Source organism: Robertmurraya dakarensis, assembly GCF_900156875.1.
Lineage (GTDB): Bacteria > Bacillota > Bacilli > Bacillales > Cytobacillaceae > Robertmurraya > Robertmurraya dakarensis.
Map to the genome: position 1 here is coordinate 68,594 of NZ_LT707409.1, position 57,671 is coordinate 126,264.

55 protein-coding genes, 2 pseudogenes and 1 riboswitch (2 of these 58 running past the window's edge) are annotated in these 57,671 nt (G+C 38.9%); of the genes and pseudogenes, 46 read left to right on the top strand and 11 right to left on the bottom strand.

The window, feature by feature from the left end; translation table 11 throughout:
- The 9 genes from CZ487_RS09585 to CZ487_RS09625 form a co-directional block, all read left to right on the top strand.
- Positions 1-474 carry the 3' portion of a TetR/AcrR family transcriptional regulator gene (locus CZ487_RS09585; protein WP_077211981.1) on the top strand. It extends 99 nt beyond the left edge of the window, so 474 of the gene's 573 nt are visible here — the last part of the coding sequence; its start codon lies beyond the left edge, outside the window; the stop codon is at positions 472-474.
- Positions 475-539: 65 nt separating this feature from the next.
- On the top strand, positions 540-2,699 hold the full coding sequence (locus tag CZ487_RS09590) for a YhgE/Pip domain-containing protein (protein WP_077211982.1): 2,160 nt from the start codon (positions 540-542) through the stop codon (positions 2,697-2,699).
- Between the two features lie 180 nt (positions 2,700-2,879).
- Positions 2,880-4,388: a DHA2 family efflux MFS transporter permease subunit gene (locus CZ487_RS09595; protein WP_077211983.1), complete on the top strand. Its 1,509-nt coding sequence runs from the start codon at positions 2,880-2,882 to the stop codon at positions 4,386-4,388.
- 139 nt (positions 4,389-4,527) lie between these two features.
- The gene (locus CZ487_RS09600) at positions 4,528-5,061 is read left to right on the top strand and encodes a CBO0543 family protein (protein WP_077211984.1); all 534 of its coding nucleotides are present in this window, start codon (positions 4,528-4,530) and stop codon (positions 5,059-5,061) included.
- Between the two features lie 153 nt (positions 5,062-5,214).
- Entirely contained in the window at positions 5,215-5,796 is a 582-nt protein-coding gene (locus CZ487_RS09605; protein ID WP_077211985.1) for a TetR/AcrR family transcriptional regulator, read from the top strand.
- Between the two features lie 22 nt (positions 5,797-5,818).
- Positions 5,819-6,160: a DMT family transporter gene (locus CZ487_RS09610; protein ID WP_077211986.1), complete on the top strand. Its 342-nt coding sequence runs from the start codon at positions 5,819-5,821 to the stop codon at positions 6,158-6,160.
- The gene (locus tag CZ487_RS09615; protein ID WP_077211987.1) at positions 6,160-6,474 is read left to right on the top strand and encodes a DMT family transporter; all 315 of its coding nucleotides are present in this window, start codon (positions 6,160-6,162) and stop codon (positions 6,472-6,474) included. Before CZ487_RS09610 ends, CZ487_RS09615 begins: the two co-directional genes overlap by 1 nt.
- Positions 6,475-6,823: 349 nt before the next feature.
- Positions 6,824-7,465 (top strand): 2OG-Fe(II) oxygenase, encoded by a 642-nt coding sequence (locus CZ487_RS09620; RefSeq protein WP_139339623.1) that lies wholly within the window; start codon positions 6,824-6,826, stop codon positions 7,463-7,465.
- A 200-nt stretch (positions 7,466-7,665) separates the two neighbouring features.
- Positions 7,666-8,109, top strand: coding sequence for a GNAT family N-acetyltransferase (locus tag CZ487_RS09625; RefSeq protein WP_077211989.1), 444 nt, complete (start codon positions 7,666-7,668; stop codon positions 8,107-8,109).
- 25 nt (positions 8,110-8,134) lie between these two features.
- Here the strand turns inward: CZ487_RS09625 and CZ487_RS26575 are convergent, their stop codons facing one another.
- Entirely contained in the window at positions 8,135-8,281 is a 147-nt protein-coding gene (locus CZ487_RS26575; RefSeq protein ID WP_154676021.1) for a hypothetical protein, read from the bottom strand.
- A 90-nt stretch (positions 8,282-8,371) separates the two neighbouring features.
- Here CZ487_RS26575 and CZ487_RS09630 point away from each other — a divergent pair, with 90 nt between their 5' ends.
- The 3 genes from CZ487_RS09630 to CZ487_RS09640 all read left to right on the top strand — a co-directional run bounded on the left by CZ487_RS09630 (position 8,372) and on the right by CZ487_RS09640 (position 11,436).
- Entirely contained in the window at positions 8,372-8,605 is a 234-nt protein-coding gene (locus tag CZ487_RS09630; protein ID WP_077211990.1) for a DUF6376 family protein, read from the top strand.
- 328 nt (positions 8,606-8,933) lie between these two features.
- The gene (locus tag CZ487_RS09635; protein ID WP_077211991.1) at positions 8,934-10,502 is read left to right on the top strand and encodes a Vga family ABC-F type ribosomal protection protein; all 1,569 of its coding nucleotides are present in this window, start codon (positions 8,934-8,936) and stop codon (positions 10,500-10,502) included.
- 55 nt (positions 10,503-10,557) lie between these two features.
- On the top strand, positions 10,558-11,436 hold the full coding sequence (locus tag CZ487_RS09640; protein WP_077215253.1) for a GNAT family N-acetyltransferase: 879 nt from the start codon (positions 10,558-10,560) through the stop codon (positions 11,434-11,436).
- A gap of 169 nt (positions 11,437-11,605) precedes the next feature.
- On the opposite strand, the gene CZ487_RS09645 is transcribed toward CZ487_RS09640, so the two are convergent.
- The gene (locus tag CZ487_RS09645) at positions 11,606-12,130 is read right to left on the bottom strand and encodes a carboxymuconolactone decarboxylase family protein (protein WP_077211992.1); all 525 of its coding nucleotides are present in this window, start codon (positions 12,128-12,130) and stop codon (positions 11,606-11,608) included.
- Between the two features lie 408 nt (positions 12,131-12,538).
- On the opposite strand from CZ487_RS09645, the gene CZ487_RS09650 reads away from it, so the two are divergent.
- From CZ487_RS09650 to CZ487_RS09695, 10 genes are all read left to right on the top strand, one after another.
- Positions 12,539-13,201: a helix-turn-helix transcriptional regulator gene (locus CZ487_RS09650; protein WP_077211993.1), complete on the top strand. Its 663-nt coding sequence runs from the start codon at positions 12,539-12,541 to the stop codon at positions 13,199-13,201.
- A gap of 51 nt (positions 13,202-13,252) precedes the next feature.
- Positions 13,253-14,290, top strand: a complete 1,038-nt coding sequence (locus tag CZ487_RS09655) for a PTS sugar transporter subunit IIC (protein ID WP_077211994.1) — start codon at positions 13,253-13,255, stop codon at positions 14,288-14,290.
- A 38-nt stretch (positions 14,291-14,328) separates the two neighbouring features.
- Positions 14,329-14,988, top strand: a complete 660-nt coding sequence (sdaAB, locus tag CZ487_RS09660) for an L-serine ammonia-lyase, iron-sulfur-dependent subunit beta (protein WP_077211995.1) — start codon at positions 14,329-14,331, stop codon at positions 14,986-14,988.
- Between the two features lie 44 nt (positions 14,989-15,032).
- Positions 15,033-15,938, top strand: coding sequence for an L-serine ammonia-lyase, iron-sulfur-dependent, subunit alpha (sdaAA, locus tag CZ487_RS09665; RefSeq protein ID WP_077211996.1), 906 nt, complete (start codon positions 15,033-15,035; stop codon positions 15,936-15,938).
- Positions 15,939-16,128: 190 nt separating this feature from the next.
- Positions 16,129-16,350, top strand: coding sequence for a hypothetical protein (locus tag CZ487_RS27105; RefSeq protein ID WP_077211997.1), 222 nt, complete (start codon positions 16,129-16,131; stop codon positions 16,348-16,350).
- A 128-nt stretch (positions 16,351-16,478) separates the two neighbouring features.
- The gene (locus CZ487_RS09675) at positions 16,479-16,925 is read left to right on the top strand and encodes an SRPBCC family protein (protein ID WP_077211998.1); all 447 of its coding nucleotides are present in this window, start codon (positions 16,479-16,481) and stop codon (positions 16,923-16,925) included.
- A gap of 148 nt (positions 16,926-17,073) precedes the next feature.
- Positions 17,074-17,367: a hypothetical protein gene (locus CZ487_RS09680; protein ID WP_077211999.1), complete on the top strand. Its 294-nt coding sequence runs from the start codon at positions 17,074-17,076 to the stop codon at positions 17,365-17,367.
- A gap of 276 nt (positions 17,368-17,643) precedes the next feature.
- Positions 17,644-17,844, top strand: coding sequence for a cold-shock protein (locus CZ487_RS09685; protein WP_077212000.1), 201 nt, complete (start codon positions 17,644-17,646; stop codon positions 17,842-17,844).
- Positions 17,845-17,965: 121 nt separating this feature from the next.
- Positions 17,966-18,484: an STM3941 family protein gene (locus tag CZ487_RS09690; RefSeq protein WP_077212001.1), complete on the top strand. Its 519-nt coding sequence runs from the start codon at positions 17,966-17,968 to the stop codon at positions 18,482-18,484.
- A 262-nt stretch (positions 18,485-18,746) separates the two neighbouring features.
- On the top strand, positions 18,747-19,916 hold the full coding sequence (locus tag CZ487_RS09695; protein ID WP_154676022.1) for a M20 metallopeptidase family protein: 1,170 nt from the start codon (positions 18,747-18,749) through the stop codon (positions 19,914-19,916).
- Positions 19,917-20,048: 132 nt separating this feature from the next.
- On the opposite strand, the pseudogene CZ487_RS27110 reads toward CZ487_RS09695, so the two are convergent.
- Positions 20,049-20,436: pseudogene (locus tag CZ487_RS27110) on the bottom strand (hypothetical protein).
- A gap of 342 nt (positions 20,437-20,778) precedes the next feature.
- Here CZ487_RS27110 and CZ487_RS09705 point away from each other — a divergent pair.
- Positions 20,779-23,652 (top strand): PD-(D/E)XK nuclease family protein, encoded by a 2,874-nt coding sequence (locus tag CZ487_RS09705; protein ID WP_077212002.1) that lies wholly within the window; start codon positions 20,779-20,781, stop codon positions 23,650-23,652.
- Positions 23,645-26,854: a UvrD-helicase domain-containing protein gene (locus CZ487_RS09710; RefSeq protein WP_077212003.1), complete on the top strand. Its 3,210-nt coding sequence runs from the start codon at positions 23,645-23,647 to the stop codon at positions 26,852-26,854. Before CZ487_RS09705 ends, CZ487_RS09710 begins: the two co-directional genes overlap by 8 nt.
- A 35-nt stretch (positions 26,855-26,889) precedes the next feature.
- Here the strand turns inward: CZ487_RS09710 and CZ487_RS09715 are convergent, their stop codons facing one another.
- Entirely contained in the window at positions 26,890-27,357 is a 468-nt protein-coding gene (locus tag CZ487_RS09715) for a hypothetical protein (RefSeq protein ID WP_077212004.1), read from the bottom strand.
- Positions 27,358-27,518: 161 nt separating this feature from the next.
- Between CZ487_RS09715 and CZ487_RS09720 the strand changes: the two genes are divergently transcribed.
- The 4 genes from CZ487_RS09720 to CZ487_RS09735 all read left to right on the top strand — a co-directional run bounded on the left by CZ487_RS09720 (position 27,519) and on the right by CZ487_RS09735 (position 32,273).
- A complete protein-coding gene (locus tag CZ487_RS09720) occupies positions 27,519-28,013 on the top strand; it encodes a DUF456 domain-containing protein (protein ID WP_139339550.1) in 495 nt (164 codons plus the stop codon).
- A 291-nt stretch (positions 28,014-28,304) separates the two neighbouring features.
- Complete coding sequence (locus CZ487_RS28160; RefSeq protein WP_077212005.1) at positions 28,305-30,299, top strand: methyl-accepting chemotaxis protein; 1,995 nt, start codon at positions 28,305-28,307, stop codon at positions 30,297-30,299.
- A 355-nt stretch (positions 30,300-30,654) separates the two neighbouring features.
- A complete protein-coding gene (locus tag CZ487_RS09730; protein ID WP_084783188.1) occupies positions 30,655-31,056 on the top strand; it encodes a MarR family winged helix-turn-helix transcriptional regulator in 402 nt (133 codons plus the stop codon).
- 11 nt (positions 31,057-31,067) lie between these two features.
- Complete coding sequence (locus tag CZ487_RS09735; RefSeq protein WP_077212006.1) at positions 31,068-32,273, top strand: MFS transporter; 1,206 nt, start codon at positions 31,068-31,070, stop codon at positions 32,271-32,273.
- Between the two features lie 424 nt (positions 32,274-32,697).
- Here CZ487_RS09735 and CZ487_RS09740 read toward each other — a convergent pair whose 3' ends face one another.
- From CZ487_RS09740 to CZ487_RS09755, 4 genes are all read right to left on the bottom strand, one after another.
- The gene (locus tag CZ487_RS09740) at positions 32,698-33,411 is read right to left on the bottom strand and encodes a peptidoglycan recognition protein family protein (protein ID WP_077212007.1); all 714 of its coding nucleotides are present in this window, start codon (positions 33,409-33,411) and stop codon (positions 32,698-32,700) included.
- Between the two features lie 107 nt (positions 33,412-33,518).
- Entirely contained in the window at positions 33,519-34,199 is a 681-nt protein-coding gene (locus CZ487_RS09745; RefSeq protein WP_084783189.1) for a hypothetical protein, read from the bottom strand.
- A gap of 100 nt (positions 34,200-34,299) precedes the next feature.
- Positions 34,300-34,995: a helix-turn-helix transcriptional regulator gene (locus CZ487_RS09750; protein ID WP_161949617.1), complete on the bottom strand. Its 696-nt coding sequence runs from the start codon at positions 34,993-34,995 to the stop codon at positions 34,300-34,302.
- A 158-nt stretch (positions 34,996-35,153) separates the two neighbouring features.
- Entirely contained in the window at positions 35,154-35,978 is an 825-nt protein-coding gene (locus CZ487_RS09755) for a D-2-hydroxyacid dehydrogenase (protein WP_237562846.1), read from the bottom strand.
- 425 nt (positions 35,979-36,403) lie between these two features.
- Between CZ487_RS09755 and CZ487_RS09760 the strand changes: the two genes are divergently transcribed.
- The 8 genes from CZ487_RS09760 to CZ487_RS09795 all read left to right on the top strand — a co-directional run bounded on the left by CZ487_RS09760 (position 36,404) and on the right by CZ487_RS09795 (position 44,195).
- Positions 36,404-38,269: an aldehyde ferredoxin oxidoreductase family protein gene (locus CZ487_RS09760; RefSeq protein ID WP_077212009.1), complete on the top strand. Its 1,866-nt coding sequence runs from the start codon at positions 36,404-36,406 to the stop codon at positions 38,267-38,269.
- A gap of 88 nt (positions 38,270-38,357) precedes the next feature.
- Complete coding sequence (locus CZ487_RS09765) at positions 38,358-38,606, top strand: MoaD/ThiS family protein (protein ID WP_077212010.1); 249 nt, start codon at positions 38,358-38,360, stop codon at positions 38,604-38,606.
- Between the two features lie 105 nt (positions 38,607-38,711).
- Entirely contained in the window at positions 38,712-39,752 is a 1,041-nt protein-coding gene (locus CZ487_RS09770) for a DUF3231 family protein (RefSeq protein ID WP_077212011.1), read from the top strand.
- 130 nt (positions 39,753-39,882) lie between these two features.
- Entirely contained in the window at positions 39,883-40,533 is a 651-nt protein-coding gene (locus CZ487_RS09775) for a hypothetical protein (RefSeq protein WP_077212012.1), read from the top strand.
- A 168-nt stretch (positions 40,534-40,701) separates the two neighbouring features.
- The gene (gene purT, locus CZ487_RS09780) at positions 40,702-41,865 is read left to right on the top strand and encodes a phosphoribosylglycinamide formyltransferase 2 (protein WP_077212013.1); all 1,164 of its coding nucleotides are present in this window, start codon (positions 40,702-40,704) and stop codon (positions 41,863-41,865) included.
- Between the two features lie 27 nt (positions 41,866-41,892).
- Positions 41,893-42,228 (top strand): rhodanese-like domain-containing protein, encoded by a 336-nt coding sequence (locus CZ487_RS09785; protein ID WP_077212014.1) that lies wholly within the window; start codon positions 41,893-41,895, stop codon positions 42,226-42,228.
- A gap of 129 nt (positions 42,229-42,357) precedes the next feature.
- Positions 42,358-42,900, top strand: coding sequence for an HD domain-containing protein (locus CZ487_RS09790; RefSeq protein WP_077212015.1), 543 nt, complete (start codon positions 42,358-42,360; stop codon positions 42,898-42,900).
- Positions 42,901-42,926: 26 nt separating this feature from the next.
- Positions 42,927-44,195: a glycosyltransferase gene (locus CZ487_RS09795; protein WP_077212016.1), complete on the top strand. Its 1,269-nt coding sequence runs from the start codon at positions 42,927-42,929 to the stop codon at positions 44,193-44,195.
- Between the two features lie 55 nt (positions 44,196-44,250).
- Here the strand turns inward: CZ487_RS09795 and CZ487_RS09800 are convergent, their stop codons facing one another.
- Positions 44,251-44,568, bottom strand: a complete 318-nt coding sequence (locus CZ487_RS09800; protein WP_077212017.1) for a CBO0543 family protein — start codon at positions 44,566-44,568, stop codon at positions 44,251-44,253.
- A 506-nt stretch (positions 44,569-45,074) separates the two neighbouring features.
- Between CZ487_RS09800 and CZ487_RS09805 the strand changes: the two genes are divergently transcribed.
- From CZ487_RS09805 to CZ487_RS09820, 4 genes are all read left to right on the top strand, one after another.
- On the top strand, positions 45,075-46,157 hold the full coding sequence (locus CZ487_RS09805) for a Fe(3+) ABC transporter substrate-binding protein (protein WP_077212018.1): 1,083 nt from the start codon (positions 45,075-45,077) through the stop codon (positions 46,155-46,157).
- Position 46,158: 1 nt separating this feature from the next.
- A complete protein-coding gene (locus tag CZ487_RS09810; protein ID WP_077212019.1) occupies positions 46,159-47,805 on the top strand; it encodes an ABC transporter permease in 1,647 nt (548 codons plus the stop codon).
- The gene (locus CZ487_RS09815) at positions 47,802-48,491 is read left to right on the top strand and encodes an ABC transporter ATP-binding protein (RefSeq protein WP_077212020.1); all 690 of its coding nucleotides are present in this window, start codon (positions 47,802-47,804) and stop codon (positions 48,489-48,491) included. The genes CZ487_RS09810 and CZ487_RS09815 overlap by 4 nt, the downstream gene beginning before the upstream one ends.
- Before the next feature lie 108 nt (positions 48,492-48,599).
- Positions 48,600-48,830, top strand: a complete 231-nt coding sequence (locus CZ487_RS09820) for a hypothetical protein (protein WP_077212021.1) — start codon at positions 48,600-48,602, stop codon at positions 48,828-48,830.
- Positions 48,831-48,872: 42 nt separating this feature from the next.
- Here CZ487_RS09820 and CZ487_RS09825 read toward each other — a convergent pair whose 3' ends face one another.
- Complete coding sequence (locus CZ487_RS09825) at positions 48,873-49,901, bottom strand: uroporphyrinogen decarboxylase family protein (protein ID WP_077212022.1); 1,029 nt, start codon at positions 49,899-49,901, stop codon at positions 48,873-48,875.
- Positions 49,898-51,421, bottom strand: a complete 1,524-nt coding sequence (locus CZ487_RS09830) for a cobalamin-dependent protein (protein WP_077212023.1) — start codon at positions 51,419-51,421, stop codon at positions 49,898-49,900. The genes CZ487_RS09825 and CZ487_RS09830 overlap by 4 nt, the downstream gene beginning before the upstream one ends.
- 391 nt (positions 51,422-51,812) lie before the next feature.
- On the opposite strand from CZ487_RS09830, the gene CZ487_RS09835 reads away from it, so the two are divergent.
- The 6 genes and pseudogenes from CZ487_RS09835 to CZ487_RS09860 all read left to right on the top strand — a co-directional run.
- Positions 51,813-52,985 carry a sulfite reductase subunit alpha gene (locus CZ487_RS09835; RefSeq protein WP_077212024.1) on the top strand — a complete coding sequence of 391 codons (1,173 nt, stop codon included), beginning with the start codon at positions 51,813-51,815 and terminating at the stop codon, positions 52,983-52,985.
- Positions 52,986-53,174: 189 nt separating this feature from the next.
- On the top strand, positions 53,175-53,477 hold the full coding sequence (locus CZ487_RS09840) for a hypothetical protein (protein ID WP_084783191.1): 303 nt from the start codon (positions 53,175-53,177) through the stop codon (positions 53,475-53,477).
- A 172-nt stretch (positions 53,478-53,649) separates the two neighbouring features.
- Positions 53,650-53,727: riboswitch (glycine riboswitch) on the top strand.
- 126 nt (positions 53,728-53,853) lie between these two features.
- Positions 53,854-55,191: an amino acid permease gene (locus CZ487_RS09845; RefSeq protein WP_077212025.1), complete on the top strand. Its 1,338-nt coding sequence runs from the start codon at positions 53,854-53,856 to the stop codon at positions 55,189-55,191.
- 137 nt (positions 55,192-55,328) lie between these two features.
- The gene (locus CZ487_RS09850) at positions 55,329-55,790 is read left to right on the top strand and encodes a MarR family winged helix-turn-helix transcriptional regulator (RefSeq protein ID WP_237562847.1); all 462 of its coding nucleotides are present in this window, start codon (positions 55,329-55,331) and stop codon (positions 55,788-55,790) included.
- 114 nt (positions 55,791-55,904) lie between these two features.
- Positions 55,905-56,339: pseudogene (locus CZ487_RS09855) on the top strand (peroxiredoxin-like family protein); the annotation flags it as partial.
- Between the two features lie 166 nt (positions 56,340-56,505).
- Positions 56,506-57,671: the 5' portion of a NupC/NupG family nucleoside CNT transporter gene (locus CZ487_RS09860; protein ID WP_077212027.1), read on the top strand. The gene runs 49 nt beyond the window's last position; the window shows 1,166 of its 1,215 coding nt (coding positions 1-1,166); it begins with the start codon at positions 56,506-56,508; its stop codon lies off the right edge, out of view.

Genomic DNA, 57,671 nt, shown 5'->3' on the forward strand with positions numbered 1-57,671 from the left:
GCCAACGTTGGAAAAGGAACGATTTACACCTTTTTTAAAAATAAAGAAGAGCTATTTGATGAAATTACAAATAGCTTAATAAGGGAGATGAAGGTTGCCGCAGAAGATGCTTTTCAGACAGATCTTCCTTTTTATGAAAAAGTTCATAGAGCCCTTTATCGTATTTTAGAATATCGGCTGGAACATCAATTAACCATTAAGCTTTTTCAAGAGGGAAGAGAAATGAGAACTCCTGCTGTTATGGAAGTCATGGAAAGACTTGAACAGGGCATCATCAGCTATATTAAGGAAAAAGTAGCCCAAGCTGTGGACAAAGGTGAAATTAAGGAGTGTAATCCTGAACTAACGGCATTTGTAATGCTAAAGCTTTACATTGCTCTGATCTTTGATTGGGAGAGAAATCATGATCCGTTAACAAAGGAAGATATTGCTAAACTGCTTGAACAGTATGTTTTTAAAGGATTATCAAAGTAGATGGTCCTTAATTTTTTAAACTTAAGTGACCATTTGAACAATTTGGTCATTATGGAGGGAAATTGATGAAAAGTCTTTTTAAAGAGGAGCTGCTTGCTCTTTTTAAAAATAAAAAAATACTGATCCCAGTTCTAGCCGTGCTATTCATTCCCATTTTGTACAGCGGAATGTTTTTGTGGGCATTTTGGGATCCATATGGTCAATTAAGCGATCTGCCAGTAGTGGTCACAAATCAGGATAAAGGAGCCATTTTTGAAGGAGAAGAGTTAGAGCTGGGGAATGAATTAGTCGACAGGCTAAAGAAGAGTGATGACTTTAATTTTAAGTTTATGGAAAAAGAAAAAGCCTATGAGAGCCTGGAAAATCAACAATATTATTTGCTGATTGAAATTCCTGAGAACTTTTCTGAAAATGCCACCACACTGTTAGATGATGAACCTAAAAAACTAGAATTGAAATACGTTCCAAATGAAAGTTATAACTTTCTTGCATCGCAAATTGGCAGCACTGCCATTCAACAAATGAAAGCCAGCATCGCTGAAAAGGTTTCTGAAACTTATGCTGAGACCATGTTTACAAAAGTCGAGGAACTAGCTGGGGGAATTGGGCAAGCGAGTGATGGTGCAGACCAGCTAAGTAAAGGTACACTCGAGCTAAAGGACGGCACGGAAACGCTTCATGAAAAGCTATCAGAATTAGCACGTAAATCGATTGAGTTTAATAATGGAGTAAAGACGGTTCAGTCTGGTTCTGAAGACTTAGCAGCTGGAATTGAGTCATTGGCGAATGGTCTAACTCAATTAGAAGAGGGGCATCAAGAGCTATCCCTGGCAAGCAGGAATGCTGCGGAGGGAAGTGGTAACTTGGTGCAAGGAATTACAGAGACTAGATTAGGAATGGAAAAAGCAGCGAACAAGCTGCCGGATATTATTTCAGGAACCACTGAACTTCACCAAGGTGCTGAAAGTCTAGCAGGATCACTACAATCCTGGCAAACTCAAGCAGGAAAAGTAAGTGAAGGTGTGAGCATGCTAGAGGAAAAACTCCAAATGATCCTAAGTGAAATGCCGAATGAATCACAACAAAGAAGGGAGCTTGAGGCAGCATTAAGCTCTATCAAAACTAGAACATCTGAATTAAGCGGATATGCAGGTGAACTTTCACAGGGTGCTAAGGAACTTTCAGATGGACTGGAATCCTTAAATCAAGGACAAATGGAACTGCAAAACGGTATTACTACATTGGCTGAAGGAAGTGCAAAGCTTGAAAGTGGTGCCAAACAAGTTGCAGAAGGGGAGCAGCAAATTGCCGCGGGAATGAACACATTCCATGAAAAACTGTCGGTCGCAGCTGCAGGGGCTAGTGACATTGTACAAGGATCGAAAAAGTTAACCGGTGGTTTAGATCAATTGTCAGACGGTACAAATAAAATCGTACAAGGTACAGGGCAATTAGAAGAAGGATCAGGACAATTAGTGAAGGGAACTGCTGAGATCCACGATGGAAACAGTGAATTAGCAGAAAAATTATCTCAAGGTTCAAGCGAAGCATCTTCTGTAAATGCAGATGAAAACACTTTTAACATGATGGCAAACCCTGTGGAAGTAAAAAGCGAAAAACTGAATGAAGTACCAAACTACGGAACCGGATTTGCACCATATTTTATTTCTCTTGGTCTTTTTGTGGGAGCATTGATGATCTCGATTGTATTTCCATTAAGAGAGCCAGCAGTCGTTCCGCGAAGTGGTGTTCAATGGTTCTTAAGTAAATTTGCCATTCTTGGAGGTATTGGAATTATTCAGGGATTGATCGCTGCGTTCGTACTTATGGCATCTCTTGGTTTAGAAGTGCAAAGTGTTCCGTTATTCTTACTATTTAGTATTGTGACTAGCTTGACCTTTATGGCGCTGATTCAATTTTTAGTATCAGCGTTTGGAGACCCGGGACGATTTGTGGCTATTTTAGTTTTAATTTTCCAATTAACCACAAGTGCAGGTACATTCCCGCTGGAGCTAATCCCTAATTTTTTACAGCCATTTAGTGTTTTCTTGCCGATGACTTATACTGTTCAAGGTTTTAAAGCTGTTATTTCAAGCGGAAACTTAGCGTTTATGTGGCAAAATGTTTATATCTTAATAGGCTTTGCAATCATTTTTATGATTGGCAGTCTAGCGTATTTTAATTTCAAACATAAAAGACAGTTTCGAGCACTACAACATGACTAAAAAGCATCAGGCCAAATCTTATGGGATTTGGTCTATTGCTTTGAAACATAATTTACCAGCGTAGGAAGTGCAATTTTTTATACTATTGGTATAAAAATGTTGTGCTTTTTGTACCTCAGGTATAGAATAGATCAAGTGTCTAAAAAATTAAATACTAGAAAGAAAAGAGGGATGAGAGAAATGGACTCTTTACAATATAAAAAACCACCATATTTGATGATTGTCATACTCTTCGTAGGAGCATTTGTTTCCTTTTTAAACAACTCATTATTAAATGTCGCGCTGCCATCGATTATGGTCGATTTAGAAATTGCCGATTATTCAACGGTTCAATGGCTTGCAACAGGATATATGCTTGTCAGTGGTGTATTGATTCCGGCATCTGCTTTTTTATTAATACGCTTTTCGAATCGTCAATTGTTTATTACATCAATGGCGATTTTTACGTTAGGAACAGCGTTAGCGGCCTTTGCACCAAACTTCGGAATGCTGCTGACTGGACGGATGGTCCAAGCAGCTGGTTCTTCAGTAATGGGACCATTATTAATGAATATCATGTTAATTAGTTTCCCTCGTGATAAACGCGGTACGGCAATGGGTGTCTTTGGCTTAGTAATGATTACGGCACCAGCAATTGGACCTACTCTATCAGGTTACATTGTAGAATACTACGATTGGCGCGTTCTGTTTGAAATGATATTGCCATTAGCTGTGATTAGTTTAATACTTGCTGTATGGAAGCTAGATAATGTCATGGAACAGAATAAACAAGCATCGCTTGATTATCTATCCGTTGTTTTAGCAACAATTGGTTTTGGGGGATTATTGTATGGGTTTAGTTCGGCGAGTTCTGCGGGTTGGACTGACGCAATCGTACTAAGTGCATTAATTGCAGGCAGCCTTGCTCTAATTGCCTTTGTTGTTCGCCAATTAAAAATGGAAGAACCGTTATTAGATTTACGAGTTTACAAGTATCCTATGTTTGCACTTGGATCAGTAATTGCTATTGTGAATGCGGTAGCGATGTTCTCGGGAATGATTTTAACACCAGCATACGTTCAAAGTGTACGAGGAATCTCACCGCTTGACTCTGGGTTAATGTTATTACCAGGAGCAATTATAATGGGATTGATGTCACCGGTCACAGGAAAATTATTCGATAAATTCGGCCCGCGTGTTCTAGCAGTTGTTGGACTTACCATAACGGCTATCTCCACCTATATGCTGGCAAACTTACAGCTAGATTCTAGCTACCTATATATTATCTTTATCTATAGTGTACGTATGTTTGGAATGTCGATGGTGATGATGCCGATTATGACAAATGGATTAAATCAATTACCAACTGTGTTAAACCCACATGGAACAGCGGTTAACAATACGGCACAACAAGTTTCGGGTTCTATTGGTACGGCTATTCTTGTCACAATTATGAACTCCGTTACAAAAACGGAAGCAGGGAACTTAATGGCTGGTGTTGATCCAGCAGCATTAACGGAAGCTTCAACAGCAGCCTTAACGCAGCAGGCCTTGCTAGCTGGAATACAATATTCTTTTTACGTGGCGTTTGTTGTCAATGTTATTGCCCTAGTGTTAGCGTTGTTTGTTAAACGTGTTGACACAAGTGCGGAGGCAGTAAGCAAACTAGAACACCAAAGTAAGCCTTCAACTAAAACAGTATCTATATAATAAGTAATCTCAAGGTCTGAAGAACTAACTGTAGTTCTTTCGGACCTTTTTATTTTTTGTTGTTTGTAAAATTTGGTATTAGGTAAAAATTGGAATATACTGGATATAGGCTTAATTTAATTGGGAGTTCGTTATCATTATGGTCAATACAATTTACGGTTTAATTTGGTTAGCGGCGTTATGGATATGGGGGGATTGGAAAAATTGGAAAAAATATTATCCAACCATCCTTTTTTTTATCTTAGGAGATTTCTTGTATTTGTATTTGTTGTCAGATACTTATCCAATGTGGAAATATAATCCTGCTGAAGTAGATGGGAATGTAGGAATTACCAATACACATATTTCGCTGTCGATTATATTAATTAAATATCCAGCGACGGTGTTAATCTATTTGTCAAAATTTCCAAAAGAAGATATGAAGAAACAGTGTTTGTATATCCTTTTTTGGGTGATGATTTATGCAGTAAATGAAATGGTTGATGTAAAAATCGGTTTGATTGAATATTTTAATGGCTGGAGCTATTGGTGGTCGATGCTTTTTAATATCGCTATGTTTTTTATTTTACGAGTTCACTTTCGGAATCCTGTATGGGCATGGCTCCTTTCTGCCATTTTTATTATGTTTCTGTGGACAACCTTTGATGTTCCCACAAGTATTGTTTTTCGTTGATTCTTCTAATTGTGAAAAAAGGAGCACTATAAGACCGGCTTTGTCTTGTAAGAACAAGGTGGTCTTCTTTTTATGTAGAGGAAAAAAGGATTGACAAGTAAGGTTGGAGTTGTTAAATTATACTGACGACCGTTCGGAAGGAAGAGGGATTCTATGACATTTAATCAAATTAAGGAAGTGGCCTTAATTCACTTTGCTGAAAATGGTTATGAAGGGACATCGATGGCACAGATTGCAGACGATGTGGGGATTAAAAAACAGTCTATATACACTCATTTTAAGGGGAAAGATGAGTTATTTCTTCAGGTTTGCAGGGAAGTATTTTCAAATGAATTGAGAATGGTTGAACAATTTATAGATCATCATAATCCACAACAGATAGATAAATTTTTATTAAATTTTCTAGTGCAATATTCCGAACGTTATGAGGAAAATGACTTTACTAAATTTTGGCTTAGAACTTCATTTTTTCCGCCGGCCCATCTTTATGATGTAGTCATGAAATATGTCTATGAGTATTTGGATAAAGTGGAAGAACTGCTATTACCGATAATACAAAAAGCAGTAACGGAAGGAAAAGTCAGTTCTAGCGTTAGTGCGGATGCAGCTACAGTGGCTTTCCTGGGTGTATTAGATGGAATATTTGTGGAGATGCTTTATGGCGGATCACAACGCTTAAAGAAAAGATTGGATGCGTCTTGGCAATTATATTGGAGAGGTTTATCAAAGGATTGACTGCTAGATAGGGGGAAATACGATGAATCGAAATTGGGCTCTTGTCATTATCGCTGGGATCATTGAGATCTTGTGGGCGATGGGATTGAAGTACTCGGACAGCTTTTTAACATGGACGGGGACAATTGTTCTTATCCTTTTATCGTTTATTGTGTTGATTGAAGCTACAAAAAAGGTGCCGGTAGGAACTGCTTATGCTGTTTTTACAGGGATCGGAACAGCGGGGACGGTATTATTTGAGATCATCTTTTTTGGAGAACCATTTGAATATACGAAAATGTTTTTCATTCTTATATTATTAGCTGGTGTTATCGGATTAAAACTTGTCACGGCAGAGCCGGATGAGAAAGAAGGTGTTTCCTAATGGGATGGATTTTCCTGATTGTAGCTGGAGCTTTTGAAGTAGTGGGAGTAACAGGGTTAAATAAGGTCCTAAAATATAATAATATCCGGTCATATTTAATCTTATTCATCGGTTTTATTTTAAGTTTCAGTTTTCTGTCTTTAGCGATGGAAACACTTCCGATGGGGCTGTCTTATGCGGTCTGGACAGGGATCGGAACGATAGGCGGGGCAATCGTCGGTATGCTGTTTTATGGTGAGCCGAAAGATTGGAAACGACTTGTATTTATCGGGATGATTCTATCGGCCGTTGTGGGCTTGAAGTTATCATCTTGAGGACCTTCTAGATTGTATTCTTGATATTTATAAAAAAAGCTTACCTAGCCTGGTAAGCTTTTTTTTGCATATTGGATTGGGCTAGTTTGAGATTGTGTGTGATTGATAAAAATATATAATTATACCACTAGTAATTACAGTTTGGCATAAAAAAATATGAAAATATAAAAATAAATATGTAGTCAAAAACATATTCAGCAGTGTATATTAAAAAATGAAGTTACGTTTACTTTGACGTGCTGATGGTGGACTCTTCTGTTCGCTCTATCAATTAATGAATGCTGGCTCTAGTTAAAACAATCTAATTATTCTGAAAATTAAATAAATAAGAGGTTGATGAAAGTTGATAATGGATGCTAAAGAATTAGCTTTAAAAGAACAAACCATTTTTAATCACATTGGTAATAAAATCATTACAGATGATCGTGAAATTAACATTATTGCTAGATTAGAAGAACCGCTAATCGTTATTTTAGGAAATGTCTTAAGCAATGAAGAATGTGATGAGCTAATTAGGTTCTCAGAGGATAGACTACAGCGTTCAAAGATTGCAAATGCACTAGAAGTAGATGAACAGAGATCAAGCAGCAGCATGTTTTTTCAAGAAGGCGAAAATGAAGTAGTTGCGAGAGTAGAGAAAAGAGTCTCTCAAATTATGGGTATTCCCGTTGAACATGGTGAAGGTCTTCAAGTTCTTAATTATAAAGTAGGTCAAGAGTTCAAAGCTCACTTTGACTTCTTTTCGTCGGCAAATGCTAATCCAAGAATTAGCACGCTTGTCATGTATTTAAACGACGTAGAGCAAGGCGGCGAAACTTATTTTCCAAAACTAAATTTTTCAGTCTCTCCTCAAAAAGGAATGGCTGTCTATTTCGAATATTTTTATAATGATCAAACTTTAAATGACTTAACATTACATGGCGGAGCACCTGTTATCATTGGTGATAAATGGGCTGCGACACAGTGGATGAGAAGAAAAAGAGTGAACTAATCTTTCTATATATACAATTGAACAAACATAAATAGACTTGGCTCTGTATTTAGAGCTTAGTCTTTTTTTATTATTTCAGAAGAATTGATGTTAAATAGTCTGTGTGTAATAATGGAAATTACTACAAATTCGTTTCATCTTTCTCGAGATGAAGCGGGTTTTACGAAAAAAAAAGGAGACCTCGAAGGGAGAGTTGTTAAATGGAAATCTATCAAGCTAGTGTGAAAGATCTAGAAGGAGTGTCAAGACTATTTAATTTGTACCGTGAGTTTTATCAGCAAGAGTCAGATCTAGAAGGTGCAAGGGAGTATATAAAGGAACGTTTGGAAAATAATGATTCTGTTATTTTTGTCGTAAGAGATAATAAAAAGTATGCAGGTTTTACTCAACTTTATCCAACTTTTTCGTCCATTTCGATGAGAAGAGCCTGGATTTTAAATGACTTGTATGTAGAAGCTGAAGCAAGAAAACAGGGCGTTGGGGAGATGCTTTTGCAAAAAGCGAAAGACTATGCAGTTGAAACAGGTGCTAAAAGCATCAGTTTGAGTACGGCACCAGATAATGATTCAGCACAGAGACTGTATGAAAAGAATGGGTATGTGCGGGACTCTCAGTTTTATCAATATGAATTGTATTTAGGATAATAAAAAACCGCATAGTGCGGTCTCGTTATAGATCTGCATTGTCGTTGTAATCGTAGCGGAATCCGTCTTTTTGTGCGGGTACGTTTTCCTTTGCTTGAGGATCGTTGGAATTTTGCAATGCTTGTTCCTCCATACTCATGTTATTGTTTTGCTGATCTTTATTGTCTCTCATAGTTTTCGGCCTCCTAGTATCAATTGTACAATGCATATTGTTCCTGGGAATACCCTGTATTATTCAATTAAGTAAAGGGTAACATCAATAATGTCGAATTTAAAAACAGATATTGAAGAATTCATTGCTTTAACTGAAATACCTGCGGTCGCAGAAGAGATTCATCGAGAATTGGTGGCGAAAAATGAAGTGCTGCTCGCAGAAATTAATCAAGTGTTGGTAAATGGTCACCTAGCGTTAGATCAATTGGAGAGTTCACAATTATTTACAACCATTAATGAAATGACTGGCCTCATCCAACGAATTGAAAATTTAGTGCAATAAACTGATCTTTGGGATGTTTTTGAGGATTGACAATTTTTATCAATTCATTTAAAGTTACTATAAATAAATGAACGGAAGGGTGACCCAACTTAATGAAGTACTAATCCTATTTTACGAGAACAACTAATTGAAAGGTATTTTCTAGCAGGAGTTTTCTGCTTATTTTTGCTGCCTTCAATTAGCGTTTTCAGGATAGGGCTGGACTTCTATAGTTGAACCTAAAGGGCGAAGTCTCTTTGTTGTGTCATCTATATGTATGCCTCCTATTCTGGAATGTGGATAGGGGGCATTTTTTGTTCCCGAAAAATGGAAATCAGGGGATGATAGGATGCTATTAATTGAAGCATTACACATAAAGCACTATGTAAAGGATCGATTGTTGTTAAATGTAGAGAGATTACAAATTCATAAGCACGATCGGATCGGGCTGGTAGGGCGTAATGGCAGTGGAAAAACAACTTTGTTGAATGTGCTGGCAGGGCATCTTCCTCCGGAAAATGGGGCTGTAAAAGTCCATGCACATTGTGAACTGCTGCCTCAACTTAAAAGAACAGATACGTCGAAAAGCGGCGGTGAAGTAACCCAAGAGTATATTAATGAGGCACTTGTAAAGGACCCAGCAGTATTGCTTGCTGATGAACCAACGACCAATCTTGATACAGAGCATATTGAATGGCTGGAAAAGAAACTCGAGCACTGGAGTGGAGCTTATGTGGTGGTTTCTCATGATCGGGCGTTTCTTGACTCTGTTTGCACATCAATTTGGGAAGTCGATGAAGGTCATCTGAAAGAATATAAAGGAAATTATAGCGATTATGCGGAGCAAAAAGAATTAGAGCTTCAGGGAAGAAAGGCCGCATATGAAAAATATGAAATAAAGAAAAAGCAGTTAGAAGAGGCCTTGAAATTAAAAGAGAAAAAAGCGGAGAAAGCCACTAAAGCCCCTAAAAAAGTAAGCAATATAGAGGCGAAAAAAGCGAAACCATATTTTGCGAAAAAACAAAAAAAGCTGCAAAAAACAGCAAAAGCGCTGGAGACAAGATTAGAAAAACTAGAAAAAGTTGAGAAAGTGAAGGAGACAGCTCCTCTAAAAATGAACCTGCCAAATGCAGATCATTTTAATGGGCGAATCATTCTTCGTGTAGAGGACCTGAAAGGGAAAGTTGGCAAACGTATTTTGTGGAACAATACTAGTTTTCAAGTTCGCGGCGGCGATAAGTTAGCTGTAATTGGTTCTAACGGCTGCGGAAAGACCACTCTGATAAAAAAGATCATCCATCGAGAGGATGGGGTTTCCATTTCTCCCGCGATGAAAATGGGGTATTTTAGTCAAAATTTAAACATTCTTGATGTTGAGAAGTCCATTTTAGAAAATGTTCAATCATGTTCAAAGCAGGATGAAAGCTTCATTCGAACTGTGCTGGCAAGACTGCACTTCTTTAGGGAAGATGTCCATAAGAGTGTCGGGGTATTAAGTGGCGGTGAGCGAGTGAAAGTTGCGTTTGCAAAAATCTTTTTAAGTGATATTAACACGTTAATTTTGGATGAACCGACAAATTACCTTGATATAGAAGGTGTTAATGGACTGGAATCGCTGCTAAGAGAATATGAAGGCACGGTGATTTTTGTAACGCATGACCGAAGGCTGATTGAAAATGTTGCGACGCGCATGTTGGTGTTCCATGATCAAATGATTAAGGTGTTTGAAGGAACATATGAGCAGTATCAACAAAAAGATGAACAGAAAAGTTATCGTGATGATAGGGAGGATAAAAAACTTGTCCTTGAAACGAAAATATCAGAAGTACTAAGCCGCTTGAGTGTTGAACCTAGCGAAGAATTGGAAAAGGAGTTTCAAAGACTGCTGAAAGAAAAAAGGGAATTGGAGCTTAAGTGAGGAAGATGGAGAGTCTTGTATAATGAAGACTCTCTTAAAAAGGGGAGTTCAAGAGATGAATCAATTAATGTTTATTAAAGATTATAAGCATAACGACGGTTTTAGGAATAGTTTTAATGAACTGGCTTTAAAGGTATTCGGTATAGAGTTTGAGGATTGGTACCAAAAGGGGTTTTGGAATAACCGCTATATCCCTTTTTCTTATATCGAGGGTTCTAAAGTTGTCGCAAATGTATCAGTGAATGAGCTGGATTTGGTTATGGATGGTGTAAAATACAGGGCAATTCAAATTGGGACGGTAATGACTCATCCTGATTATCGAAATCAAGGTTTAGCTGCTAAATTGATGAATAAGGTGTTAGAGGAATACAGGGAATACGAATTTATGTACCTATTTGCTAACAGATCGGTTCTGGATTTTTATCCAAAGTTTGGGTTTATTTCTGTGGATGAATATCAATTTACCATGGACGCTTCATCGGCAGCTGCGGGTTTCCCAAGTATACGTAAACTCGATGGTACTAGTCTTGAAGATTTGAATTTCATCTATCAATTTGCCACGGAAAGGATTCCTGTATCACAGCGTTTTGGAACGGTAAGTGCACAAGGGATATTAATGTTTCATTGTATGGGTCCTTTTTGTGATGATGTTTATTATCTGGAAGATGAGGAAGCGGTAGTTATTTTTAAAAGAGAAGAGGAGAGATTGGATCTCTTTGATATCATTTCAAAGAAAGAAGTAGCAATAAAACGAATCCTGACAAAAATTATTGATTGCCAGACTAAGAAAGTTGTGTTTCATTTTACACCTGACTATGAAGAAATTCAGATTAAGTCGCATCTATTAAATGGGGATGAAGTATTATTTGTAAGGGCGAATGGTGACCTTAGTTTTCCGATGCATAGTAAACACCCGGTTACTTCTCAAGCATAGGAAAGCTTTGAATAAAAAAGAGGATTAGGCTTCTTAAATAAAAGGGCGTTTGTGGTACGGGGCCGGTCTGCCTAACCGGTAACAAAGTTGAACCTGTCTGAAAACATGGGAATTCAGACAGGTTGACGTGGGAGATGCTGGTAATAATCTATAAAACGTGAATAGCAGGCTAGTCTTGAATTTTTAAATGCTTGACCCATTCTTCATTTTCGCTTTGTCCATAAACCCCAATAAATGTGCTAGTATAGCGAACAAATGCGACAAGAGAGACGATTTCTGCCAGCTGATTTTTTGAAGCAATGTCCTCAATGTCATTGATGATGTCACGATCAACTTGAAGGGGATTGATGGCTAGAGATTTAGCTAGTTTCGCATAGAGAATTTGTTGGTCGTTCATCCGGGCTGGGTATTGTTCATTTAACAGCTCTTTAAGGTCATCCCTTGACCAGCCCATTCGCTTCAAAATCATATAATGTGCTTCCACGAGACGATCTGATCCGATTGTGTGACCTACCACAGCTGCACAAATTCTTTTGTCCTCGTCAGATGCTTGGCCAGTGAAAAAGGTAGGTGCAGACAAATACCATACACGAGAAACGACTCCAGCATCCGCCATTGCGTAATAGGTGTCAGGAACTCCACCGTAATATTCTTTAATCATATCTAGTGTTTTTTGCGTTTTTTCATCGTACATATACGACACCCCTTTGTTATTGAAAAATATGAATTTTCCAAAAATATAATCTATTATATTGTAGCATTTTTTTGGGCGAAGTTACAAAAGATTTCTGTGTGTAAATCAACTTGCAATAAATTTATTGATAGGAAGGCTGCTTAGCAGCTTAAGGAAGGCATTTGTTCTTCTGAAAATGCCTTCTTTTATATGTAAAACCTTTTTATTATACCTTTGGAAAGGGGGGATGAGAAGGTTTTTTTTATTCCAATATTTTATTATTAAAATTTTTTTGTAACTATTAAAATTTTATTTGAAATTCGATTGATTCATGTTATGATAGGCTACGTCAAAAAAGATATTTTAAAATAGTTTTATGAATGAAAAATAAGTTTTTTGTAATCGATTTCAGAAGGGGTGGTACAAGTTATGGATGTGGGAAGTAATGACCAAATATTTAATTTAGCAAAACGTACTGCTGATATGCTAGTGAAAATGTTTGGAAACCGCTGTGAGGTTGCTGTCCATGATTTTAAGAACTTAAAAGAATCATTGATTTACATTGTTGGAAATGTAACTGGACGTGAAGTGGGAGGACCTATTACCGATCTCGTTCTAACTGAGCTCACCAAAAAACCTGATGAAATCAAGGATATTCCAAATTATAAGACTCAAGCGCGAAATGGAACTGTCATGAAATCTTCAACTGTGTTTTTAAGAGACTCGAAGGAAAAGGTCATCGGAGCACTTTGTATCAATTATGATATAACGCAAATGATGCAGTTTGCAGGTGATATAGAGGAGTTCCTTGCTTTTGATGTGACGAAAGCGAAGTCTGAGAACTTCCACTCAACGGTTCAAGACGTCATACATGATATGGTGGATCAAGTACTGTCGACCTTTAAGAAAGCGTATACACAGCTGACGCTTGAGGAAAAAGTGGAAAGTGTTCGTTTGCTTGAGGAAAAAGGGGCATTCTTGATTAAAGGCTCTACTGAATATTTGGCTAGTGCCCTCGGTGTTTCGAAGTTTACGATCTATAATTACCTAAATAAAATTAGAACCCAAAATAAGTACCATCTAGAGGAGTAGTTTGTATTATTGATATTATTTTAAAATAATAAATTCTGAAGGAGAGTTACGATGGAAATTATAAAAGGTACCGCGTTATTACTATTAGTTCTTGCTTGCTTTAGTCTTTTTAGTTATAAAGCGCCAAAGGGAATGAAGGCGATGGCCGCACTTGCAGGAGCTGCGTGTGCTGCATTCCTAGTTGAGGCATTTCAGTTATTTGTTGGTGGAGATTTACTCGGTATAGAATTTCTTGGTGAAGTTGGTTCGGCAGCAGGCGGTATGGGTGGTGTTGCAGCAGCAGCTCTAGTAGCACTTGCTGTTGGTGCATCTCCTGTGTACGCTCTATTATTGGGAGTTAGCTGTGCTGGACTGGGATTATTACCAGGTTTTATTGCTGGATATTTAGTAGCTTTCCTAGTTAAATGGATTGAGAAGAAAGTTCCTGGTGGACTTGATCTTATCGTTATTATCGTATTATGTGCGCCGCTCGTTCGTTTAATTGGAAAGTACATGACGCCTGTTGTGGATGCTACTCTTTTAAATATTGGCGGAATCATTACAGAAACAGCCAACAGCAATCCAATCTTAATGGGAATTATTCTTGGCGGGGTTATTACTGTAGTTGCTACTGCACCGCTTAGCTCAATGGCGTTAACTGCTATGCTTGGTCTGACTGGAGTTCCGATGGCGATTGGTGCACTAGCAGTATTTGGATCGTCATTTATGAACTATGTTCTTTTTGACCGCATGAAGTTTGGGGATCGTAAAACAACGATTTCAGTTGCTGTTGAACCTTTAACACAGGCGCACATCATTTCAGCAAATCCAATTCCTGTATATGTAACCAACTTTGTGGGCGGAGCAAGTGCTGGTGTAATTATTGCTCTATCTGGTTTAATCAATAATGCTACCGGAACAGCAACACCGATCGCGGGGTTAGCGGTTATGTACGGTTTCAATGATCCTATGAAAGTAACGATTGTTGCAGCTGCCTGTGCAGCGGTCGGCTTAGTATGCGGCTTTTTAGGATCACTAGTCTTTAAAAATTACAAAATCAAAACAGTAGATCAATTGTCTGCGCAAGGAAAAGAAGAATCAGCGGCTTAAATTGTTCTTGTTATAGATAGATAAAAGGAGAGTTTTGCATGAAATATCGTTCGGCATTTGACATCATTGGTCCGGTCATGATCGGACCATCTAGTTCACATACAGCTGGTGCAGCCCGAATTGGAAGAGTAGCACGCACTTTATTTGAAAGGCAGCCTAAAAAAGTGGTGATTTCTTTTTATGGGTCTTTTGCGAAAACCTATAAAGGACATGGAACAGACTTAGCGATTGTTGCTGGTTTGTTAGACTTTGATACTTTTGATGAACGTATCCCAAATTCATTAACTATTGCTGAAGAATTGGGAATGGAAGTTATTTTTCAAACAGAAGAAGCGGTTCCGGATCATCCTAATACTGTTAAAATAAATATTTACGATGATAAAAACGAGATGGAAGTAGTCGGAATTTCAATTGGGGGCGGTACGATTGAAATTACAGAAATCAATTCGTTTAAGCTGAAATTATCTGGTGATCCGGCAATTCTCGTGATGCACCAAGACCGGTTTGGAATTATATCATGTGTTACGGCTGTTCTATCAAAATATGAAATCAATATCGGTCATATGGAAGTTGCCCGCAAGGAAAAAGGGGAAATGGCCATTATGGTAATTGAAGTTGATCAGAAAATCGAGGATGACGTGATTGAAGAGTTAAGAGGCCTTTCATACGTATCCCGAGTGATTAGAATGGTTGAATAATCGTTTTTTAAAAAAGGAAATTATGGACATCAGGAGGACAAGCAATGTTTCGAAATGTAGCGGAACTTGTTATGTTGGCAGAGCAACAGCAAGTGAAAATTGCAGAAATTATGATACGTCAAGAAATAGAAGTAACAGGACTAACGCGTGAAGAAATTATCTCTAAAATGGATAATAACTTAACGGTAATGGAAAATGCGTTAGAGCGCGGGCTTAAGGGAGTAAAATCACAAACAGGCCTTACAGGCGGCGATGCCGTCCTGCTTCAGAAATATATTCAAAGCGGCAAAGCGTTGTCCGGAAACTTGTTATTGGATGCTGTTAGCAAGGCGGTAGCTACAAACGAAGTGAACGCGGCAATGGGAGTAATCTGTGCTACCCCAACAGCTGGATCAGCGGGAGTGGTACCAGGTACCTTATTCGCTGTGAAAGAAAAGTTAAATCCGACACGTCTGGAAATGATTGAATTCTTATTTACAGCGGCTGCGTTTGGGTTTGTGGTAGCGAATAACGCAACGGTTTCCGGTGCTGCTGGTGGCTGCCAGGCTGAAGTCGGGTCTGCAGCTGGAATGGCGGCAGCATCGATTGTTGAAATGGCTGGTGGGACACCACAGCAGGCAGCCGAGGCAATGGCGATTACGTTGAAAAATATGCTTGGTCTTGTTTGTGATCCTGTAGCAGGTCTTGTGGAAGTTCCTTGTGTAAAACGTAATGCAATGGGCGCATCTAATGCGATGACGGCAGCCGATATGGCACTTGCTGGCATCACGAGCCGAATTCCTTGTGACGAGGTCATCGGAGCGATGTATGCGATTGGACAATCGATGCCATCCTCATTGCGTGAAACGGCTGAAGGGGGACTTGCGGCAACACCGACAGGACGAAGACTGGAAGCGGAAATCTTCGGACAGCCAAAAGATAAATTGAAGGATTATCTTGTCCTTCAATAATAGGATTAAAACGGGCGCACCTCATTTGGTGTGCTTTTAATTTTTAATGAATCGAGAATAAAGTTTATATCATTTAAGTTAAGTGTTAGTTTCGTTTGTGTTACATTTGCTTTGCATAGGACTTGCTTTATTATAATGAAAGTAAAGATATTCTAGTTCGAAAGTTTTTTAAAAAAAGGAGTGTTGTGCAATGGAATTTTATGAGAAATTGCCTACGGATTTATTAGTTGCCTTTTATTATGAAATTATGAAAAACATCGAAAAAGGAATATTAACGAAAAATATGTATGTTGAAATTGGCTTCATTATTTCGGTTGCCAGTCAAAGAGGAATTGAATTGTCAAAACCTAGTGATTTTGAACAAATACTCTTTGAAAAGAGTTTTGGTGATTTTGTTCAAGTAAGTCAGTGATTTTATCAGGAAAAGAATATACCGGGGGTATGAATCTGGGATCTAATTGAAAAAATAGATTCATTCTCATTATAGTAAACCTGAGTTCTATATTGCACTCAGGTTTTTTTAGAAAAAGGAGTTTTTCAATGAAATCTTGGTCAAAGGATATTGATATTTATGCGCCGATCCAGCATGTTTGGTCGTATTTGGACGGGTCGTTCGAAAATATGCAGAAAATCATGCCGCAGGTGGTTGAGCATACGCCAGTTAAAATAACGGAAGAAGGGGTCGGAAGTATTTATCGTCAAAAATATAAAGAAGGCAGCAGGATAGAGGAATATGAAGTTGAAACGTTAGAGTATGTAAATGAAGATGATCATAAAAGGTTAAAAATAGGTTTTACGCTTGCGAAAATGTTTGAGATTACTGCGCTTTACGAGCTGCGAAAAATCAATGATCATCAGACGAACTTCCGATACACTGTTACGAACGCCCCGTTAAAATGGTATGTGAAATTATTTTTATTGTTTGCGAACGATCGGGTGGTAGTGAAATTTTTGGAACGAGTTAAACATGTGGCAGAGTCTGAATAAATCCCTGTATCTATTTAGGTAAAATCTCTCATAGGTTTATTTTTTATGGTGGGTAAAAGTATCCAATAAATGGTGGATCTATTGGTTTTATTTGCTCTTTTTGATTAAATAAAACAAATGGGTTTTTATTTAAATGGAGGAGAAGGGTATGGTAAAAAAAGAAATAACAGCAATCGGTTGTTTTTTTATCTCAATTGCTGCTTTTTTGTATGCTGTTAAACATATTACTGCAGCGATTATGACGTCCTCAATCAACAGTCCGGATGTTAACTATTATGGTGGAGGCTATCAATCCATTGGAGGTGGAATTACCTTTTGGATGGTGGTGTCTCTTATAGTGGGGATCGTGTTTTTTGTAACTGGGATCATTCCTGTTTTTCGAAAAATGGCAGCTTCTAAACAACGTCTTTCTTCAAATCATGAGAAAACGGTGAACAACTAAATTCTGATGGGGATTGTAAGTAGACCAGTTCAAGATAGCTGGAAAATATTTATTTTTTTATGGTGTAAAAGCCTTTGTACGGCGCTTTATACTGTTATCCTCGTCGATTGTTTTACAAGGCCGCTTGCTTTATTGGGATTTAGGTGTTATTCTTAAGAAGTTATTTTTGTTCGGTCTGTAAGGAAAGAATAAGTTTTGAACTTTTCGCCTTTGATATCTAACTTGAGCAACGATAGTAATAAATCGTGAACAAGGTTCACACAAGGAGAGTACAACATGCAACAAGGTACAGTAAAATGGTTTAACGCAGAAAAAGGTTTCGGTTTCATCGAGGTTCAAGGTGGAGAAGACGTATTCGTACATTTCTCAGCTATCCAAGGCGAAGGATTTAAATCTTTAGATGAAGGCCAAAAAGTTACATTTGACACTGAACAAGGTCAACGTGGACTTCAGGCTACAAACGTTAACAAAGCATAATGATGAAAGGGCTCTTTATAAGAGTCCTTTTTTATTTTGCAAAAAAAGGAAAATATGACCTTGTTGTATATATCTATTCTATTTTAGGATTGTAATAGACAAGTATGATGAGGTGAAGTTCATGTATGAGAAAGTATTTTATCGCTCGAAAAAGGGATTGATTCTCTTTACTATTTTGCTGTTAGCGCTGGATACGGTTTTTTTAATAAAGCTAATCGGGCTGTTAATGGGAGCTGAAACGTTTGCGATGGTCAATTTATTCGCCTATTTGGCTGGGTTGGTTATTCTGTCCGTTTTTTCCTTAGTTTTGCTTAAGAAGGCTGTATCAAAGGAACCAGATGTGATCGTGTCGGACAAAGGGATTACGATCCATGGAGTAGGCCTTGTTCCTTGGACAGAGGTGGAAGGGTGCTTGGAATATTCAAGCAAGGGTCAGCGATTAATCGGGTTAATACTATATAATGAAGAAAAATATCTGGCAACGCTGCCGCCAGTAAAACGAAATATGTTAGAGAGTCATAAAGAAAAAGGCGAGCCGGCTATTAAGGTGCCTATTAATAGTTTAAAAGACAAGAAGGGGTTTCTTGAAGCATTAAATGAGCTGAATGTTACCTTGGATAAACGATCCTCTGCTCAGTAGATACATAGGAAAGATCAGCGCCATACGAAGTGAAAAATAAACGAAAATCCAGTTCCTATTTGTGGGAACTGGATTTTTTAGTCTATCGACAAACGTCGACACAATCCGGGTGGTCGCTGTGACGAGAATTAAAAGCAGGGATTAATGCTCCTTCTATAGAAAAATGTATAGAGTAGGAATTCGGGGCCCGTGTAACATGCGCGGTGTTCTGTGAAACAAGATTTTTCGGGTGGACGCAGTGACCATCAAAAGGAGGGCTATTATGCAAGCAATCTATAAAGAACTTGAGGCTGGTTTTGATGAGGTGGTTAGTTGGAGGCGGTTTATGCATCAGCATCCGGAGCTTTCTTTTAAGGAAGTGAAGACCGCTAAGTATATTGAGGAAAAATTGATTAGTTTTGGGTTAAAGGTGAAAACGAATATCGGCGGTCATGGACTGATTGGGATTTTGGAGGGTGACCAACCAGGGAAGACGATCGCGTTAAGAGCAGATTTTGATGCTTTGCCTATCCAGGATGAAAAAGAAGTACCTTATAAATCACAAAATCCTGGCGTAATGCATGCGTGTGGTCATGATGGACATACCGCAGCTTTGTTAGGGACGGCGAAAGCTTTAAGTTCATGCCGCCATCAAATCAAAGGGAAAATTATCTTTATATTTCAGCCGGCTGAAGAAACACCTCCAGGCGGAGCAAAGTTTATGGTTGAAGATGGAGTGTTAAACGGTGTTGATTATGTATTTGGAGCCCATTTGGATTCGCAGACGCCGCTTGGAAAAATTCGAGTCGGTGAAGGATATCAAATGGCAGCAGTCGATAAATTTAAAATCATTGTTCAGGGAAAAGGAGGACATGGTGCTCGTCCTGAAGCAGCGATTGATTCAATTGTGGTCGGAAGTGAGATTGTTAATTCCTTGCAAAAGATTGTCAGCCGAAGAGTCAGTCCATTACAAGCTGCCGTAGTAACAATCGGTGTCTTTCAGGCGGGGACTGGATTTAATGTTATTGCTGATAAAGCCATACTTGAAGGAACGGTGCGTACTTTTGACGGAAACGTTCGGGATCAAGTGGAAAAAGAAATCAATCAGATCGTGACCGGAATCACGAGCAGTTTTCAAGCGACCTTTGAAATGGATTATCTTCGCGGATATCCAGCTTTGTATAATCATAAAAAAGAAACAGAGACAGTTCGAGAGCTGCTGAAAGAGGTGTTCTCAACTGAAGAAGTCTTAAATTTGGAACCTACGATGGGAGCAGAGGATTTCGCTTATTTCTTGCAGGAGAAGCCAGGTACATATTTCAAAGTGGGAGCTAGAAATGAAAACGAGGCCACGCACTACGCTCACCATCATCCCCGGTTTGATTTTGATGAGAGGGCTTTATTAAATATTGAGAAAAGCTTCGTAAAAATCGCATCGCATTATTTATTCTAATTTAGAAAAAAATACCGGTGACACCCACGAAAAACGTGTGGAACAATACAAAAAAGTGGAGAAAACCCATACATATCAGCGTCTTCTCCACTTTTTTGTGAAACAAGAATTTTCGGGTCGTCCCTGTGACGATTAGTCAGAATCGGGGTCTAATCTTACCAATTGGGAATCAAGGACTGTATTTCCTTCTTGTGCAGCTAAGTCGGCACTTCTGCCGAAACAGTTAGTGACTATGTTCTCTTCGCTTGAATGGGTGATTACAATCTCATAAAATAAAACGCCAGTTAGATCTGCATACATAACAGCGAGGTTTTCGGGTGCCAGGCTATATGGAAAGTTTACTGGTTCATTGTTCCCTATAAGAACAGGGAGTTTTACCGGGTTTGAATAGGAAGACCAGTTCTACTTCTACTGTAACATCGTGTTCACAATCATCCAAATTTACAAGGTTAATAACTGCGGACACGGTCGCAGGTTCCCTCCTTAAGACCCCGGTTGAAAGTGTTACTTTTTTGCCCATATATGAATCTCCTTTCTTTAAATTAGTAAGACACGTTATACACTATGCTGATTTGCGAAAAGTGTTTGGACAGGTTATATGTGGTTTAACAAGCTAAAATATTACTGCATAGTAATATTAAACTGATTTTTTATTAATAGATGTGTGCGTTTCTACAATAAGTGGGGGCGCATTTTTCATGTTCAACATATGCCGGTACAAGTAGAACCATCAGATTTACATATGAAAGCAAGGAAAGTTCTATATTATATGAATTTTCAAAAAGATAATTGGGGAAACTACTAATAATTTTAAAAGGAAAATATCCATAATTATTCATGTGTTATAGGGAGGGGGATCAAATTGCCGCTTATTGAAAATTTGTATTCTTTTATAAAAAACAATCAACTAAAAGAAAAGCTGCTGATATGTAACAGCTATGCTGAAGGACATCAGTGGCGGGAGTGGATTAGCAGGGAATATGGGCCTGTTCCGAATGTGACCGTAAAAATAATGAAAGAATTTGTTTATGATTATGGAAAATTATCACTACATAAAAGCAAAAAAAGGTTGATGAAAGAGGGAGAATCATATTGGCTGATTTATTCAATCCTAAATGAACTTCTTCATGAGGGAAAATGGGATTTTCAAGCGAACCTTCTTTCTCCAGGATTTGTTGGTGCATTTCATCAAGCGGTCATAGATTTGCGGCATGCGGGGGTGGATGCTAATAAAATTAGTCCAAAGCAATTTGAACAATATGAAAAAGGTAAGCTCATGCAGGAATTATTACAAAGGTATGAAGAGTATTTAAGTCAGCATGCACTCGTTGATTTTCCAGGTCTGTTGCCATATTTATCAAGTGTGGAAGATCGTCCTGCCACACAAAGACCATTAATTATCATACATGAACATGTTCGTCTCTCCAAAATCGAGCATGATATGTTATCGAGGTTAACAGGAAATCAATATGAAGTGTTGAGAGGGGATCTTCCTTTTCATCATGAAGAATCGCAATTTCCAGCAGCTAGGACAGACTTTTTCCACTCAACCGGTGTTTTATCAGAGTTAAAGGAAGTATTGCGCCGCATGGCTAGTATCGAAGCTCCTTTAGATGGTACAGAGTGGATATCCTCAGATTATGAAGGCTATCTGCCAGCGGCATATGCTTTATGCAACCTTCATGATATCCCGATTTCATTTTCGAAAGGTTTGCCGCTGCAGTATTCTGAGGTGGGAAGTTCAGTATATGCTTACCTGAAATGGATAGAGTCTAATTTTAATATCGAGTATATGCTGCAAGCATTTAGAGAGAACGTTATTAGGATATCAAAAGAGGATTTTTCAAATGGAAGATTGGTCACACTGCTAGAAAAGCTTGGGATTGGCTGGGGACAAGAGAGATATGCACTGATTGAAAAAGCGATACAAAGAGAGGAAGATGAAGTTGATCAAAAAGCACTTCAATGGAGTGTGGCTTTTTTTCAGCAACTATTTAAAATTCAGCCAAATCAGGATAGATACAGTCCTCTGATGATCATGTCGGGCTTGAACAATTTTTTGGAAAATTATGTTTCTCCTAAGAATGAAGAAGACGCAATTCTAATCAAAAAGATAAAAGAATTGGAAACAGGGATGGGGAATCATGATCAAGGTTTGAGTGGTTTAGACAGCTCCCTCGAATTTGTGAACCATTTATTAGCAGGGATTCGCTGCTGTGTTTCTCCCGTTCCGGAGCCCGGGAAGATCTATTATTCAGGGATTGATGATGGCGGCTATTCGGGACGATTTCATACCTTTATGATCGGAATGGATGAAGAGAATTGGACGGTGAAAAATCGTCAAGATCCGATTCTTTTAGATCAAGAAAGAGTGCGGTTAAGTATAGATTTGCAAACCTCACAAACAGCATTGAAAGATCAGCTCCATGAGAGACAGAGCCGATTGGGAAGCATTAGGTATAACTGTACCATGAGCTTTTGTTCATATAGTATGTTGGAGAATAAAGGAAAGGGCCCAGCCTTTGAGGTTCTTCAAGTTTACTGGAAAAAATCAGGCCAAGCATCAGCCGATATGGAGAAGTTGCGGAATGCTCTAGGCGAACCGATTTATTACGCAGGCGCGATTACTAGTATAACAAGCAGTGAAACAGAGGCAATGCTGCAATCCTTAATTTCGGAAAGCAAGGACGTGCTTGATGGAAAAGGGATCATTTTTGAACGGTATAAGCCTATCGCACAGGGAGAACAGGCTGTTACTGCAAGAAGGAGCGGGGATGTAACAGCATATGATGGTGTGCTGCATACGGGGCTGGCTGACGATCATTACTCTTCAATGTCCTTTAGTGCCACACAACTTGAATTGTTCGCTTCCTGTTCTTTACAGTTTTATTTTAAAAATATTCTAGGAATACGGCCGAATGATAGCAGAATCTTCGATCGGTCGAGATGGCTTAACAGTATGGAGAGAGGCAGCCTCATGCATGAAATTTTTTATCTATATATGACGGAAAGAATCTCTTCTGGAAAAATCAAAGAACCCCATGATCGTGATTTATTATGGGAGGTTACAGAGAAAACCATTCTAAAATATCAAGAGCTCATTCCGGCTCCGAGTACACATATTACGCAAAAAGAGCTGGCAGGAATTTATCGTGATGTCGAGATTTTTATCAAACAAGAGGAAGAAAGGCAGTCGGTACCAAAATATTTGGAACTCCAGCTTCACCGTGATGATGGCTGGTTTGATGTAGAAGTTACTGATCATCTGCATATTCCTCTTAGAGGTTTTGTTGATCGTGTCGATGAAATAGAACCACATGTGTATCGGATTTATGATTATAAAACAGGAAGCCCGGCAAAATTTGAAAAGGAAAAGTATTTTGCGAAGGGGAAGCAGCTGCAGCATGCTTTGTATGCTCTGGCTGTTGAGCAATGGCTGCGTAAGGATGTCGATCCTGAAGCTGTTGTAAAAGAAGCAGTGTATTATTTTCCAACTCAAAAGGGATTAGGGAAAGAAGTGGTGAGGAGTCAAAATCAGAAAGACAACCTTGCATCGTTATTGGATATGATGCTGGATGCTATTAAAAAAGGAACTTTTTTACCAACCGAGGATGCAAGTATTTGCGAGTATTGTGATTTTCAGGAAGTATGCGGTGATCATGCCAAGTGGAGAAAGAACAAGGTTATCAGTGATGAACGTTTTCGGTCGCTAACAGGGGTGAGAGAATATGATTAGAGATCAGCGGGAGCGAGAAAGAATTCAGCAGGAGCTGGATACTAACTTTTTGGTAGAAGCGGGTGCTGGGTCAGGGAAGACAACATCGATGGTTCAGCGCATGCTTTCTTTAATAAAGAAAAAGAAAGCAACGGTAGACAAAATAGCAGCGATTACTTTTACTAATAAGGCTGCATCTGAGCTGAAAGAGCGCTTTGTTATTGCATTAGAAAAAGCAGTAAGGGATGGTGTCGACGCAGAAGAGGTGGAAGTATTAAAAGCGGCCTATGAAAATGTCAATCAATGCTTTATAGGCACGATTCACTCTTTTTGCGGCACTCTTCTGAGAGAAAGACCACTGGAAGCAGGATTAGATCCCGCATTTACTGAGATGGATGAGGAGCAGGCAAAAGAAGTTCAGGATCAGTGCTGGGATGAATATTTATCAAAGTTGATGGATACTGGACAAACGGATGAGCTGAAAGAATTAACTTCATATGGGGTCGATAGTGAAGCGCTTAGGGATGTTTATCACCGAATGATGCAAAACACGGATGTGGATGTGTTTACAAAAGAGGTGGAGTATCCAAATTTTGAACCTATCCGGGAAAGCATTCTTCCATTGATAGAGGAGGCAAAGGTCTACTTTCCAAGTACAAAACCTGAACAAGGATGGGATGGGTTCCAGCAAACAATTCTTGACACGCTGCAGCTGTTGAAAATAAAGGATTTAAACGATGATTTAACGGTACTGCAAATTGCTGAAAGCATCAATAAAAGTTTGGATATTACGCAAAATCGTTGGACCGATAAGGATGTGGCGAAAGCATTTAAAAATGAAAAACTGCCGGAATGGAAGGAAGAAATCGTCGTGCCGATTTTACGAGCATGGAGAGAATTTCTTCATCCTAAGATTGTTCATTTTGTTCTCCCAATTATAGAATATTGTCAACAACGCAAACAGGAACGTGGGTTAGTCGATTTTCAAGATTTATTGCTGAAAACAACCGCGCTTCTGCGGGAGCATCAAGATGTTCGAACGTATTTTAAGCAGCGTTATACCCATCTTTTAGTTGATGAGTTTCAGGATACCGATCCGGTTCAAGCAGAAATGATGCTTTTACTAACGGGAAAAGACAGGGAGGAAAATGATTGGAGAAAGCTGGTCCCAAATAAGGGGTCGTTGTTTATTGTCGGAGATCCAAAACAATCAATCTACCGTTTCCGGCGTGCGGATATTTCGACTTATCATTTTGTTAAAAAGAAAATAGAAGAAAATGGCGAAGTGTTAAAGCTCACGACGAATTTTCGTTCTGTAGATAGCATTGGGACGTTTGTTGATCGTATCTTTCAGTCTAAGTTTTTAAGCGATGAGCATGAAACACAGGAACAGGCTGCTTTTGCACCTATGAACACGGTCCAGCCCAACCCTGATAGCCTTTATGGCGTGTATACGATAACGCATCCGAAGGTAACAAGGCATAACCCTCGTGAAATTTGTGAAATGGATGCTGTTAAAATTGCTTCCTTTATTGCTTGGTCCTGTCAAGGGAATTTAACAATACAAGTAAAGGATCACGATGGAAAGCTGATTTCTAGAGAAGCAGAGCCAGGAGATTTTTTGATTTTGTTGAAGCAGAGAAAGCATTTACATATCTATGCAGAAAAACTAGCGGAGTATGGCATTTTATCAGATATCACGGGAAGCGAAACAAGATATGAAGAATTGCTGGCGTTAGTTCAGCTTGTGAAGTGTGTAAATAATCCGCAAGATTCTATTTCCCTGCTTGCGGTTTTGCGCGGGATGTTTTTTGGATGCAGTGATGAAGATTTATATCAATACAAAAGGGCTGCAAATTTCTTTAGTATTAAGAGTTTGCCGAAAAAAGACAGTCTGCCGGAGAATGCAAAAAATGTCTTTGATGCGTTAGCGAAGCTTCAGCAATATCATTCATGGGTAAGAAGAATGCCGGCGCTGTCTGCTTTTATGAAAATTTTTGAGGATATTGGAGTATTGCCGTATGCATTGATGCAATCTTCTGGTCTGATTGTTGCAGGGACACTATTGCAGATGATAGAAGGAGTATTAGCAGATCATTTTGCTTCTGCTAATTGGAATGATCTCACTGAATTACTCAATGACCTTTTAGAAAAAGAAGAGGCTAAGGGTATGGAAGGAACTGGTTTGTTTTTAGGAAGTCCACAGGCGGTCCGGATTATGAATTTACATAAAGCCAAAGGGTTGGAGGCGTCAGTTGTCTTTTTAGCTGAACCTGTTGGTGAAAAAGAGCATCCCCCTAAAGAACATATTGATCGTTCAGGGGAAGATCCAATCGGTTATTTTACCATTGAAAAGAAAGCGGCTAAGGGTGCCATGGTGCCAATTGCTGAACCATATGGATGGTGTGAAAAAGCAGATATTGAAAAAAGGTATATGGAAGCTGAAAAAGACCGGCTGTTATATGTTGCAGCAACGAGGCCTAAACAGCTGTTAGTCGTTAGCCGTTATCCGGCGAAATCATCGCTTTCCCCGTGGGAAGATTTAAGTCGTGATTTACCTTCCGAACAAGAGTTGTCTTGGATTGAGACACTTCCGGCCGACAAGGAAATAGTAAATGAAACTCCTGATCTCACATCTTTATTAAAGCGTTGGAGTTTATGGAGGGAGTTATCGGAGCAGCCCTCTTTTGTGAAACATAATGTAACAAACTTAGTTAAAGGGGAAAGCAGCTCAGCGTTGCCAAGGTCGGTTGAAGGAAAGGGACCAGTATTTGGGACGGTGGTACACCGCTGTATGGAGGAAATTGGGAAAGGCAGGGATCAAGGGGATTTGACACAACTGATTGCCTTTCTTGCGGAGGAAGAAGGGCTCGAGGCTCAGCATCATGAAGAGGCACTCCGTTCTGTTCAGTCCATTCTCAAAAGTGAAATTTGGCAGCGCGGACAGAAAGCAATAGAAAGATATCATGAGTTTTCTTTTCAAATTCAAAAGGAGAATAGACAAATTCAAGGGGTAATTGATTTTCTGTTTCTTGAAGATGATGGATGGGTGATTGTTGACTTTAAAACAGATGCTTTTGTGGAGGTTAACCTCACCTCATACGTGGATCATTATCGTCCGCAGGTTCAGTATTATGGTAAAGAGTGGGAAGAGACGTTTCAAGGGAAAGTGAAGGAACAGGGTCTTTATTTTACCAGTATTCAGAAATATGTGGAGGTGTAACCCTGTTTAAAGAAAATCTGGGTTACATCTCCCATTTAGAATCTTTGCAGCCAGCGTGTCGGTCTTTCTATAAATAATTGGTAACCATAGAGGCAAATGGCGTAAAATATGTAAGTAATAAAAATATAAATCGGGTTGAAACGAAGCAATTTGAATAGCTTTAATTTTTGAAAGATGTAGCATAATGGAAAAGCCAGCAGGAAGTTCATGATCATGTTGACAATAATATATCGGCGGAAATGACCAAATGTAAAATGAAATATCCATAGTGTGCCTGTAAAAAAAGGTCCTAAAATTAGGCTAAGGTCTGTGAACACTTTATCTTTCATTCCACCGTTCTCAACCTCCCATAATTTAAAGGGAACAGAAAATAAACTTGTTAGTAAAATCAATGATGCTGCTAAATTTGCGGCAGGTAAATACTTCTTAAACGATCTCTTAGGTAAAAAGACGATAGAAAGCCAAGATATGACTAACAATCCGATTCGGACAATCGCAACCATGATGAAAAACACCCCCTGCATTTAGTAACATAATGTTTATATTTTGTAACGCTGTGGTAAAAGTATGCAGGTATTGTAAGTACTAGTAAAATTATTCTAGGAGTTTGGAAGTGTTTGCTAATTCTGAAAAGCAAGTATAATGGTGCTAGATAGAGAAAGAGGTGAGTCTTATACTGGATATATTATTATGGGCCGTAGTTATCGCTTGTTTTGTCATTAGTTTTGTCGGACTCGTGTATCCGATTATTCCATCGGTTGTGATGATTTGGGTTGGTGTTTTGATTTATCATTTTGGAATTAATGGAGATGAGCTGAGCTGGCTTTCGTGGACAACGTTCGTGGTATTAACGATTCTGTTATTCTTAGCCGATTATTTAGCGAATCTTCATTTTGTCGATAAAGCAGGAGGTTCCAAATGGGGGATGAGAGCTGCTACGATTGGATTAATCGTCGGAAGTTTTGTGATTCCGCCTTTTGGTGTAATTGTCGTCCCGTTTGCATTAGTATTAATAGCTGAGATTCTGCAGAAAAAAACTTTCGATGAATCTTTTAAAGTTGCGTTGGCTACATTAATTGCCTTTTTAAGCGGAACGTTTGCAAAAGGGATTATTCAGCTGATCATGATTGTCGTGTTTGGGTTGGATGTGGTATTTTAATTTGTTTTCAAAGTGCTGATAAAAACTGGAATGGGACAGGGCAGAAATAGATCTATCGATTCAATTTAATACTGCAGTATCAGACAGTAAGGGTTGAGGTCCTTACTGTCATTTTTTTTGTGTAAAAAAATAAGGAATAAAATTTTTCTTAAATAAAAATTTAATTTATAGATTAAGTGGAATTTTCTTATTATTGCGTTATAATAATTTATGTCGTTGTTCTTGAATTAGTTCATTTAGACTAGGTATTTTAGGGGATTTTTAGAAAGAAATACATTGGGGGTTACATGGATGAGAGGGGTTTTTAGAAGTATTCGGTCGAAATTAATGGTGTGGTTTTTAGTAATTGCATTAATTCCGTTAATAGGTGCTTCCATTTTTAATTATTCGGAAACGTCAAAAGAACTCATTAAAAATGAGCAAGAGTCAATCCACAGTTTGGTGCAAAGTAAATCTCAAGGGATGGATGAGTGGCTAAACCGGCGAATGGCAGAAATCGTACTGGCTTCAAAGACAGAAATTTTGCAGTCGACCGATCCTTTACGCGTAAGACCATATTTGATGCAAATTAAAGAAGAATCAGACGTCTATGAAAGCATTGGGTTTACCGGTACAGACGGTGTAATTGAGGTAACAACATCTGAAGGCATGGTTGGGACGTCTCTAATTGAGCGAAGCTACATACAAAATGGATTAAAGGGAGAATCGTCTTATTCGAATGTTCTCGTTTCTAAAACAACAGGGAATCGGGTGCTAGTTGTCGGCTCACCAGTAATCGATGAGAACAATACGATTCTTGGTGTACTTTATGCGACATTAAATTTTGAAGCGCTTGTTAACACATTTTTACAGGCTGAAGATTCTTTGGATATGAACACACTAACGATGCTTGTTGATGAACAAAATCAATTGCAGGCGGCTGCAGATCAAGAACTAATCGGCACTTCTATTGAAGAAGCTGGGTTAAGTGATGCGTTAACATCCATTTTGAAAAAAGGGAGATCGGAAACAGGAACAGACTCTTACACAGAAAACGGTGTTGAGTATTTAGTTGCCTACGCGCCATTACAAGAAACGAGTTATGGCCTTTTCTTAAATGTTTCAATGGATACCGTGCTGGCCAGCGCAAATGAGTTGCGAAACCAAATGATGTTGGTCATGGGGGTTGCATCGGTACTTGTCCTATTGTTCGCATTTTACATTAGTGGAACCATTGCAAAACCGGTGCTGCATATTACTGAACATGTAAAACAGGTAGCAAATGGTGATTTAACGAAGGAACATATCGATATAAAAAGCAAGGATGAAATTGGCGAGCTAGGCAAACATTTTCAAGAGATGACGGTCAATTTACGGAAACTTATTAATCAGGTAGCTTCAGCTTCGGAGCATGTTGCTGCTTCATCTGAACAATTAACTGCAAGTGCCGAAGAGGCTTCAAGAGCAACAGAGCAGATTTCTTCTTCAGCTCAGCAAATTGCTTCTGGAGCAGAGCAGCAAGCTGTGAGCACGCAGGATTCACAACAAGTCGTGGGTGAAATGACGAACGAGGTTGAAAAAATTACGTCGCTTTTAGCAAAAGTAACAGAATTGACAGATGAAACCGTAGTGACTTCCGAAAATGGGAACAGAGTGGTGACACAGTCTGTTGAGCAAATGAAACATATTGAAGATCAAACGGTATCGACTTCACAGAAAATTAATGAACTAGGCAGCAAGTCAACTGAGATTGAAAAAATTATCGGGGTGATTACCAATATTGCCGATCAAACCAATTTACTAGCTCTGAATGCTGCGATTGAAGCGGCACGTGCAGGGGAACATGGGAAGGGCTTTGCGGTAGTGGCTGATGAAGTTCGCAAGCTTGCTGAGCAGTCAGCACATGCGGCCGATCAAATTAGCGGTATCATCAAGGATATTCAACAGGATATTAAGGCATCCATTCAGGGAATGGGAGAAGGAATGGCTGCTGTGAAAGAAGGAACAGAGTTGACACAGCAGGCTGGAAGTTCATTTAGTATGATCTCCACTTCAGTCAACGGAGTGTTTGAACAGCTTCAAGAAGTATCTGAAGCGATTAAAAATCTAAATTCTGAATCTCTGAAAATGGTTGATTCGATTAAGGTGGTCAATTCTATTTCTGAAGAGTTCTCAAGCAGCACACAAGAAGTTGCTGCAGCGGCGGAGGAACAAAATGCGTCGATGGAAGAAGTTACGGCCTCTTCTCAAACGCTATCAAAAATGGCAGAGGAATTGCAGGAATCAGTTAAATTATTTAAGTTTTAGATAGGGAAAATCGGAATCCTTAAAGCATAGGGGTTCCGGTTTTTATTTAAACTTGTTTATTCTTCTAAGGGCGGGGAGTACTTCGGAATTATTCAAAGAACATGAAGTGATCTTGCCAATTTTTTCACCGTGAGCAGGGTGCGTTTCATAACATAAAGGGTGAAGGAACTTCATATGATCTTTTTTAGTCGCTTACCTCGTTCGTTAGGTGTTTGGTAAAAAGTGTTCCTATGTTGGAGTATTTTATAATTTAATTCTATAGACATATGGTTAATGATGTTATAATATGGGGTAATTAGTTAGTTAGGCTACCTATTTATTACAGGGGGTGTTTTCGATTACGTTATCTCGGAGTTTGTTTCGTAATTATCAAAATATGTATCGGCCTTATGTGAATGCGAAAAACTTTCATTTAGCTAAGCACCAACTGTTCAGCTCGCAGTTTCGTATTTTACGCTTGCTTGCCGACAAAGGTCCGCTTACTTTTGCGGTGATTGCCAATGAAATTCATGTTGAAAAACCAAGTGCGTCGGGCTTAATCCGCAAGCTGCAGGAGCTTGGCTATGTGGAAACAAAGCCAGGGAAGGATAAGCGTGAAAAATATGTGCAACTGACAAAAGAAGGAGAAATCGTACATCAAGAGGTAGAGAAAACCATCGATGGCTTTTTAGATGGAGCATTAGAGGGGATTTCCAAAGAGGAACAGGAAATAGTAAGCAGAGTTCTTGAAAAGATCCTGCAAAATTTAACGCGTTAAGGGGTTTAAAGATGAGTAAAAAAGAAAATGGACGATTGTGGACGAAAAACTTTATCATCGTTTCATGTATAAATTTCTTAGTTATCTTGATTTTTTATTTATTAATGGTGACGATCGCACGTTACGCAACAGAGGAATTTGGAGCATCCACGAGCATGGCGGGATTGGTTGCTAGTATTTATATTCTTGGAGTATTGTTTGGGCGCTTAGTCACTGGCCGTTTGATTACTGGGTGGGGCAGCCGCAAAACGTTGATGATAGGGTTAGTCTTTTTATCAATAGCGACGATTTTGTATTTTGTATCATTCAATTTAGTTTTTCTCACGCTGATTCGTTTATTTCATGGTATGGCTACTGGGGTTGTCAGTACAGCAACAGGAACAATCGTTGCACAAATTGTTCCCTCTAGAAGACGAGGTGAGGGAATTGGCTATTTTACGTTGAGTGCTGTTTTAGCCTCTGCGATTGGACCATTTGTCGGAATGCTGTTAACACAAATTTATGATCACTTTTCGGTGATTTTCATAATGAATACCATTCTGATTGCCTTCTGTGTGGGAACGTTTTTCTTGCTTGATATCAAACATGTAGGAAAAAACATGAAAACCGTTCAAAATACAGCGAAAGGTTTTTCACTAAGCAATTATATTGAGCCTAAAGCGCTGCCGATTTCAATTGTTTCCCTGTTTGTTGGATTTGCCTATTCTGGTGTGATGTCTTTTTTATCTTTTTACAGTGAAGAGATCAATTTGATTGAAGCAGGAAGCTTATTCTTTCTTTTCTATTCAATTGCAATCTTAGTTTCGCGGCCTTTTTCAGGACCACTTATGGATCGTAAGGGTGCTAACGTCGTCATGTATCCAGCTTTGGCAGTTTTTGCTGTCGGAATGGCGTTCTTCAGCCAGGCGAACACTACTTTTGTCTTTTTATTAGCGGCCTTGTTAATGGGTCTGGGCTACGGAAATTTCACTTCAGTTGCCCAAGCTATGGCTGTTAAAGTGACAGAACCGCATCGTTATGGTCTGGCTACATCAACATTCTTTATTATGCTAGATCTAGGCTTGGGGCTGGGACCATATCTACTGGGATATCTTGTACCTGCCATCGGCTACCGAGGATTATTTACTTATATGGTACCTGTCATCGTACTTTCCCTTGTTCTATATGGAGTTTTAGTTGGACGAAGGGAAAAATCGCTGCGTGCGGTAGTAAATTAATAGATTGATAGAGATCTTGGTTTTATTAACGGGCCCTCTTTTGAAGTGAAGGATAGGTTGAATAACTTACGAAAGCATGGTAATGGAGAATTTGCCATGCTTTTTAAGCGGAAAAATTCCCGCTATTGTATAAAGGAGAGGCTTAAGAAGCAGATATAAGAGGAAAAATTCCCTTTATCCTCTCTAACTAAGGCAAAATCCAGGGATTTTGAACATATAACCGGAAAAACTCCCTTTATCTTTCAGGAAATATGAGTATTTCCTATTTTAAGGGGAATTTTTCCCTTTAATTTTACTACGATTTCTCACCCTATTTACATTGCTAATTAGAATATAAATTCGCACGATCAGTCACATAGTAAAACAACCTGCAAGAGTATGGACTGGCCTTTTTCCTTTAAAGATGTGGAACCTTTGAAAAAATTCACTGTATAGAAGCAGAGATTTCTTTCATTTTTTTCCTGACGAGCGGGTAAAAGTTATTTTCTGCACTGCTTGTCGTATTACCCCCAAAGAATGCAGTGCCCGGACAGGTTTTAACATTGTAGGAGGGTCCTTTGTCTAAGACTCTATTCCCCGTTTTTAAATCCCACCAATGGTGATAGGTGATGCTGTCAATGGAAGGAGTTAATCCGAATTTTATACTAAGTAAAGCTGTGACATAAACAATGGTTTCTTTTTGTGCATATGTCATCACATCCCTGCCTTTATCAAAATTCCCTATATTCTCAATGGCGATTCCTGTGGCATTTGCTTTTGGTCCAATCGTTCCTTCAGGAGCCATGTCAAATGGCCGGCAAACCGCTACTGTTCCGTCGGGAAAGGTGGTAATATTTTGTGCGATCGTTTTCCAGCCCATGTTTTGAACATGGTAGTTTTCCATTCCTTTTAAAAGCTTTATATGATTAGATCCATTAAAGTTCTTGTAGGAAGGAGCCCAGGTGTGGTGCTGCTGAATGAGAGTGATTTTTCGATTGAACTTAGTGTTGAAGATCCAATTCTTGAACTCCTCTCTCGTCATGAGTAAATATTGTCCATGGGTAGTCATTGCAGGAACTGAATCAATGGTATTTGCTGCAGTGGTTAAAGGAAATAACAACATGAAAACAAGGGGCAATAGAAAGATGTTTTTTCTCATAGCTAATTTCCTTTCATGGTGTTTTTACGAACAATAGCTCTGTTGGGCACAGCAACAGAGCATTCTGTTTATCGTTAGTTTGTAGAACAGCTATGAAATTATACTATTTATTGTAGGAACGCGCTTATTTCATCAGATAGAATATTGGTGTCCCAAGGATGCCAATAATAAGTATTCCCGTCGTATTGCAAATTAAATTTATAAGATAACGGCCCGTCTGTATAGAAGATCATGTCGTAGTATTCGGGATCTCTTTCTGCTGTATCAGGCTGGAAAGCTGAGTTGGGTTTGCTCTTTTCTAAGAGCCCAAGAAAGCTTTTCACGTCATCTTTATTTGTCCATTCTGTAACCAATGAATTCTCTTGGTAGATTTCGATTTTTTGAACTTGATCCAGCGGCATATCTTTATAGTGCCATTGGTACTCCGTATCATCTCTTGAAAAATATAGTCTATAACCGTTGATAGCATGATCAGATGCAACAGCGATTAAATGGGGATCTCCTTTAATACCGTAAATCTCAGTTCCTTTTTCATGAAAAGCAGCATCCCCATTTTTAATTTTATAGTTAGGATTTGTAACATTATCCGATACTTTAAATCTGACCTCACCAATCTTTTCGCCAACATAACTCTCATTCGACAAAACTGCAGAATGGATTCCATTGTATTCTTTATCACCCCATTTAATAAAATCCACCCAATCAATCACCGTATGGACATTAAATAGAGTAGAACGGCAGCCAGTTAACATGAAAGCTGCCAGTAGCAACAACCACCACTTTTTCACAAATATCACCCCTTAACAGATTAGACGAAGAACAAACCAAAATCGTTGCGAAACCATTAGAATTCTGTGAAACAAGATTATTCGGGGCGTCCCTGCGACACTAGGATATGATGCCTCTACGAATTAAGTCTGCTACGGCCTGCGTTCGGTTAGCAGATCCTAATTTGAGGATGGAGGTTTTGATATAATCTTTCACCGTATATTCGCTTATGTTCAAATTTCGTGCGATCGTCTTCGTGCTCTCTCCCCAGGCTAGCTTTTGCATTACTTCAATTTCGCGATTGGCTAGTTTGGAATCTGCTTGAATTTCGTAGGCTGAGCTTTCAAATACATGTCCAGCCAACCTGCCGAACGTTTGAAAAATAGGCAGCAGTTTCTCAATTTCAGAAGAACTTTCTGAGAATCTAGTGCTATGCAGAATTCCGACTACATTAGAGCTGAAACAAATGGGAATTACCGTGAGAAATGCGGTGTGGGAAGAGAATGAATATCTTGGATTGTATTTAATAAAATCCTCCTTTGAAATGATAGCAGCTTGTCTTTGACGAATGGCATTATGTGTTAAAGGAACGGTTCTAACATCATCACGGATATCGCGAATATGGAATAAGCCCTTCTCCGGTCCAATGGCTAGAATCCCTTCAGTTAGGTGACCAAGTGGAGAATATCTAAATAAATAGGCATCTAGAACAGACGGAAATGCTTCCAAGTATACTTCGAGAATTTTAATTAATCTGTCCTCATGGTTTGGAGTTTGTTCAATTTTATCAATAAATTGGGCCAAATAATCCTGCAAGAAAAAATGAGCCTCCTTTCTCGAGCTGTCCAACGTCAACTTCATCGTATCTTTATAATATTTATAATTTTTTTTATTTTCAAGAGGGGGAAGGGTGCCTTCTAATGAAATGTTAGGGTTAAGTAACCCCTGCTAGCTGCAGCAGGGGGGGTTTATTACTAATAACCACGGTGGCGATCAACCAGCCCATGTAGTGGCTGATTATTCATGTAAAGCTGTAGATTCTTGATAAAATAGCTGCTTACATCATCAATTGTACTTGGTCCTGATAAATGAGGGGTGACAAACACATTTTGCATGGACCAGAAATCGTGTTCTTTTGGTAATGGCTCAGTCTCAAACACATCAAGGACGGCTGCATGAAGATGTCCAGAGTGCATGACAGTTAGCAAATCAGATTCATTGATTAAAGCACCTCGACCAACATTAATTAAACATGCTGAAGGTTTCATTTCCAAAAGAAGTTCCTTATTTACGACATGATAGGTGCTGTCTGTTAATGGGAGGATGAGGACTAAATAATCCAATTCTCTAACAAATTCCTTCCATTGATTAGGGACGAAATGGATATCTACAAGTGCTGCATTTTTTCCGCTGTGACTTAATCCGTATACGTTCATATCAAAGACTCTAGCTTTGCGGACGATTTCAGCACCAATTGAACCGAGCCCGGCCACACCAATCGTTTTTCCCTTGAGTGTATCTGAAAGAAAGGGATCCCATTTTTTAACGTCTTGTGATTTTCTCATCCGTGCGCCATTTTTCACAATGTCTAATAGAAATGTCATTACATACTCAGAGATATAGGTACCAAACTGGTCAACAATCCGAGTAATCGTAATTTTTTTAGGTATAGTTTTGTCAGCAGCTAAATCATTGACACCTGCACCCATTGCTTGAAACCAGCGAACGGATGATGCGATTGGCTGACTTAATAATGAAGTAGGGAACTGCCATGCTAGTATGATTTCAGTCCCTGGCAAATGTTTTTTTGCTTCTTCAATACTGGACGCCGTTTTTACATGAGTGAATCCATGCTGAAGAATTTTTTGAGTATATGTTCTACCTCGGATGGGCTGGGGCTGTAAATAAGGATATTTGGTTGGAGTGTTTTCATTTAGTATCTCTCCTTAAAATTCTGTACATCATATTTTACCATTTAGAGTGTATGTCTGGGGTGGTGCTATGTTATTTTCCATTAGATTCAGTCTTATCATCTAATGTCTCTTTGTGTTTGAATGTTAAATATTCATGAAATTTAAAAAATACATAAACTTACATTTATAGGTAAATAACATATATTTTTTGTGAAGAATTCATATCTTAATAGTGTCATTTTTTTATATACTTACGCGACAATGCTACATTGACAAACATAGTTTTAATTTGTAGAAGGGGAGGAATGGATATGCTTGGTGGATATGCAGGAAAGATGCTTTTTGTTAACCTTTCAACTGGCGAGCTAAGGGACGAGGCATTGACAGATGAGTTGGCAGAGAAATTTATTGGGGGATATGGGATTGGTGCAAAGGTACTTTATGACATGATGCCTGCAGGAGCAGACCCATTAGGTCCGGACAGTGTAATTGGATTTGTAACAGGACCTTCGAATGGAACAAATACGTTCTTTGGCGGCCGATACAGTGTTGTGCATAAATCGCCAATCAGCGGAGGTTGGAATGATTCTAATTCTGGAGGGTATTTTGGACCTGAATTGAAAAAAGCGGGCTACGATGCTATCTTCGTTACTGGGATCTCTGATAAACCGGTCTATTTATGGATCAATGATGGCAAGGCAGAGCTTAAGGATGCTACTCATTTATGGGGCAGAGATACAAAACAAATTTGGGAAGATGTTAAAGAAGAAACTGGGAAACCAAAGTTACGTATCCTTGCAATTGGGCGTTCAGGAGAAAACGCTTCTCTTATTTCCTGTGCGATTAACGATGGTCACCGAGCGCCGGGGCGCGGAGGCAGTGGAGCGGTGATGGGCTCGAAAAGGCTGAAAGCGATTGCAGTATTTGGTACAGGGAAAATACCTGTGGCAGATCCTGATCGCATTAAAGAGATTAATAAACGTGTTGGTGCTACATTAAAAGGCAGCCCAATTGGAAAGGCATTTGGCGCAATGGGCACAGGAAGTACGACCCCAGCGTCTGCGTTAAGCGGGGATTCTCCTGTTAAGAACTGGGGAGGTGTAGGCGTTCTTGATTTTGGCGTGGAAAACGTCCATAAAGTCGGTTCAGCCGAGATGGATAAATACAAGACAAGAAAATATGCATGCTCAAGGTGTCCGATGGGATGTGGAGCAGAATATGAAGTAAAGGATGGGAAATATCCGATAGGAAAAACCGATCGCCCAGAATATGAAACTTCCGCGGCTTTCGGCTCAACATTGCTAAATCATGATACGGCTTCTATTTTAAAATGTAATGAAATGTGTAATCAATACGGACTTGATACCATTTCTGCCGGTATGACAATTGCTTGGGCAATGGAATGCTACAATGAAGGTATTCTCTCAAAAGAAGAACTTGATGGTATCGACCTTCAATGGGGAGATGGAGATGCAATTGTTGCAATTTTACAAAAAATGTGTGATGGAGAAGGCTGTGGCGCCATATTAGCAAATGGTTCTGCTTATGCTGCGAAAAAATGGGGGAAAGGCGAAGAGTTTCTACAAACTGCATGCGGGATTGAACTGCCGATGCATGATCCAAGATTTGCTCCTGGCCTGGCACGAACGTATCAATATGATCCATCACCGGGTCGTCATGTTAAAGGTGGGTTAGGATCGCTGCAAATGTCGGGGGCCGAACCTAAAGACAAATACGACTATAGTGGAACAGGAGAAATTGATCTTCAACTTACGACTCACCAAGAAGTTCTCAATACAATGGGAATTTGTATGTTTGGAGAATTTGTTTCACCCGAAGGTGTACATCGTGAATATATTGAAGCTTTAACAGGTTTGAAGTTCACGGATGAAGAAAAATACGTGACAGGTTTTCGGATTTTGACCATGCGGCATGCTTTTAACGTCCGTGAAGGAATAAAACCTTCAGATACGTATATTTCTCCTCGTGCCGTTGGGAAGCCTGCTCTTCAGGCAGGACCGCTCGCAGGAGTAACGATCGATACCGATCAGTTGGCGCGCAATTTCTTTGAAGCAGCTAAATGGGACATGGAAACTGGAAAACCGAGTAAAGATATTCTGAAAGAGTTAGGAAATTTAGACAACGTAATTGAAGATTTATATGGAGTAGCTGAATAAGAAGTGCTAAAAGAGGCGCTGTCAGTTTGTAGAAGTTGATGATAGTGGTTCTTTTATAAACATACAAATTAATTTGGAGTGAGGGCAGATGAAGGTTATATATCGTTATTTTGGTGTTCCAGTCCCAGTCTTAACGGATGAAAAAAAGGAGATTGAAATAGGCATTGGATCTACAATCGATGAATTAATGAATGTTTTGTGTGCAGACATGGAGGAAGCTTCAAGTGAAATGCTGCAAAAGGCTACGTTTTTAGTAAATAATATTGGAGCTAAGCGAGAAACGGTGCTGAATGATAACGATGAGATTATCATTTTAAATCCTATTGGCGGCGGTTGAGTTGATGCTGAGTCAGACCTTTTGTGTACCAGGTCTGGCTTTTCTATTGAATATTTTTATAAAAAAGCAACATCATAAGGGAAAAAGTAGGTGGAGGAATATTAATTGGATACCATTAAACCGAAAAAAATAGAGGCTATAGGCAAATCATTTCCTGATGAAAGACTTACGTCTGCTGAACTAGGGAAACTTTGGGCCACTTATATGGGAAATAGTATGTCGATCTGTATTTTGAGCTATTACTTGCAGCACGTAGATGACCCAGATATTAAGAAATTACTGGAGAATGCCTTGAAGCTAAGTAAATCTTTTACTAGTAAAACGAAAGATATTCTAAAGAAAGAAAACTACCCGATCCCGACTGGTTTCACTGAAGAAGATGTCAACCTAGACGCACCAAGGTTATATAAAGATGAATTTTATGTCCATTATTTAAAATATGCATCAAAGGCTGGTCTAAGCATTTATAGCGTTGCCATTCCATTAGTGTATAGAGAAGACATTAAGGAATTTTTCCAATACTGTATGAATTGTACCGTCCAATTAATGGAGCAAATTAAAAAAGTGTTAATGGATAAAGAGATGATTGTGAAGCCTCCTTTCATTGAAATACCGGAAAAAGCGGAAATAGTAAAAAGTGATTTTTTAAATGGCTATATTGGAAATGTTAGGCCATTACATGCATTGGAAATTACCCATCTTTATGACAATATCGAAAACAATGCGACAAGTAAAGCGTTAATACTCGGTTTTAGTCAGGTGGCGCAGTCAAAGAAAATCCGAAAATTATTTATAAGGGGCAAGGAAATTACCCACAGACAAGTGGAGGATTACATGCACCAATTACATAAAGCTAATTTGCCGTCGCCCTCTTTTATTGACCATTTAGTGACAACATCGACAACACCCCCTTTTTCAGATAAGATCATGCTTTTCCATAAAACAGATATGTTCTCGATGAAAATAAGGTCTTTTGGTAATTCTTTAGCTGTTAACGGCCGCCATGATATCGGAGTTATGTACATGAAGTCTTTAGTAGAAATCACATTATTTGTAGAGAGTGCTGCCAAACTCATGATCGAAAATGGCTGGATGGAAAAGCCGCCGGAAACGGTTGATCGAGAAAATTTGCCTGCGAACAAATAAATTTGAACCAAGGTGCATGAATAAAGGGGTTCATGCATTTTTTTGTCCTAATATTTACCAACCTTCTGATGTGAGAGGTTTTTCCCAATATGGTCATAATAAAGATGAACTTTTGAAGGGAGGGGCTACAATGGATTTAGAATGGTTTGATAGGGTTTGTGGTGAATTACAGGACAGCCTTGATTCAATTTGCAGCAAGTATGATGAAAATGGCGGAATGCAAGTTGAACGGGGGGCAAAGCACCCAAGGATAGACTTTTTTACAGAAGGTGAAAAAATCGATAGAGAGTACTTCTGCACACTCTTTTTTGACCCGCATAATGAAGAATTCTATATTGAGTCTTTTGATGCGGACCTTGGCTATGAAACAAAAGTGGTACTGGCTGATATAGAGGATATCGTGGACGCCGTTCATGAAAGCTTCCATAATTATATGGACGATGATCTTGTAGAAGAAGTCGTGATTGAGGATGATTTTGACGATGATTATGAAGATGAATATGATGAAGGTGAGACGATTTTTGAAGAAGTGGATGTAGAGTGGGAAACTCCTGAGGTGACGGCTTATTATGAAGAAGATGAAGTAGAAGTCACCTATCAATTCGGAATTGTTCAGGAAACGGGAGATGGTGTGCTAAAGAGAATTAACCGCATTTGGACAGAAGATGATGAAATGTTAAAAGATGAGACAAATTTTATTTTCAGTAAAGAAGAAGCGAGTACGATCATCGCGATGATTGCAAGTCATATGGACTCACTCAGTCCGATGGATTCCTATTAATAGATGAGGTATAGCTGCCTAAGTTTGGCAGCTATTTTTTCATGAAAGCGGAGTTATGGAAATGTATTATGGAAAAATAGGTGATCATCAAAAAATTGTCGAGAATAAGAAAATTAAGTTGTAGAATAGAAAGGGTTAAAGTCATGAAATGATAGGAGAGAGTTTGAAATGTATCAGTCTAAAAAAGTTTTGCTGCTAGGGTCTGGAGAACTCGGGAAAGAAGTGATAATTGAAGCACAGCGTCTTGGGGTGGAGACTGTTGCTGTGGATCGTTATGAACATGCACCAGCGATGCAGGTGGCCCACCGCAGCTATGTAATCGACATGCTCGATCCTGCACAGGTGAGGGAAATTATTGAAAAAGAAAATCCTGATTTAATTGTTCCAGAAATTGAGGCGATTGCGACATCTGAATTGATTAAGCTTGAGGATGAAGGATTCCGTGTCATTCCTACTGCACGTGCCGCGAAGTTGACAATGGATCGGGAAGGGATTCGGCGATTAGCTGCTGAGACACTTGAACTTCCAACTGCTAACTATAAGTTTGCAGATACATATGAAGAGTTTGTAACAGGGGCGAGAGAGATTGGCTTCCCTTGTGTCATAAAACCGATCATGAGTTCTTCTGGAAAAGGCCAAAGTGTGTGCCGTTCGGAGGATGATTTGGAGAGATGCTGGAATATCGCTCAAGAAGGCGGGCGTGTTCAAAATGGCCGCGTCATTATTGAGGAGTTTATTACGTTTGATTCAGAAATTACGCTGCTTACCGTGCGCGCTGTCAATGGCACCATGTTCTGTGCACCGATTGGCCATTTGCAAAAGGATGGTGATTATATTGAATCTTGGCAGCCACATCATATGATAGAGGCACAAATTGAAGAAGCGAAACGTGTCGCGAAGTCCATTACAGATGAGTTAGGCGGATATGGTATTTTTGGTGTGGAGCTATTCCTTTCGCAGGATAAAGTTTATTTTAGTGAAGTATCGCCGCGCCCTCATGACACTGGTTTGGTTACGCTGGTTACGCAAAATTTATCTGAATTTGCCTTGCATGTTCGCGCGATATTAGGCTTCCCGATCCCTGAAATTACGCAGCTTTCACCTGGAGCAAGCCGACCATTGAAGGCTGATGGTGAATACAATGAATACACGGTAGAGGGTGTGGATGCGGCATTGGCTGTTCCGAATACGCAAGTTCGTATATTTGGAAAACCAGTGACAAAGGTCGGAAGAAGAATCGCAGTGGCCTTGTCAACTTCTTCTACTGTAGAAGAAGCACGGGATCGTGCTGAGCAGGCATTAAATCAATTAAGTGTTAAAGAACGTTTGTAAGTTCATAACGAAGGAGAAGATTTGATTTTGACTGTCAAGAGGATAACTCCAGTACAACTATTTGAAAAGATTCAGAATCAAGGAAAAGTGATTCTATTAGATGTGAGAGCAGAGGAAAAATACAAGAATGATCATATTAAGGATAACAACATAGAAAATATTAATATTGTAAAAACCAAGATATTTGATCAGGAGGATAAAACTTATCTAGGGTCTCTGCCAAGTGATCAAGAAATCATCGTTACCTGTACAACAGGAAATTCCGCGGCAAAATGCGCAGCCATCCTTGCTGAGAAAGAATATGATGTTACCGTACTGGAGGGCGGCAATACGGCTTGGAAGAAGTTTTTAGAGGAGAAGTAGGTTTTGTATGTACCCAGTCTGATGACTGGGTATTTTTTGTTGTTGTGTGATAATATGGAAAAAACAGTAAAGTTATTCTTTTGCATGGAATAGAATGTTTGTTAATTATTGATGTTGGGAGGGTTCTCTATGGATATTATTGAAAAAGCTATTGTTTTCGCGGCAAGAGCACATAGAGGTCAGACGAGGAAAGCGACGGATATTCCCTATATTACGCACCCTTACGCTGTGGGTTTGATTTTACAAAAGGCTGGGTGTAGTGATGAAGTGATTGCTGCAGGCATCCTGCATGACACAATTGAGGATACTTCGGCAACATATGAGGAGTTAATGGAAAACTTCGGGGAGCAGGTAGCCGACCTTGTTAGGTCAGCGTCTGAGGATGATAAAAGCTGGCTTTGGGAAGATCGGAAACAGCATACGATCGATCAATTGAAAGGGGCGAGTATTGAAGAGGTACAAGTAATAACGGCTGATAAATTACATAATTTAAAATCTATCCATGCAGACCTAAAGACTTATGGAGACGAAATATGGGACCGCTTTAACCGTGGGAGGCGTGATCAGCATTGGTATTACGCTAGTATTGTAAGAGAGCTGGCTCCTAGAAGAATGGAGTTCAGTTTGATTCGTGAGCTGGAGAATGAAGTGAAAGAGGTATTTGGGTCCTAAAAAAGACCTAAAATGGGAGGCCGGCGATGAAGATCAAAATCCTGACAGTTGGAACTAGGGGAGATGTTCAGCCATTTGTAGCATTAGGAAAAGGACTAGTTAATAGAGGGCATACAGTGACAATTGTAAGTGGTGAAAATTTTAGAGAATTTGTAGAAAGAAATGGAGTAGGGTTCGAAGCAGTTCGTATCGATTATCTTGAATTAACTCAATCAGATGAGGGCAAAAAGATGCTGAGTGGAAATCCAATAGAGATCATCAAAAATATGAAGACTCTTATTTTTCCAATGATTGAGAGAATGTTAGAAGATTTGTGGCGTGCTTCAATGGATGCTGAAGTATTAATTTATCACCCTAAAGCGTTTGGCGGGTACGATATTGCAGAAAAGCTGGGGATTCCGGTGTTTCTTGCACATCCGATCCCGCTAATTTCTCCGACAAAATTATTTGCTAACCCGGCTCTGCCTGTATCCTTTAAACTTGGAATATTCAATAGAATGAGCTTTAAGATGAATCGAATACTAATGGGAAGCTTTTTTAAGATCATTAATAAGTGGCGCCAAGAAACATTGTGTTTGCCGAAAAAACGTTCGTTCTTCACGAATGACTTGAAGCTCAATGGAAAAGATATCCCCGTTCTATATGGATGCAGCCCTCAAATCATTCCTTTTGATAAAAACTGGGGGAGTAATGTTTCGATGGAGGGATTCTGGTTTTTAGAAGAAGAAATGGACTGGGAGCCTTCAGAAAAGCTATTACATTTTTTAAATGCTGGGCAGCCTCCAATAGCTATCAGTTTTAGCAGTATGCCTTTGAAAGATCCTGAAAAGATATGGGCGATGCTCGAGGAAGCGCTCAGATTGACTGGTCAGCGTGGGATTTTTATAACTGGCTGGAGTGGAATGAAAGGGAGGGAGTCACATTCACATATTTTAAAAGTTGATTCAATTCCGCATAGTTGGCTGTTTCCTAGAACTGCAGGAGTTATTCATCACGGTGGTGCAGGTACAACGGCTGCTGTGTTGAAATCCGGAAAACCGATGCTGATTTGTCCATTTTCAGCAGACCAGCCTTTTTGGGCTAGAATTATGCAGGAACATGGAACATCAGCCACGCCGCTAAAGGAAAAAGACATGTCCGCAGAAGCTTTTGCGAATAGAATTCAAGAGTTAGTCAGTAATGAGACGATGAGGAAGAAGGCGGTCGAACTTTCCCGCATAATAAAAGAAGAAAAGGGTATACAACATACCATTTCTTTTCTAGAAGATAAGGTAAAAAAGTTCATGCAGTTATAATTTTATCTGTTTTTGAGAAAGTAAAGATAAATTCCCATTGCAATATAAACTGAAATTAAAAGGATAATAAGTAGGCGACCCAAATCGATAAATAAAGATATTGCTTCTTCCCTGTTGGATAGTATCTTAAATATATCATGATCACGATTGGTACGATAAAAAATGAAAATGCTATTTCTATGAGTGTATGGTTCAGCCAATCCAAAGTAACCGCTCTGTATTTCCATAACGTATGGTTATAAAAAATAAAATTATAAAGTAAATTACATATAATGAAGTACTGAATGGTTGAATAATAGGACTTCCAATTTTTCCAATCAACAAAAAAATAAGCAAATATAGCGTATACGACTAAAACCATTGCTAGATACAACTTAGACTACCTCTTTCAATAATGTATACCCTAGTATGCCCATGTGGATCTGATGGCTAAAACATATTCAAACAATGTTATCTTGAAATTATTCTTAAGGTCTCGTGAAAAAAAAGAGATATTATTTCGCAATGAAGAAATACGGAACGCTTCCTAAATGAGGGCATTACTGCTAAGCGGTAATGCCCTTTCTCTCTTCGAAATGACAGATAGAATCACTTCCTAAAAAGCTTGGGTTTTCGCGATTGAAAATCTGATATATTAATATTATTTTAAAATAATTTTATTTATTGTAAATTTTGGGTATTTCCTTTCTTGAGATTAAGTTATTAAGGATCTTTACTATGAAGAATAGATAATTAAAATTATATTTTAGATAATAAAAAAATGTTAAAATACTCAAATTTTCTGTTGACTTAAGTCATATAGGCTTATAGAATTAACGTATCAAATGATAATAATTATCAATATCATTTAAAAAATAACAGAAAAGGCGGGCGCAAATCATGAATTTAGCGAAATTGTTCAAACCATTAATTGTAGGGACAGCATTAACGATTACACTTGCTGGTTGTGGCTCAAATCAAGGTGATCCAAAGGGCGATGAATCAGCTGCACAACCTAAAACAACAGAAAATCAGGAGGTTAATATTTATACGGCAAGACATTATGAGGCAGATGACGAGCTTTATAAGAACTTTACAGAAGAAACAGGTATTAAGGTTAACGTTGTCAAAGGGAAAGCGGAAGAACTTATTGAAAGATTAAAGCGTGAAGGTGAAAGTACACAAGCTGATTTATTTGTAACGGTAGACGGCGGAGTACTTGCAAACGCAAAGCAAAATGATATACTTCAACCGGTTACTTCAGATGTAATTAATGAAAATGTACCCGAAAATCTGCGAGATGTAGATAATCAGTGGGTAGGATTAGCGACGAGAGCTCGTATCATTGCTTATTCAAAAGACAGAGTATCACCTGATGAATTATCTACATATGAGGATTTAACAAGTGAGAAGTGGAATGGAAAGTTGTTAGTTCGTTCTTCTACAAGTCTTTATAATCAATCTTTGTTAGCGTCTTTTATTGAATTAAATGGGGAAGAACAAGCACAAGAGTGGGCTGAGGGCATTGTAAATAATTTTGCCCGCCAGCCAGATGGCGGTGACCGTGATCAAGCTGCTGCTATCGCTGCAGGAACTGGTGATGTTGCCATCATGAACACATATTATGTTGGATTGCTAGCTAACTCTGAAGATCCTGAAGAATTAAAAGTGGCAGATAGTATTGACGTCTTTTTCCCGAATCAAGAAACTACGGGCACTCATGTGAATATTAGCGGAATAGGTTTAACAAAGCATAGTAAGAATAAAGAAAATGCGGTGAAATTAATTGAGTATGTAACTAGTGTTGAAGCACAGGAATTATTGTCAGCAGCAAACTATGAGTTTCCAGTAAATCCAGAAGCAGCTATGCCAGAATTGCTTGAGAGCTGGGGCGACTTTAAGATGCAAGAATTAAACTTTGACACATTAGGGGAACATAATAAGAAAGCGATCGAAATTTTTAATCAAACAGGATGGAAGTAAAATGAAGACACAACTGATTAGACGGAACATGAAAAAAGAGTTTAACGGTTGGTGGATCATTAGTTTAGTTGGGGCAGTAGTGATACTACTGCCTATCCTTTTTATTTTCTCTTCTATTTTTCAAGAAGCCAATGAGAACTGGTTACATATCCGCCAATATCTATTGAAAAATTATGTAGCAAACACTATTATTCTTGTGGTGCTGACTGGTATATTTACTGCCTTATTAGGTGTTACATTAGCTTGGATTATCGCTGCCTATGATTTTCCACTAAAACGATTTTTTCGTTGGGGTTTGCTGCTGCCACTATCGATTCCAACTTTTATAGCTGCCTATACGTACCGTACGATGTTAGGTTATACCGGTGTAGTTCAATCGACATTAAGGAATCAATTTGATTATCAGATCAATTCAGAATGGTTGAGAGTTTCAGGAATAAGTGGAGCAGTATTTATTTTTACTTTATTTCTTTTTCCATATGTATATTTGATAACAAGAGCTTTTCTTGAAAGTCAAAGTACAGCTTATATTGAGAATGCAAGGCTGTTAGGGCGCAAACCTTTAGCTGTATTTTATAAAGTAGTGCTTCCTCTATCAAGGCCTGCTATTGTTGGGGGAATTATATTAGTCATCTATGAAGTGCTCGGTGATTATGGGGTGACAAGTTATTTAGGGATCCACACCATTTCAACAGCCATTTTTCAAACATGGTTTGGAATGTATGATGTCAATTCAGCTATGAGACTGGCGGCTTGGTTGATGGTCATCATTGTTGGAATCTTCTTTTTAGAGAGATTGCTTAGACAAGGGCGCCGTTATCATTTAAGCAGCAAATCAAGACCGCTTGTTCCTGTGAAACTAAAGGGGATTGCCGGAATAGCTGCTTTTGTGTATTGTGGAATTGTGTTTCTTTTAGGGTTTTTAATCCCATTTATTCAATTGCTTTTTTGGGCGAAAATGACGTTTGTAAAGGTATGGGATTCCACCTTTATTACATTGGTCTACCAAACCGTTTTTGTTGCGGTAATCTCAACGATCATGATTCTGGTTATTTCCGTTGTTGTGGCTAACGTTTCTCGATCTCATTCTTCTTTTTCATTTATTTTATCGAAGATTGTAACATCTGGGTATTCTATTCCTGGTCCAATTATTGCGATTGGCGTACTTGCTATATTTATCTCGCTTGATCATTGGCTTGCGCCTGTTTATTCGAAACTAGGGTTGGGTGAAGCGCCTCTCATCCTAAGTTTATCCTTAATTATGTTAATAGTGGGCTATTTTATCCGATTTATGGCTACAGGTTTTAATGCCATTGAAGTCGGCTTTGAAAAAACAGGCAAGAAATATTCGGAAGCTTCAAGAATGCTCGGAATTGGGATGACAAAAACGTTCTTTAAAGTGGACCTCCCGTTAATTAAGGGATCGTTAATTAGTGGATTTATTTTGACGTTTGTGGAAATTTGTAAGGAACTGCCATTGGCTTTGCTTCTGAGACCTTTTAATTTTGAGACGCTTGCTACAAAGACTTATCAGTATGCAAATGATGAGCAAATCTATGAGGCTTCCATATCATCACTTTTAATCATTGTGATTAGTATTTTATCAGTTGTTATCTTGCAAATGATAGGTAAGAAGGTGAAGAAATGAGTATTGTTGACATTGAGGGACTCACTTTTTCGTTTTCGCGAAAAGAAGCTCCCGTAATTAAGGATTTTTCGTTGTCCGTGGGAAAAGGGGAGCTCGTGGGGATTTTAGGGCAAAGCGGCAGTGGGAAAAGTACGTTGCTTCGTTTGATCTCAGGGTTAGAGACGCCGTTGAGTGGGACGATCAGCATTGCCGGTACAACTGTAGTGAGTAACCATGTATTTATTCAACCAGAGAACAGAGGAGTGGGAATGGTCTTTCAAGACTATGCTCTATTTCCTCATATGACTGTGAAGGAAAATATTCTTTTTGGATTATCGAAGATGCCACGTAAAGATAGGAAGCAGCGTGTCGATGAGATGCTTGAGCTGGTACAGATGGAGAAGTTTGAGAAAAGGTTTCCACACGAACTTAGCGGTGGCCAGCAACAGAGGATTGCCCTAGCAAGGGCGCTTGCACCAAAGCCGAAGGTGCTGTTAATGGATGAACCATTTAGCAACTTGGATGCAGATTTAAAAGAGTCAATTCGAGAGGAGCTATTTAATATATTGAGAAAAGCTGACATGACTTGTATTATGGTCACACATGATCGAAATGATGTTGAAGCTGCATGTGACTATAGTATCGTCATGGGTCAAGCTGATGTGAAAAATCATATAAGTCCCAAAAAGTTTCAATCTATCAAATAGCTTCAAGTGGAATAGAGCATAACATTGTTTATCGGCATTGTTATGCTTTTTTGCATGTAAACAGCTTACAGGTCACAAACTAAAAAAAAGGAAAAAGGAGGCTGTCAAATGAATTCATACCAGCTAACGAACATGATTATTGATGATGATTTTGATACGGAAGAATATGTAACGGCTGAATTCAAGCATGGAGATGAAAACTATAGCATTACGTTTAAAAAGAGAGACCTTGAGATCATCAATAGTTGGATTTATCGGGAAGGTACATCGTTCCCGGCGAATTTATCGGAAGAATTAATTGAATCCATAAGAGAAGATGTAAAGAAGAGAGTAGAGTGAAGTGAGGACATGAACTAGGTCATGTCCTCTATAAATTGATAACTAGTTATACGTTCCGAATTCTTTTGTTGCCCGGACCATCGTTTCAATCACTTCAAACGGAACGTTATAGGGGATCTCAGGCCCTTGAGAAGATAAGACATACCCATATCCATGTGAAGCTTTGTTAATCGCTTTCTTGACTTCAAGCTGTGTTTTGATCGAATTCCAATGGAGCATTTCGATATTATTAAAATTTCCCATGATCGCAATTTTGCCATTAGCAATTCTTTTGCATTCCTCAAGGTCATCTTGGTAATCCAAAATGGCCGTAACAGCTCCGGTTGTGGCGATCAAATCTAGTATTCCTTGTGCACTGCCCACTGCTTCATAGACGACGGGAACAGGGATTTCTTTAATGGTTTCTTTTAAAAGTGAGAGAACATGTTTTTCAAAGAGCCGTCTGCTAATCACGGTTTGCGAGGCAATTCCATCAGCCATAACAATGATATCGGCACCCGCATCAACCATTCTTTTTGCCCAAGAAACTGCGTATTGTTTGCACTTATGTAAAAGCAATTTTAAATATTGATCCCCGTTCCGATCTTCATCTAGCAGCAGTCTCATAAAGGGGCCGGTTCCCATCAGCATGCTCGGCAAGCTAAAAGGGGCAATGAGCCCACCGATGACCGCCGTATGATGTCCCACTTGTTTTGCGAGAATATTAATCGCTTTTAACGTTTCTTTTGTTTCGGGTGAATCGGTTGGATTCGGAACCTTTAGTTCTACAATTTCTTCAAATTTACCGATCACCATCTTCGAAAGAGTAGGCGAACCGTTTTTGTAGTAGGTTAAGGGAGATCCCCATGGCACTAAATCCTCGACGACATGTGGTATTCCGAAAATAGCATCATGCTCCAATTTTTCCAGCAGTGTTAGTTGCCCCTTGGCGAGATACTCGCCGTTTGTTTGGTAGGAAGGCAGATCTATATTCAATAATTTAGATCCTTGCATTAAAGCAATGGGGATGACAGGAACGCGGTCTACTGGCTGAAATGTGACGGCCTTCACTAACCGTTCTTTTGAGTTCATGAGACATCTCCCTTTCTATTTAGCAGTCCGAGCAGTTCTTTTGCTACTTTAATTGCCTCTATTCCGTTTGCTGCCATTGCGTCTGCTTTGACGGTTTGAACAAGGCGATGCTCAAAGTTAAAAGGGGCTCCGCCAACAAGGATTTTGACATCGTCTAATCCTCTTTTATCCAACAGCTCTCTTAACTTAATAACCTCTTCTGCCGTGTGAATAATTAAGGCGGAAACGCAAATCAGTTTCGCATTTTTCTCTTTTGCCTCTCTAACAAAGTCTTCATTACTAACAGATAATCCTAGGTCGGTCACATCAAATCCAGCCATTCGTAAGTAGGTCGCAACAATTTGTCTTCCTAGGGCATGATAATCACCAAAGGCATTTCCGATTATAACAGCACCCAATTTTTCTTTTGCTTGCTCTTTTTCTAAAATAGGCATCAGTAAATCCATGCACGCTTCAATGACTCTTCCGTTTATGTAGATTTCACTCAACGGAACCTGGCGGTCAATCTGTTCCTTTCCGATCGTTTCGACCGTTCTTTCTAGAATATGAGTCATAATAAAAGAGGCTTCTTCACCGTTTTCAAGAGCTTTTTGTATAATCATCGTACATTTTTCCTGGTTTTCTTCTTTGAAATTTTTGTAAAAATCTTTATAAAGATCGGTAGTAGTGTCAGTTTTTAATAAATGGTTAGAAATTCCTAACTCTCTGTTGATGTCCTGGATCAATTCCCTTGTTAGATTCACTTGCTGTTTAAGAATTTTACTTACGTTGGTATAACTAATTTTGTTATACTCCACCATCATATAGGCTTTTTGGATCATGTCATAAATGCGATTCAATGTGTCATCAAGAACCATCGACTCGTTGACGATATTCTCGCTATCTTGATACATTGATACGAAACTGTCTTTTCCTTGCTCTAATTCTTTGACCACGTCAAAGAGAGTTTGACTATTGTCATTTAGAATTTGTGTCATTTCGGAAGTTTGAATCGTCAATTTACTTGTGGTATCTGTGATATTCATGGATGATTTGCTTGTGACAGCCGATAGTTTCCCAACTTCTGTAGCGATAATTTTAAAAACCGCGCCTTGTGGTCCTAATCGATGTGCTTCAATATTTGCGTTGATGGCTAATATATTGGTTTGAGAAGACACTTCATGTAATAAACGGAATGTTTCCTGGAGGCGCTTTTCTACTTCCATATTGTCTTCGTTCAAAACCATAATTTTTGAATTAATCATATTATAATTTTCTTTTAAACCAATCATTTGGTTGAGGCCGTCTAAAAACAGGGTCAGCTGCTGATCAATTTTCTGTTTGGTCCGTTCTGCAATTAAAGTAATGTAGTTTTCATTTCCTGTATATTCCATATATATTTTCTTGATTTTTAATAGGTAGTCTCCTAAAGCCTCTGAAGAAGTTTCGATATCTTCACAGTAATTTAATTGCGAAAGGAGAACACTAAGCTGACTTTCTAATTTCTTTTTCTGTTTTTCCAAAAAAGCATGCTCGAGCAAATAAATCCCTCCCTAAACCTGTCTGAAATTACGGTTCAAACAAGTGAAAACACAAGTAAAACGGTTTTGTCCTATCAATATTTTAATCATAAATAAATTATCTATGAGAAATGTATGATAAACTTCACTATTTCCCAGATAAATTCGACAATTTCAGCACTTTTTTAAAAAACTTATAGGGAGAAAGTTTTGAATGTTAAAAAATAATGCGAAAAAGATAATATTTTACTATAATAGATAAGTACGTGCTTTGAGTATTATTCTAAAGGCTTTTGTGAAACAATATTTTTCGGGGTGTCACTGTGACTTTATTGAATAGTGTGAAAAAAAGCACAACTAAATTTTTTGAATTGTGATATTCTTACGTAAACAACTTAGTGGGGTGAAAATTATGGTATTAACCGTTGAAAGAAGTCCTGAACAGACGAAAAAAGCGACATATTCCAGAACCAATCCATTTAGAGCTGAAGTGCTCAAAAATATCAATTTAAATGGACCTGGCTCAAGCAAGGAAACAAGACATATTGAGCTATCATTAAAAGATTCTGGTCTTTCTTATGTGCCAGGGGACTGCCTTGGTATTATTCCTGAAAATGATCCAGAATTAGTTGCGACGCTTGTAAAGGAAATGGAATGGGATGGGGAAGAACTTGTCACGATTAATAAGCAAGGTGATGCTCTGCCGCTCAAGGAAGCATTAAGTTCTCATTTTGAAATAACACTATTGACGAAAAAAATTGTCCAGCAGGCAGCTGCATTGACTGACAATGAAGAGTTAAAAAAGCTGGCAGAACCGGAAAACGTCAATGAATTGAAAGAATATATGGACGGCCGTGATTTATTGGACTTACTGCGCGACTTTGGTCCATGGCATGCGACTGCTCAAGAAGTTGTGAGTCTTTTAAGAAAAATGCCTCCACGCTTATATTCGATTGCTAGCAGCTTTAGGGCTAATCCGGATGAAGTGCATCTAACGATTGGTGCTGTTCGCTACAATGCAAATGGACGTGAGCGAAAAGGGGTATGTTCAGTTCAATGTGCGGAGCGCCTTGAGGCAGGAGATACAATTCCAGTATTTATTCAGCAAAATAAACATTTTAATCTGCCAGAAGCTCCTGAGACAGATATTATTATGGTAGGTCCTGGAACAGGGATTGCACCTTTCCGTTCGTTTATCCAAGAAGTTTCTGTAAATGAAACGCGTGGAAAAACATGGTTATTTTTTGGAGATCAGCATTCAGCGTCTGACTTCCTTTATCAAGAAGAGCTAGAAAAGTACATGGAAGATGGAGTCTTAACCAAATTAGATGCAGCGTTCTCACGTGATACGGATCAAAAAGTCTATGTACAGCACAAGATGCTTGAAAACAGTCAAGAATTGTATCAATGGCTGGAAGGCGGAGCTTACTTCTACGTATGTGGAGATAAGCAGTACATGGCGAAAGATGTTCATGAAACTCTTATTACCATCATTGAAAAAGAAGGCGGCGTTTCACGCGATGAAGCTGAAGCTTACTTGAATGACCTCCAAAAGCAAAAACGCTACCAACGTGATGTTTACTAAAATCTAAAACTAGTCAGAAGCATAAGATTCGAAAAAAGAGTGGCTTTGCCTCAGCAGGCAAAAAAGCCGCTCTTTTTATTTTTAAATAACACTCTATGAAACATAGTTTGTGAAACAAGATTATTCGGGGCGTCACAGTGACTATTTTTATTTTTTGTGCATATGTTAGTTAGTGAGGAGTGGAGTGCGATGAAAATGGGACAAGAAAAGTTTGAGATCGAGACGCTTACCTTTATTAAGAATAGGCTGGATTATATTCAATCTATTGCGAAAACCTATAACAACGACGATCCTGAGTTGATGGAGACCATTGAAAGTTTAGCGGCTGCAGCGAATATGTTTGCCAAGGTTAAGTTGGGGGAGTTAACCGGTCGTGACGAACCTTCGAGTCCTCAAGGATATATTGTTAGTAAATTAGGAAACTCTTATTCTAGAATGAAGGCTTACGAAGAGAAAAAAGAAAATAACGATTTCCCGGCATGGAAGCTTTGATTTTACAACATGTTTGATAGAGAAGAGGCACCTTTTTGGTGCTTTTTTCTATTAAAAAAGAAAAAAGTTCTTGACGAATTGAGGATGTACTGTTAATTTTATAATTATCTTAAAATAATTTAACAACTACATATATTAGAAAGCTATGAATGCTGTGGGTCAAACTATAGCAGGAGCGGCTTCTGGAGAGATCGCATAGATGCGGCGCCGAAGGGTTCACAATCTCAGGCAAATGGACAGAAGAGTAACACACAAATACTATTATAGTATTATTATTTGTTATTCTATTGTCTTGAGATTGGTGAAGCCCAATCTCTTTTTTTATGCATTATTATAGATGATGATCATATTACTAGAAAAATAGGGGGAAAACAAAGTGGCTCAGCAAGAGTTAAAAAGAGATCTTAAAAATCGCCATGTACAGCTAATTGCAATTGGCGGGACGATAGGTACGGGATTATTTTTAGGTTCCGGACAAGCTATCAGATTAGCAGGTCCCTCAATCATTTTTGCTTATTTAATCGTGGGAATTGCTTTATTTTTTGTGATGAGGGCATTAGGAGAATTATTACTGTCGAATGCAGGCTATCATACATTTACTGATTTTGCAGTTGACTATATCGGACCATGGGCAGGGTATGTAACAGGGTGGACGTATTGGTTTTGCTGGATTATGACCGCTATGGCCGATATTATTGCGGTCGGGGTGTATGTTCAGTATTGGTTTGATATTCCGCAGTGGATTCCGGCTTTAGCTGCACTAGTGGTGTTGTTGGGATTGAATTTATTGACGGTAAAGCTTTTTGGAGAGTTGGAGTTTTGGTTTGCGTTAATCAAAGTAATCACGATTCTCGTTTTAATTGCGATCGGGATTGTCATGATTGTAACTGGATTTCAGACATCTGCAGGAACAGTGTCTGTGAGCAATCTTTGGGAATATGGCGGTCTTTTTCCTAATGGAGCAACTGGATTTTTGCTCGCTTTCCAAATGGTTGTGTTTGCGTTTGTGGGAGTTGAGTTAGTGGGGGTATCTGCTGCTGAAACGGCTGACCCAAAAAAGAATATTCCATCTGCTATCAATAAAATCCCATTGCGTATCCTATTTTTCTATGTCGGGGCACTTTTTGTCATCTTGTCGATTACACCATGGATACAATTTGATGCTTCGAGCAGTCCATTTGTACAAGTATTCAGCTTGGTCGGAATTCCCGTTGCTGCTGGAATCATCAACTTTGTAGTATTAACATCTGCAGCTTCAGCATGTAATAGCGGAATGTTTTCAACAAGCAGGATCCTATATAATCTAAGCAACAACGGTCAAGGACCTGCTAAGTTTGGAAAATTGAATCGCAATCATGTACCTAGCAGCGCTTTACTAACATCAACTTTGGTTTTATCGATTGGGGCACTTTTGAGTAAAGTGATACCAGATCAAGCGTTTAGTATCGTGACGACGATCAGCGCCATTTGTTTTATTTGGGTATGGAGCATCATCTTAATTTCTCATATCATCTACAGCAAAAAACGCCCTGATTTAAGAAGAAAGTCGACTTTCAAAGCACCGCTGACACCGTTTATAAACTATGTTGTTCTAGCGTTATTTGCTTTTATCCTCATGGTAATGTTTTTTGCTGAAGCCACACGAACAGCGTTATTACTGACACCACTATGGTTTGTGCTTTTGCTGTTCCTTTATGTTTCCAGAAAAAATTAACAGCATATATAGTTTGTTTAGGAGATTGGAATATTCCAGTCTCTTTTTTTATTGTGCTAATGTTAACATTGACATATTATATAAATTGTTTAAAATCAAATTGTGCACAACTTAATTTTAAAGGAGAGTTTCTTATTGTGGATGCTGAGTATTTTTTAAAGCTGGAAAATCAGTTATGTTTTTCGATTTATGCATGTTCCCGAGAGATCACGCGGTTATATCGGCCGATTTTAGACCAATTAGAGCTTACGTATCCGCAATTTTTAGCTTTAACGGTTTTATGGGAACATAAACGGTTAACGGTAAAGGAAATGAGTGAGCTGCTTTATTTAGATAGTGGGACATTAACGCCGATGCTAAAACGGATGGAGACGATGGATCTGCTAAAACGGGAAAGGTCGAGAGAGGACGAAAGGAAGGTATTCATCGAACTAACAGAAAAAGGTGTGCAATTGAGAAAAGATGCCCTGCAGCTGCCTGAAAAGTGCATCCCTCATTTTGGACTTTCAAAAACTGAGTATTATGAGCTGCTTCAGAAAATAAATCAAATGATCACTAGTCTCCAAAAGGTAACTAGAACAAATAATGAGGTGAAGTAAATGGATGTCTTACTCCAAAAACCATTTCACGGAGAGAAGTCCTTTCAAAATATTATTAAAGATCAGAAAAGCTTAGTTGTATTTGTTCGACATCCTGGCTGACCAGTTTGCCGGGAAATGCTTACGCAGTTGCGTGAGAGATATGAAGAATTAACAGCAACCGGGTATCAGGTGGTGGTGATAACTCCATCAATCGGGTCTTATATAGAGCAGTTTGAAAAAGCTTTTGGTCCATATCCGTTTCCTATATATGGTGATCCGAAACGAGAACTATATAACAGCCTTGGTCATCAAACGATGCAAAAATGGAAGCTTCTTGCAAAAGCAGGGAAGATGTTAGTAAAAGGGGGATCTAAAGCTCTTTTTCCAGAGGATGAGGAACAGAAGAAACTTGTACAAAAAGCGATGAAAACGCATGATGTCTTTATCCAAGGGGGCACATGGTTGTTTAATGAAAAAGGGGACACTCTTTGGAACCATATCGACACAGAGCCAGAAGACACCGCCTCAATAGATCAAATCCTTTCGGAAATGGAAAGAAATGATTAAAATAAAATCTTTTGCACTAATAGAGCTATTTCTTGTAGAAACAATCTGCAGAAATGGCTCTTTTTGTATTGAATTAATATAGACAGCACATTCTAATTAATATATTTGAATGTTCGAGGGCAAGCTTAAGTTGAAGAATTCTTTAAGCTAAGTAAGAGGTGACAACATGAACATACTTTGGGGACTTTTAGGAATATTTGTCGTGCTCGGGATCGCGTTTCTTTTATCACAAGCAAGAACATCGATTAATCTTCGTACAATTCTTGGAGGTTTAGCTATTCAATTTGCTTTTGCCTTTATTGTTTTAAAATGGGAAGCTGGAAGAGCTGGGTTGAATTGGTTTACGATGCGAGTGCAGGATGTTATTAATTTTGCCAACGAAGGTATTGGTTTCTTATTTGGTCCATTGGCGAACCCCGATACTTTAGGAATGATTTTTGCCTTTAATGTATTAACTATCATTATCTTCTTCTCCTCTTTAATATCCGTTTTGTATCATCTGGGAATCATGCAATGGTTTATTAAAATCATTGGCGGCGGTCTATCCAAATTATTAGGAACAACTAAGACAGAATCAATGTCAGCAGCTGCGAATATTTTTGTGGGTCAAACCGAAGCTCCGCTTGTCATTCGTCCATATATCGAGACGATGACAAAATCAGAGCTTTTTGCAGTCATGACAGGCGGACTTGCCTCCGTCGCGGGTTCGGTACTTGTTGGTTATGCATTATTAGGTGTACCGCTTGAATATCTATTAGCAGCAAGCTTTATGGCTGCACCAGCCGGATTGGTTTTGGCTAAAATGATCATGCCAGAAACAGAGGAACCGGTAGCAGCTAAGGATGTCGATGTTTCTGAAGATGAAAGAGCTACTAATGTGATTGATGCTGCAGCCCGTGGTGCCTCTGATGGAATGAGTTTGGCTTTGAATGTTGGGGCAATGTTACTAGCTTTCATTGCTTTAATCGCACTCATAAATGGTATCTTGAGTGGAATTGGCGGTTTGTTTGGATATGAAGCTTTATCGCTTGAGGGCATTCTAGGCATACTGTTTTCACCGATTGCTTTTGCAGTAGGTGTGCCTTGGAGTGAAGCTGTAGCAGCAGGGAGTTTTATTGGGCAAAAGCTTGTACTTAACGAGTTTGTTGCCTATTCATCATTTGCCCCTCAAATTGATTCACTTACTCCTAAAACGGTACTAGTAGTGAGTTTTGCACTCTGTGGATTCGCAAACTTAAGTTCGATGGCCATTTTGCTAGGCGGGCTGGGAGGAATGGCGCCTAGCCGTCGATCAGATATTGCTAGGCTGGGTGTCCGAGCAGTGGCTGCCGG

What these genes read in the sequence shown, in the direction of transcription:
- CZ487_RS09620 (WP_139339623.1), top strand. Translation starts at nt 6,824, where the DNA reads ATGGATGCTAAAGAATTAGCTTTAAAAGAACAAACCATTTTTAATCAC.
- CZ487_RS09715 (WP_077212004.1), bottom strand. Translation starts at nt 27,357, where the DNA reads ATGGTTGCGATTGTCCGAATCGGATTGTTAGTCATATCTTGGCTTTCT.
- CZ487_RS09590 (WP_077211982.1), top strand. Translation starts at nt 540, where the DNA reads ATGAAAAGTCTTTTTAAAGAGGAGCTGCTTGCTCTTTTTAAAAATAAA.
- CZ487_RS09775 (WP_077212012.1), top strand. Translation starts at nt 39,883, where the DNA reads ATGGATTTAGAATGGTTTGATAGGGTTTGTGGTGAATTACAGGACAGC.
- sdaAB (WP_077211995.1), top strand. Translation starts at nt 14,329, where the DNA reads ATGAAATATCGTTCGGCATTTGACATCATTGGTCCGGTCATGATCGGA.
- CZ487_RS28160 (WP_077212005.1), top strand. Translation starts at nt 28,305, where the DNA reads ATGAGAGGGGTTTTTAGAAGTATTCGGTCGAAATTAATGGTGTGGTTT.
- CZ487_RS09690 (WP_077212001.1), top strand. Translation starts at nt 17,966, where the DNA reads ATGTATGAGAAAGTATTTTATCGCTCGAAAAAGGGATTGATTCTCTTT.
- CZ487_RS09840 (WP_084783191.1), top strand. Translation starts at nt 53,175, where the DNA reads ATGAAAATGGGACAAGAAAAGTTTGAGATCGAGACGCTTACCTTTATT.
- CZ487_RS09625 (WP_077211989.1), top strand. Translation starts at nt 7,666, where the DNA reads ATGGAAATCTATCAAGCTAGTGTGAAAGATCTAGAAGGAGTGTCAAGA.
- CZ487_RS09595 (WP_077211983.1), top strand. Translation starts at nt 2,880, where the DNA reads ATGGACTCTTTACAATATAAAAAACCACCATATTTGATGATTGTCATA.
- CZ487_RS09815 (WP_077212020.1), top strand. Translation starts at nt 47,802, where the DNA reads ATGAGTATTGTTGACATTGAGGGACTCACTTTTTCGTTTTCGCGAAAA.
- CZ487_RS09630 (WP_077211990.1), top strand. Translation starts at nt 8,372, where the DNA reads ATGTCGAATTTAAAAACAGATATTGAAGAATTCATTGCTTTAACTGAA.
- CZ487_RS26575 (WP_154676021.1), bottom strand. Translation starts at nt 8,281, where the DNA reads ATGAGAGACAATAAAGATCAGCAAAACAATAACATGAGTATGGAGGAA.
- purT (WP_077212013.1), top strand. Translation starts at nt 40,702, where the DNA reads ATGTATCAGTCTAAAAAAGTTTTGCTGCTAGGGTCTGGAGAACTCGGG.
- CZ487_RS09605 (WP_077211985.1), top strand. Translation starts at nt 5,215, where the DNA reads ATGACATTTAATCAAATTAAGGAAGTGGCCTTAATTCACTTTGCTGAA.
- CZ487_RS09760 (WP_077212009.1), top strand. Translation starts at nt 36,404, where the DNA reads ATGCTTGGTGGATATGCAGGAAAGATGCTTTTTGTTAACCTTTCAACT.
- CZ487_RS09795 (WP_077212016.1), top strand. Translation starts at nt 42,927, where the DNA reads ATGAAGATCAAAATCCTGACAGTTGGAACTAGGGGAGATGTTCAGCCA.
- CZ487_RS09805 (WP_077212018.1), top strand. Translation starts at nt 45,075, where the DNA reads ATGAATTTAGCGAAATTGTTCAAACCATTAATTGTAGGGACAGCATTA.
- CZ487_RS09680 (WP_077211999.1), top strand. Translation starts at nt 17,074, where the DNA reads ATGGTAAAAAAAGAAATAACAGCAATCGGTTGTTTTTTTATCTCAATT.
- CZ487_RS09655 (WP_077211994.1), top strand. Translation starts at nt 13,253, where the DNA reads ATGGAAATTATAAAAGGTACCGCGTTATTACTATTAGTTCTTGCTTGC.
- CZ487_RS27105 (WP_077211997.1), top strand. Translation starts at nt 16,129, where the DNA reads ATGGAATTTTATGAGAAATTGCCTACGGATTTATTAGTTGCCTTTTAT.
- CZ487_RS09650 (WP_077211993.1), top strand. Translation starts at nt 12,539, where the DNA reads ATGGATGTGGGAAGTAATGACCAAATATTTAATTTAGCAAAACGTACT.
- CZ487_RS09820 (WP_077212021.1), top strand. Translation starts at nt 48,600, where the DNA reads ATGAATTCATACCAGCTAACGAACATGATTATTGATGATGATTTTGAT.
- CZ487_RS09735 (WP_077212006.1), top strand. Translation starts at nt 31,068, where the DNA reads ATGAGTAAAAAAGAAAATGGACGATTGTGGACGAAAAACTTTATCATC.
- CZ487_RS09615 (WP_077211987.1), top strand. Translation starts at nt 6,160, where the DNA reads ATGGGATGGATTTTCCTGATTGTAGCTGGAGCTTTTGAAGTAGTGGGA.
- CZ487_RS09740 (WP_077212007.1), bottom strand. Translation starts at nt 33,411, where the DNA reads ATGAGAAAAAACATCTTTCTATTGCCCCTTGTTTTCATGTTGTTATTT.
- CZ487_RS09835 (WP_077212024.1), top strand. Translation starts at nt 51,813, where the DNA reads ATGGTATTAACCGTTGAAAGAAGTCCTGAACAGACGAAAAAAGCGACA.
- CZ487_RS09695 (WP_154676022.1), top strand. Translation starts at nt 18,747, where the DNA reads ATGCAAGCAATCTATAAAGAACTTGAGGCTGGTTTTGATGAGGTGGTT.
- CZ487_RS09810 (WP_077212019.1), top strand. Translation starts at nt 46,159, where the DNA reads ATGAAGACACAACTGATTAGACGGAACATGAAAAAAGAGTTTAACGGT.
- CZ487_RS09685 (WP_077212000.1), top strand. Translation starts at nt 17,644, where the DNA reads ATGCAACAAGGTACAGTAAAATGGTTTAACGCAGAAAAAGGTTTCGGT.
- CZ487_RS09640 (WP_077215253.1), top strand. Translation starts at nt 10,558, where the DNA reads ATGAATCAATTAATGTTTATTAAAGATTATAAGCATAACGACGGTTTT.
- CZ487_RS09710 (WP_077212003.1), top strand. Translation starts at nt 23,645, where the DNA reads ATGATTAGAGATCAGCGGGAGCGAGAAAGAATTCAGCAGGAGCTGGAT.
- CZ487_RS09635 (WP_077211991.1), top strand. Translation starts at nt 8,934, where the DNA reads ATGCTATTAATTGAAGCATTACACATAAAGCACTATGTAAAGGATCGA.
- sdaAA (WP_077211996.1), top strand. Translation starts at nt 15,033, where the DNA reads ATGTTTCGAAATGTAGCGGAACTTGTTATGTTGGCAGAGCAACAGCAA.
- CZ487_RS09675 (WP_077211998.1), top strand. Translation starts at nt 16,479, where the DNA reads ATGAAATCTTGGTCAAAGGATATTGATATTTATGCGCCGATCCAGCAT.
- CZ487_RS09765 (WP_077212010.1), top strand. Translation starts at nt 38,358, where the DNA reads ATGAAGGTTATATATCGTTATTTTGGTGTTCCAGTCCCAGTCTTAACG.
- CZ487_RS09610 (WP_077211986.1), top strand. Translation starts at nt 5,819, where the DNA reads ATGAATCGAAATTGGGCTCTTGTCATTATCGCTGGGATCATTGAGATC.
- CZ487_RS09790 (WP_077212015.1), top strand. Translation starts at nt 42,358, where the DNA reads ATGGATATTATTGAAAAAGCTATTGTTTTCGCGGCAAGAGCACATAGA.
- CZ487_RS09645 (WP_077211992.1), bottom strand. Translation starts at nt 12,130, where the DNA reads ATGTACGATGAAAAAACGCAAAAAACACTAGATATGATTAAAGAATAT.
- CZ487_RS09825 (WP_077212022.1), bottom strand. Translation starts at nt 49,901, where the DNA reads ATGAACTCAAAAGAACGGTTAGTGAAGGCCGTCACATTTCAGCCAGTA.
- CZ487_RS09600 (WP_077211984.1), top strand. Translation starts at nt 4,528, where the DNA reads ATGGTCAATACAATTTACGGTTTAATTTGGTTAGCGGCGTTATGGATA.